The 57,671-nt window shown below is 38.3% G+C and carries 42 protein-coding genes (1 of these 42 running past the window's edge); 20 read left to right on the top strand and 22 right to left on the bottom strand.

The annotated features are described in order from the left end of the window. The 3 genes from ACYVFA_RS08380 to ACYVFA_RS08370 form a co-directional block, all read left to right on the top strand. Window positions 1-1,206, top strand: the 3' portion of a protein-coding gene (locus tag ACYVFA_RS08380; RefSeq protein WP_460471367.1) for a serine hydrolase domain-containing protein. It extends 54 nt beyond the left edge of the window; 1,206 of the gene's 1,260 nt are visible here — the last part of the coding sequence; the start codon falls outside the window, past its left edge; it ends in the stop codon at window positions 1,204-1,206. Window positions 1,207-1,430: 224 nt separating this feature from the next. Then, window positions 1,431-3,278: a DEAD/DEAH box helicase gene (locus tag ACYVFA_RS08375; protein ID WP_460471366.1), complete on the top strand. Its 1,848-nt coding sequence runs from the start codon at window positions 1,431-1,433 to the stop codon at window positions 3,276-3,278. Between the two features lie 328 nt (window positions 3,279-3,606). Continuing rightward, window positions 3,607-3,864, top strand: a complete 258-nt coding sequence (locus ACYVFA_RS08370) for a hypothetical protein (protein ID WP_460471365.1) — start codon at window positions 3,607-3,609, stop codon at window positions 3,862-3,864. A gap of 108 nt (window positions 3,865-3,972) precedes the next feature. Here the strand turns inward: ACYVFA_RS08370 and ACYVFA_RS08365 are convergent, their stop codons facing one another. From ACYVFA_RS08365 to ACYVFA_RS08335, 7 genes are all read right to left on the bottom strand, one after another. Beyond that, on the bottom strand, window positions 3,973-5,706 hold the full coding sequence (locus ACYVFA_RS08365) for an asparagine synthetase B family protein (protein ID WP_460471364.1): 1,734 nt from the start codon (window positions 5,704-5,706) through the stop codon (window positions 3,973-3,975). Further along, a complete protein-coding gene (locus ACYVFA_RS08360; protein WP_460471363.1) occupies window positions 5,706-5,855 on the bottom strand; it encodes a hypothetical protein in 150 nt (49 codons plus the stop codon). The genes ACYVFA_RS08365 and ACYVFA_RS08360 overlap by 1 nt, the downstream gene beginning before the upstream one ends. 399 nt (window positions 5,856-6,254) lie before the next feature. Next, window positions 6,255-7,991, bottom strand: a complete 1,737-nt coding sequence (locus ACYVFA_RS08355) for an asparagine synthetase B family protein (RefSeq protein ID WP_460471362.1) — start codon at window positions 7,989-7,991, stop codon at window positions 6,255-6,257. Continuing rightward, the gene (locus tag ACYVFA_RS08350; RefSeq protein ID WP_460471361.1) at window positions 7,988-8,140 is read right to left on the bottom strand and encodes a hypothetical protein; all 153 of its coding nucleotides are present in this window, start codon (window positions 8,138-8,140) and stop codon (window positions 7,988-7,990) included. The genes ACYVFA_RS08355 and ACYVFA_RS08350 overlap by 4 nt, the downstream gene beginning before the upstream one ends. Before the next feature lie 116 nt (window positions 8,141-8,256). Continuing rightward, complete coding sequence (locus ACYVFA_RS08345; RefSeq protein ID WP_460471360.1) at window positions 8,257-9,609, bottom strand: monooxygenase; 1,353 nt, start codon at window positions 9,607-9,609, stop codon at window positions 8,257-8,259. A gap of 90 nt (window positions 9,610-9,699) precedes the next feature. Further along, window positions 9,700-10,578: a DMT family transporter gene (locus ACYVFA_RS08340; RefSeq protein WP_460471359.1), complete on the bottom strand. Its 879-nt coding sequence runs from the start codon at window positions 10,576-10,578 to the stop codon at window positions 9,700-9,702. A gap of 10 nt (window positions 10,579-10,588) precedes the next feature. Continuing rightward, on the bottom strand, window positions 10,589-11,371 hold the full coding sequence (locus ACYVFA_RS08335; RefSeq protein ID WP_460471358.1) for a TatD family hydrolase: 783 nt from the start codon (window positions 11,369-11,371) through the stop codon (window positions 10,589-10,591). Window positions 11,372-11,611: 240 nt separating this feature from the next. On the opposite strand from ACYVFA_RS08335, the gene ACYVFA_RS08330 reads away from it, so the two are divergent. The 3 genes from ACYVFA_RS08330 to ACYVFA_RS08320 are packed head-to-tail and all read left to right on the top strand — an operon-like array spanning window position 11,612 to window position 14,429. Further along, entirely contained in the window at window positions 11,612-12,367 is a 756-nt protein-coding gene (locus tag ACYVFA_RS08330; protein ID WP_460471357.1) for a glycosyltransferase family 2 protein, read from the top strand. Between the two features lie 21 nt (window positions 12,368-12,388). Continuing rightward, window positions 12,389-12,907 carry a metallophosphoesterase family protein gene (locus tag ACYVFA_RS08325; RefSeq protein WP_460471356.1) on the top strand — a complete coding sequence of 173 codons (519 nt, stop codon included), beginning with the start codon at window positions 12,389-12,391 and terminating at the stop codon, window positions 12,905-12,907. Between the two features lie 25 nt (window positions 12,908-12,932). Beyond that, window positions 12,933-14,429 (top strand): hypothetical protein, encoded by a 1,497-nt coding sequence (locus ACYVFA_RS08320; RefSeq protein WP_460471355.1) that lies wholly within the window; start codon window positions 12,933-12,935, stop codon window positions 14,427-14,429. A 1-nt stretch (window position 14,430) separates the two neighbouring features. Here ACYVFA_RS08320 and ACYVFA_RS08315 read toward each other — a convergent pair whose 3' ends face one another. Both ACYVFA_RS08315 and ACYVFA_RS08310 read right to left on the bottom strand, forming a co-directional pair. Continuing rightward, window positions 14,431-15,354: an FAD:protein FMN transferase gene (locus ACYVFA_RS08315; RefSeq protein ID WP_460471354.1), complete on the bottom strand. Its 924-nt coding sequence runs from the start codon at window positions 15,352-15,354 to the stop codon at window positions 14,431-14,433. A 3-nt stretch (window positions 15,355-15,357) separates the two neighbouring features. Beyond that, window positions 15,358-16,056, bottom strand: coding sequence for a hypothetical protein (locus ACYVFA_RS08310; RefSeq protein WP_460471353.1), 699 nt, complete (start codon window positions 16,054-16,056; stop codon window positions 15,358-15,360). Window positions 16,057-16,223: 167 nt separating this feature from the next. Here ACYVFA_RS08310 and ACYVFA_RS08305 point away from each other — a divergent pair, with 167 nt between their 5' ends. Next, on the top strand, window positions 16,224-16,538 hold the full coding sequence (locus tag ACYVFA_RS08305; protein ID WP_460471352.1) for a hypothetical protein: 315 nt from the start codon (window positions 16,224-16,226) through the stop codon (window positions 16,536-16,538). 33 nt (window positions 16,539-16,571) lie between these two features. On the opposite strand, the gene ACYVFA_RS08300 is transcribed toward ACYVFA_RS08305, so the two are convergent. Next, a complete protein-coding gene (locus ACYVFA_RS08300; protein WP_460471351.1) occupies window positions 16,572-18,044 on the bottom strand; it encodes a UDP-N-acetylmuramate--L-alanine ligase in 1,473 nt (490 codons plus the stop codon). Between the two features lie 232 nt (window positions 18,045-18,276). Here ACYVFA_RS08300 and ACYVFA_RS08295 point away from each other — a divergent pair, with 232 nt between their 5' ends. Together ACYVFA_RS08295 and ACYVFA_RS08290 are read left to right on the top strand one after the other, a co-directional pair. Continuing rightward, the gene (locus ACYVFA_RS08295) at window positions 18,277-19,761 is read left to right on the top strand and encodes a type III PLP-dependent enzyme domain-containing protein (protein WP_460471350.1); all 1,485 of its coding nucleotides are present in this window, start codon (window positions 18,277-18,279) and stop codon (window positions 19,759-19,761) included. A gap of 50 nt (window positions 19,762-19,811) precedes the next feature. Further along, window positions 19,812-19,937: a hypothetical protein gene (locus tag ACYVFA_RS08290; RefSeq protein ID WP_460471349.1), complete on the top strand. Its 126-nt coding sequence runs from the start codon at window positions 19,812-19,814 to the stop codon at window positions 19,935-19,937. 51 nt (window positions 19,938-19,988) lie between these two features. On the opposite strand, the gene ACYVFA_RS08285 is transcribed toward ACYVFA_RS08290, so the two are convergent. From ACYVFA_RS08285 to ACYVFA_RS08265, 5 genes are all read right to left on the bottom strand, one after another. Then, on the bottom strand, window positions 19,989-20,513 hold the full coding sequence (locus tag ACYVFA_RS08285; protein WP_460471348.1) for a D-glycero-alpha-D-manno-heptose-1,7-bisphosphate 7-phosphatase: 525 nt from the start codon (window positions 20,511-20,513) through the stop codon (window positions 19,989-19,991). A 214-nt stretch (window positions 20,514-20,727) separates the two neighbouring features. Then, window positions 20,728-22,383 carry an FAD-binding dehydrogenase gene (locus tag ACYVFA_RS08280; RefSeq protein WP_460471347.1) on the bottom strand — a complete coding sequence of 552 codons (1,656 nt, stop codon included), beginning with the start codon at window positions 22,381-22,383 and terminating at the stop codon, window positions 20,728-20,730. 86 nt (window positions 22,384-22,469) lie between these two features. Continuing rightward, complete coding sequence (locus ACYVFA_RS08275) at window positions 22,470-23,744, bottom strand: lactate 2-monooxygenase (protein WP_460471346.1); 1,275 nt, start codon at window positions 23,742-23,744, stop codon at window positions 22,470-22,472. A 225-nt stretch (window positions 23,745-23,969) separates the two neighbouring features. Then, on the bottom strand, window positions 23,970-27,317 hold the full coding sequence (locus ACYVFA_RS08270; RefSeq protein WP_460471345.1) for a TonB-dependent receptor: 3,348 nt from the start codon (window positions 27,315-27,317) through the stop codon (window positions 23,970-23,972). Window positions 27,318-27,535: 218 nt separating this feature from the next. Further along, window positions 27,536-28,738, bottom strand: coding sequence for a bifunctional 3,4-dihydroxy-2-butanone-4-phosphate synthase/GTP cyclohydrolase II (locus ACYVFA_RS08265; RefSeq protein WP_460471344.1), 1,203 nt, complete (start codon window positions 28,736-28,738; stop codon window positions 27,536-27,538). 195 nt (window positions 28,739-28,933) lie between these two features. On the opposite strand from ACYVFA_RS08265, the gene ACYVFA_RS08260 reads away from it, so the two are divergent. From ACYVFA_RS08260 to ACYVFA_RS08250, 3 genes are read left to right on the top strand one after another with little or no spacing between them, the layout of a single operon-like run. Next, a complete protein-coding gene (locus ACYVFA_RS08260; RefSeq protein ID WP_460471343.1) occupies window positions 28,934-29,440 on the top strand; it encodes a GbsR/MarR family transcriptional regulator in 507 nt (168 codons plus the stop codon). A gap of 37 nt (window positions 29,441-29,477) precedes the next feature. Further along, window positions 29,478-30,299 carry a hypothetical protein gene (locus ACYVFA_RS08255; RefSeq protein WP_460471342.1) on the top strand — a complete coding sequence of 274 codons (822 nt, stop codon included), beginning with the start codon at window positions 29,478-29,480 and terminating at the stop codon, window positions 30,297-30,299. An 11-nt stretch (window positions 30,300-30,310) separates the two neighbouring features. Beyond that, window positions 30,311-31,204, top strand: a complete 894-nt coding sequence (locus tag ACYVFA_RS08250; RefSeq protein WP_460471341.1) for an epimerase — start codon at window positions 30,311-30,313, stop codon at window positions 31,202-31,204. Between the two features lie 57 nt (window positions 31,205-31,261). On the opposite strand, the gene ACYVFA_RS08245 is transcribed toward ACYVFA_RS08250, so the two are convergent. After that, on the bottom strand, window positions 31,262-32,242 hold the full coding sequence (locus ACYVFA_RS08245; protein ID WP_460471340.1) for a UDP-glucuronic acid decarboxylase family protein: 981 nt from the start codon (window positions 32,240-32,242) through the stop codon (window positions 31,262-31,264). Window positions 32,243-32,342: 100 nt separating this feature from the next. Beyond that, window positions 32,343-33,647 carry a UDP-glucose dehydrogenase family protein gene (locus ACYVFA_RS08240; protein ID WP_460471339.1) on the bottom strand — a complete coding sequence of 435 codons (1,305 nt, stop codon included), beginning with the start codon at window positions 33,645-33,647 and terminating at the stop codon, window positions 32,343-32,345. 432 nt (window positions 33,648-34,079) lie between these two features. Between ACYVFA_RS08240 and ACYVFA_RS08235 the strand changes: the two genes are divergently transcribed. Together ACYVFA_RS08235 and ACYVFA_RS08230 are read left to right on the top strand one after the other, a co-directional pair. After that, window positions 34,080-34,754, top strand: a complete 675-nt coding sequence (locus ACYVFA_RS08235) for a gluconate 2-dehydrogenase subunit 3 family protein (protein ID WP_460471338.1) — start codon at window positions 34,080-34,082, stop codon at window positions 34,752-34,754. A gap of 31 nt (window positions 34,755-34,785) precedes the next feature. After that, window positions 34,786-36,504 carry a GMC family oxidoreductase gene (locus tag ACYVFA_RS08230; protein ID WP_460471337.1) on the top strand — a complete coding sequence of 573 codons (1,719 nt, stop codon included), beginning with the start codon at window positions 34,786-34,788 and terminating at the stop codon, window positions 36,502-36,504. Between the two features lie 140 nt (window positions 36,505-36,644). On the opposite strand, the gene ACYVFA_RS08225 is transcribed toward ACYVFA_RS08230, so the two are convergent. Continuing rightward, the gene (locus ACYVFA_RS08225; RefSeq protein WP_460471336.1) at window positions 36,645-37,367 is read right to left on the bottom strand and encodes a rhodanese-like domain-containing protein; all 723 of its coding nucleotides are present in this window, start codon (window positions 37,365-37,367) and stop codon (window positions 36,645-36,647) included. A 119-nt stretch (window positions 37,368-37,486) separates the two neighbouring features. Beyond that, window positions 37,487-38,272, bottom strand: a complete 786-nt coding sequence (locus ACYVFA_RS08220) for a hypothetical protein (protein WP_460471335.1) — start codon at window positions 38,270-38,272, stop codon at window positions 37,487-37,489. A 370-nt stretch (window positions 38,273-38,642) separates the two neighbouring features. On the opposite strand from ACYVFA_RS08220, the gene ACYVFA_RS08215 reads away from it, so the two are divergent. From ACYVFA_RS08215 to ACYVFA_RS08205, 3 genes are all read left to right on the top strand, one after another. Beyond that, window positions 38,643-38,849, top strand: a complete 207-nt coding sequence (locus ACYVFA_RS08215) for a hypothetical protein (protein ID WP_460471334.1) — start codon at window positions 38,643-38,645, stop codon at window positions 38,847-38,849. Window positions 38,850-38,927: 78 nt separating this feature from the next. Further along, window positions 38,928-40,370, top strand: a complete 1,443-nt coding sequence (locus tag ACYVFA_RS08210) for an RNA polymerase sigma factor (protein WP_460471333.1) — start codon at window positions 38,928-38,930, stop codon at window positions 40,368-40,370. Between the two features lie 289 nt (window positions 40,371-40,659). Then, window positions 40,660-41,859: a serine hydrolase domain-containing protein gene (locus ACYVFA_RS08205; protein ID WP_460471332.1), complete on the top strand. Its 1,200-nt coding sequence runs from the start codon at window positions 40,660-40,662 to the stop codon at window positions 41,857-41,859. 83 nt (window positions 41,860-41,942) lie between these two features. On the opposite strand, the gene ACYVFA_RS08200 is transcribed toward ACYVFA_RS08205, so the two are convergent. Together ACYVFA_RS08200 and ACYVFA_RS08195 are read right to left on the bottom strand one after the other, a co-directional pair. Beyond that, window positions 41,943-43,148 carry an AIR synthase family protein gene (locus ACYVFA_RS08200; RefSeq protein WP_460471331.1) on the bottom strand — a complete coding sequence of 402 codons (1,206 nt, stop codon included), beginning with the start codon at window positions 43,146-43,148 and terminating at the stop codon, window positions 41,943-41,945. A 70-nt stretch (window positions 43,149-43,218) separates the two neighbouring features. After that, the gene (locus ACYVFA_RS08195) at window positions 43,219-44,007 is read right to left on the bottom strand and encodes a cyanophycinase (RefSeq protein ID WP_460471330.1); all 789 of its coding nucleotides are present in this window, start codon (window positions 44,005-44,007) and stop codon (window positions 43,219-43,221) included. Between the two features lie 89 nt (window positions 44,008-44,096). Here ACYVFA_RS08195 and ACYVFA_RS08190 point away from each other — a divergent pair, with 89 nt between their 5' ends. Further along, the gene (locus tag ACYVFA_RS08190; RefSeq protein ID WP_460471329.1) at window positions 44,097-45,176 is read left to right on the top strand and encodes a glycoside hydrolase family 130 protein; all 1,080 of its coding nucleotides are present in this window, start codon (window positions 44,097-44,099) and stop codon (window positions 45,174-45,176) included. Between the two features lie 81 nt (window positions 45,177-45,257). Here the strand turns inward: ACYVFA_RS08190 and argH are convergent, their stop codons facing one another. Then, on the bottom strand, window positions 45,258-46,616 hold the full coding sequence (argH, locus tag ACYVFA_RS08185) for an argininosuccinate lyase (RefSeq protein WP_460471328.1): 1,359 nt from the start codon (window positions 46,614-46,616) through the stop codon (window positions 45,258-45,260). Window positions 46,617-47,410: 794 nt separating this feature from the next. Here argH and ACYVFA_RS08180 point away from each other — a divergent pair. Beyond that, window positions 47,411-48,775 carry a vanadium-dependent haloperoxidase gene (locus tag ACYVFA_RS08180; protein ID WP_460471327.1) on the top strand — a complete coding sequence of 455 codons (1,365 nt, stop codon included), beginning with the start codon at window positions 47,411-47,413 and terminating at the stop codon, window positions 48,773-48,775. A 79-nt stretch (window positions 48,776-48,854) separates the two neighbouring features. Continuing rightward, window positions 48,855-57,671 (top strand): collagen-binding domain-containing protein (locus ACYVFA_RS08175; RefSeq protein WP_460471326.1); only part of this gene is annotated, 8,817 nt, incomplete at its 3' end.

Here is a 57,671-nt window from a genome sequence, read left to right as displayed (position 1 = left end):
TCTCAAACTTTAGTAGCTGCTACTCCTGAAAGCCAGGGCATGAGTACACAACGATTGCAGCGCATTGATAAAATAGTGAACGAATACGTCGAAAAATCGTACACAGCCGGTGCGGTTGTGCTGGTTGCACGCAATGGTAAAATAGTCTATCATAAAGGCTTGGGATATGATGATATATCAACCAAAAAACCGATGCCAAAAGACATCATTTTTCGTATTGCCTCTCAGAGTAAAGCCATTACAAGTGTAGCTGTCATGATGTTGTACGAAGAGGGCAGGTTTTTATTAGACGAACCTATTTCTAAGTACATTCCCTCATTCAAAAATCCGGTTGTATTAGATAAATTCAATGAGAAGGATAGTACTTATACCACTATTCCAGCCAAAAGAGAAGTGACCGTCAGAGATTTACTGACGCACACTTCGGGTATTAGTTATGCAGGTATTGGCACCAAAGAAGCCGTAGCGATTTATGCCAAAAATAAAATTCCAAGTGGAATAGGCACACCTGAGTATACTTTGGAAGATGTAATGGGAAGGTTAGGAAAAATGCCTTTGGTGCATCAACCCGGTGAAAAATGGACGTATGGTTTAAATACTGATGTATTGGGCTATTTAGTTGAAGTATTATCAGGCAAGAGTTTTGATGAATTTTTGCATGAGCGTATATTCAAACCGATAGGCATGAACGATACCTATTTTTATTTACCTGAGTCTAAATTTGGTCGATTAGCTGCCTTGAATACTGAAGATAAAGACAAAAAGGTGATGAAAGTAACGGGTAACCAAGGAAATTATCCTACTAAAAAAGGTACGTACTTTTCAGGTGGCGCTGGATTGGTTTCTACAGCGACTGATTATGCTATGTTTTTGCAGATGTTGCTGAATGGAGGTAAATACAATGGACAACAATTATTAAGTCCCGTTACCGTAAATATGATGACTCATAACCAGATTGGCGACCTTAATCTGGGCAATAGAAAGTTTGGCTTAGGCTTTGGATTGACTACCGCAGCTGAAGCGGCAAGAATTACTCCATCGGAGGGAACGTTTGATTGGGGAGGCTATTATGGTACTACTTATTGGGCTGATCCGAAAGAAGGAATTATTGGTCTGATTATGACCCAAAAGGTACCCAACAGCTACGGAGATTTAGGTGAAAAATTCAAAGTACTGGTTTATCAGGCCATTACAAAACTCAACTGATTGGATAAATAATATTTGATATTAGAATAGTGATTTTTTACGTGCCAAAAATCACTATTCTAGAAAAAATACAATTATTTTTGCGAAATCTTTGGTAAATTCAAAGATTTGTATTAGTTTTGCAAAAGTTTTAAAAAGGCACATCCGATGGAGCCTCTGCAGTAATAAAAATTCGACACAAAGAGTTTCTCTTTCTTTCAAATTCCTTTCAGAGCAGGCAACGGGTGGTTCTCATCGTTCGCTTTATTATTTTTTCGGCATTCGGGGCAGTCACGGTTATGCGTGAGAACGGCAGTGTAGGTTCCGACTTAACAAATATATTATCCTTGATGGAAGTAGTGAAATTTTCCGAGCTCCCGCTTTCGGAGTATGTTCTTCGTGCGGTCGAAGAACTAGGTTTTGAGTATGCAACACCTATACAATCAGCCGCAATCCCAGTAGTTATGCGTGGTGGCGACGTAATCGGTCAGGCGCAAACAGGAACAGGCAAAACAGCAGCCTTTGGTATCCCAGCCATAGAAGCAATTGATGAAAATGACAGAAACACGCAAGTGTTGATCATGTGTCCAACCCGAGAGTTGGCCCTTCAGGTAAAAGAACAAATCCAGAAATTAGCCAAGTACAAAAAAGGAGTGAATGTAGCAGCCATCTTTGGTGGTGAGTCTTACGAACGTCAGTTCCTGGCACTTAAAAAAGGTTCGCAGATCGTAGTAGGTACGCCTGGTCGTATCATGGACCACATGGAGCGTAAAACCCTGGTATTGAGCAATATTAAATTGGCTATTCTTGATGAGGCTGATGAAATGTTGAACATGGGTTTCCGTGAAGATATTGAGAAAATCTTATCTTTTGCCCCTGCAGAAAGACAAACTGTATTGTTTTCAGCAACAATGTCGCCTGAGATTCTTTCAATTACTAAACGTTTTCAGAAAAATCCTGAAATCATTAGAACATTGAAAAAAGAAGTATCAAATGCCAACATTGAGCAGTTTTTCTTTGCTGTACGCAAAGAAGCGAAAATGGAGGTAATGACTCGCTTAATAGATGTACATGATTTGAAATTGATGCTGGTATTTGCAAATACCAAATCGAAAGTAGATGAAATTGTAAGTGATTTACAAGTGCGTGGCTATGCCGCAGAAGGTCTTCATGGAGATATGCGCCAACAGGTACGTTCACAAGTAATGAGCAAATTCCGTGCAGGTGTAACCACTATTCTGGTTGCTACTGACGTAGCCGCTCGTGGTATTGACGTATCAGGTGTTGATGCAGTATTCAACTTTGATGTACCGCAGGATTTAGAATATTATGTACACCGTATCGGTCGTACAGGCCGTGCAGGTAAAACCGGGAAAGCTTTCATGCTTATCTCTGGCCGTGATAAATATCGTTTACGTGATATTGAAAATTATACTAAAGTAAAAATTGAACAAGGGGTTATTCCTACATTCAATGAACTTGTAAAAACCCGTCACCGTAAATTCTTAGAACAAGTTAGAGAATCTCTTCTTTCAGGTGTTGATAATTTCTATGAAGATATTGTTGGCGAATTGAGCGAAGAAGGTTATTCAGATGCACAAATTATGGCTGCTTTGATAAAAATGCAGGTAGGTGCAGTGAAAAGCGAATTCTCTGATGCACAGTTATCTGATAGCTACCGTGAACCAAGAACGCAGGATAGATTCGAAAGAAAAGATTCAAGAAGTGCGTATGGCAGCAGAGATGGTGGCCGCCGTGAGTATGGAAGCGGAAGCAGAGATTCTCGTGGGGGTGGTGAGCGTCGTTTCGAACCAAGAGAAAGACGTCAGGAAACTGGTGCTCGTGGCTCAGGCAGAACAGACATGGTACGTTTATTTATCAGCTTAGGCCGTAAAGATAACGTTGCTCCAAACCATATTGTAGGTGCCATTACTTCAGAAGCTCGCATCGCAGGTCGTGCTATCGGACAAATTGATATTTATGATAAATTCAGTTTTGTAGAAGTGCCTCAACAAGATGTAAAACGCGTATTAGATGGTATGCAAGGCAAAACCATCAATGCACGTGAAGTGAATATGGAAATTGCGAAATAATTTTTCGTACATAAGATAAAAGGAAAAGCACGAGGTCGTAAGGCTTCGTGCTTTTTTCATAATATAAGAATGCCATGGTGTTTCCCAGAAGCCTCATAAAAACCCACGAAGCTCTCTGATTATACTAAAAACAGGAAAAGTTTTAATTATTTATGTATTGCCATATAAACTGGTATCAAGATTGATAGAGTATATGCTTTAGCGTTTAAAAAAGATGCTTTTTTTGTTGAAAAAAGTAGTTTTTTACGAATAATTGTTATATTTGTTTATCATACCCTCTAAATACTAACCCCTTATGAAAACATGTAGTTTAATTGCTAACATCATTATGCTACTTATTCTGATTCCTGCTGCATTGGGTGCTATTATGTCTCCTTTTGTATTTGATTCAGGTGCAAGTAGAAGAACATGGTTGATTTTCGGAACTCTTGTTGCTTTACCTGTCTTAATTATCTCTACACAGATTATTTCATGGATTGCGTATGTACGCCACAATTATGACTTTGCTTTAAAAGTTAGTCTAGTGCCAGTGTTAGATATTTTTATGATAATTTTACTATTTACGGTTAGTAGTGATTTGAAGTAGAATTGTAAAAGAAATTAAAAAAGCCTGAAAACAACGAGAGTTTTCAGGCTTTTTTTGTTTGAAATTCCCAGCAAAACATAGATTTTCTGCTTCGTAATCAGGCTATAATTAAAAATTATTATGTTCTAAAAAAACACCCAAAGTCAGGCTTTTTAAGATATTGTTTATAATGAGCGGATTAGTAAGTTTATGTGCTCTTACCAACTGGATACTTTTCTTTAGTTTATTTGTGTCAATGAAATGGCAGAATGCCGGATTTTTTTCGAAGCGTTGTGCATAACTTTCCGCCCTGTCAATTTCAGAGACAAAGCGTAAAAAAATATCTGATGACTGACTGCCTCTTCGATGTTCATTCAACACTTTATCAGGTAGCCGACCTGCCATCATTTTGCGAATCACTTGCCTCCCTTCTTTCTTCTCATTGAAAAAGAAATGATTCGGAATAGCCAGCGTATGTTCTATTATTCGTATATCAGCGGTTGGGTCTAATTTTTGTATATTTAATATTGAGTCATTATTTATCAGTCGGTTTTTAAAATTTTTGTACACCAAATCAAGTATTTCTTCCTGCGACGTTTTAAAAACCGAATGCAGGCTCCTTCTGTTAATCAATACATCTTTTTTTATATGATATGAATCAATTAAGCTTTTATTCAAAAATGCTGTTTTCAACCTATTCGAAAAACGGCTGTATTCAACTAAATTTCTGACAAGAGGTTTTATTATTTTTCGTTTAAAAGCCTTATAACCCGGTTTCATGGGCAATTCGTCTATAAGCCCTCTGTAAGATAGGGCGACGTTACCTGTTCCGGCTGAGAATAGTATTTCTATGCCCATATTGGCAGCCAACTGATGAATATCCATTATCCAGAAAGCATTGCCTGCATTTGGAATAAAACTATTGAAATTCCTTACGAACATTTCTATTCCATCAATCGGAGAAACATTTGCCGAATTCACCAGAAAAGATCGGATGTTGGATTTTGATTCTACTACCGTTTTGGCGTGTTCGCTTTCATCGCCAAACGATTTCGGGTCTGAATCATAAGATTTATTATATAATGGCACATGAGTAAAGGTAAGTAAGGGGTTATTACCAAGTAGTTCTGCCGTCAACGAGGTTACTGTAGTAGAGTCAAAACCCCCGCTTAACATACAACCGACTTTAAGATTGGCTGGTATTCTGCACCTGATCGCTTCTTGGGTTATCTCAAGCAGTTCATCAGAATAATCCTGTAAATTGGAGTAATATTTTAGAGGAACATTTTCAGGGAACCAGTATTGTTCTATCTTTATCTTCCCGGATTTATAAGTTAGTGTATGACCCGGCGAAAGCCTGAATACATCTTTAAAAATAGTTTCCCTGACCGACCCTTTGTAGTTCCAGCTAGCAAGTAAGTTTAATGTAAAATGATGATTCAGCTCCCGGGCTGTCTGGATGAGTGGTCTTATACTACTACTGAAAAGAATATCTCCGTTTAGCTCTCTGTAAAGAAGTTCACATTTACCGTTTTGGTCTCTTGCCAGAAATAACTCTCCAGAAAGTGTATTATACGCAGCAAAAAGCCAGTCGCCTATTAATCTTGCCGGACAGTTCTTACCCCAGGTAAGGAAAGCTTTCCAGATATATTCAGGACCCGAACAACAAGCACCCATAAACGGCTGGAGTTCTTTAGAGTTATCAATTCGTCCTTGTGCAGAAAAAATCAGATTCCGGTCAGAATCCCGAAAAATATTGACATCATTTCCGACGATACATCCTAATCTGAATTGTTCAGATTCAATAAGGGTATATTTCGAAAAATCCAGGAATGTGTCGTCTTGAGTACAGCCCAGAATCATTAACTATGCTGATCCGCCGTAGAGTCTGCAACTACGCTCCCTCCATTATTCACTTCTAAAGCTATAGATTCAGGTTTAATCCAGTCTTTTTTTTCCGGTTGTGGTTCACATGAAAGATTGTATTCTTCTTTTTTGTTTGCTTTGTTCATGTTTATACTTTTTTTGCAAATATACGTATATACTTCAAAAGGTCAGAATGAGATAGGGAAAATATTGTCTTTTAATAAAAAATTGATACATATGCGAAGGTTATTTGCTTGTGTTTCTGAATATACGTATAGGGTAATAATTACACTGCCTTCCACACAGCAAACACGAAGGTCTTTCCTAAGAATATTGACGTTATCATTTCGTTCAGATTCAGATTCAGTTTCTTGCATCCAGGTAAATGAAAAGCAATCAAGAATATCCTAAACCAGGTATCACCCGACTTTGGGTAGGAAGCAAGTCTATCAACTTTTTTCTAAAACAATGAGCCATCCAAATTTTCCATTAATCACCTGTTTTTTTTCTCTCATATTGCAAAACAAGACTTTTATAACCGGGCATCATTGCAGATTATTATTTTCTAAAAATATACCGAGAGTCAGGCATTGCAGAATTTTATTTAAAATACCATCGTCTGTCAGTTTAGATTCTTTTACCAGATTAATACTATTTTTCAGCTTTTGGGTATCAATAAAATAGCTGAATGCCGGATTTTTTTCAAAACGCTGGTAATATTCTTCTGCTCTGCCAATTTCTGCCTGAAAACGCAAAAATATATCAGCCGCTTGTCTGCCTTTACGTTGTTCATCTAATACTTTATCAGGCAAGCGTCCCACCATCATTCTCCGTATCACCTGCCTTCTTTCGCCTTTTTCATTAAAAAAGATTTGATTGGGTATAGCCAAACAGTGTTCAATTATACGTATGTCAGCAGTAGGATCTAATTTTTCTATTTTCAATAAAGAATCATTCTCTATCAGTCTGCTTTTATAAGTTTTATACATCAATGAAAGTATTTCTTCCTGAGAAGTTTTAAATACTCTATGCCCTGCTCTTCTATTAAGCAATACATCTTGTTTAATATTATACTTATCGATGATGTTTTTATTAAGAAAACCATTCTTGAGTTTATTAGAAAAATTCCGGTACTCAATGAAATTTCTAAGCAATGGTTTTAATACTTTCCTTTTCAATGTTCTTAACCCAGGATTCATCGGTAAAGCATCTGCAAGACCTCTATAAGAAAGAGCAATATTCCCAAACCCCCCTGATAATAGCACTTCTAAACCCATATCAACCGCTTGTTGATAAATGTCCATTACCCAGAATGAATTACTTCCGTTCGGAATAAAATTATTAAAGTTTTTTACATACCTTTCCAGACCATCAATAGGAGAAACGTTTGCTGAGTTCAGCAGGAAAGATTGGATATTCGTTTTTGATTCTACTACCGCTTTTATGTGTTCAGTTTCATCATAAAACTTTCTCGGATTTGAAGAATAAAATCTATCATATAACGGTACATGGCTAAAAGTATACAATGGGTTGTCTCCTATTATTTCGGCTGCCAGCGAGCTTATGGTAGTCGAATCAAGCCCTCCACTTAGCATAGAACCTACTTTAAGATTTGAAGGAATTCTACAAGCCACAGCTTTCTTACTGATTTCGAGAAGCTCGTCGGAATAATCTTGAGGAATGGAATAATGTTTCAGCGGAATATGCTCAGGAAACCAATACTTTTCTATCCTTATTCTCCCAGATTTATAGCTAAGCGTATGACCCGGAGAAAGCCTTAAAATATTCTGAAAAATTGTAGCCTGATCAGAGTTTTGATAGTTCCAGCCGCTTATTAAGCTTATTACTTGCAAATGATTCAGTTGCCTGGATGTTTTAATTAGAGGCCTTAAATTACTACTAAACATAATACCTCCGGCCACTTCCTTATAAAGTAGTTCACGTTTGCCATTCTGATCTCTGGCAAGAAATAATTCTCCTGAAAGAGTATTATAAGCAGCAAAAAGCCAATCGCCCAGCAATCTGGCCGGACAGTTCTTTCCCCAGAATAGGAAGGCTTTCCAGATGTAGTCAGGTCCTGAAGTACAAGAGCCCAAAAATGGTTCGAGTGCCTCTGGGTTATCTATTCTGCCTTGTGCAGCAAAAATCAGATTCCGATCCGAATCCTGAAAAATATTTGAGTCATTCCCTGTGATACAACCAAGCCGGAATTGTTCAGACTCAATAAGGTTATAATTTTTAAAGTCGAGAAAAGCAGGGTTTTGTGTACAACCCAAAATCATGATACATCCGAAGCAGGAGTTGTATCAACAGGTCCACTGCCACCATTGTTAACGTCTAGTGCTTTAGCCTCAGGTTTAATCCAATTTTTCTTTAAAGATTGCGTATCAGAAGAGATTGTATTTTCTTGTATTTTATTTTCTTCCTTCATTGTATTTATTTTTATAGATAGATATTTGTAAATTTAATTAATTTCTGAATTATCAAAAATAAAAAGTATCTTTTGTTTGATAAAATGCTTCAATTCAAATCCAACGCGAAAGGGATTTACTCCTCAAAATAATAGCCAAAAATAATCCCCATTTCATCTTCGGTTGTCAGACCAAATCTCACTGTTTTATCAGTCGTATTATTGTAGGTGATTTTTGAGGTAAGTCCTTCGCCTTTTTTCAGTGAGATATATGGCATATAGTTGATTTTTTCAGGGTGTTCCCAGTTGGTAGAAGTATAAACAATTTCACCGTCGCGACTGCCACCTTTAATCAATATCTCAAATTTCTCACCTAATTTATGTGTATGCGAGAATAACATGACTACTTTGATGTTTTTATCGAAAGTAAAGTTTTTGGTAATAACTGTTTTTTGTTTCGGTGGAATCGTCAGGTTATTGTTGGCTAAATCCAATACCTTCAGCACATTCTTTACATTGGCTTTTTTGGTCGTATAAAGATTGACATAAACCTCTCCGGGAATAGCACTTGTACCTTTGTTATAATAATGCGAATTCATATCAAAAGTGGCATTGGGCGCTATTTCAACCGCCGTTCCTTCCGGAAAGGTATAATCCATATTGGCTTCGCTTCCACCGAAATTAAAGATATGATTGCCCATCTGTTGAAAGGTCAGAATATTTAATGAGCCATCAGCATTGCGTAAATCTCTTATCTGATTCAAAGGCGCCAGATTACTGAGGTCTCTGAATCCATATAGGATAAAGTGATGGCTACCAGAGCGCATCTTTAATTGAATTCTATTGATATAGGCGGTTTCAGTATTGCCCAAAGGCTTTCTGACAAACAATTCACGTTCGAAATCAGGAGCAATATCAAATTTATCCAGTTTCATCTGGTACCCTGTGCCTAAAGCAGGAGCAGCTAAAACTTCAAATGGAGCTGTCAGGCTTGGTGTAGTATCATCTAATAGCTTGGCGTCTACTACATTTCCTTTTTCGGGTGCTCCGGCTTCAATCCAGCGTCTGATAAATTCTATTTGTCCTGCATATAGTGGTTCGTTTCCCAATGGCATAGTGCTGCCATAATTCTTGCCGCCATGATGGCTGGCATCAACGCTCAATTTATGATACAACAGGCTTTGTAAAGCATTAAAGGCTTTTACTAATTTTAGACCATCTGTTCTTGCTTCGTTGTTCTTAGGGTCAATCTCATACAGATTATTATACGCTTTGCCTTTAGCCAATACTAAGCCATGTTGAGCAAAGGTACCATCATTCGTAGAAAAATGACATCCTTGTACTGCACAAGACTTTGTCAGTATCTTATCCTGTATTAAATCAAAGCTGGATATTGCTGTATCTACTTTCTCTTGTTTACTACAAGAGTTCATCAGCGAAAGACATAAAACCGTAGCAACAGAAAGGGTAGTAAAAATAGTATATCTCATGAAACCAATGGTATAAGTACTTCCTTAACGTAAATATCAGGTTTAAATATGTGCTTTCAGCTAAAAACCTGGTAAATAGTTTCTTACAAACTACTTGCCACTTTTTTGAGTTGCTTTTTCGCGTTGCCCTACATACAAGCCTACAATCACCAGAGCAGTGCCTAAAAAAGTATGATAAGTGATTGGCTCATCGAGTAGTAGATATGAGTAAATGAACCCGAAAATAGGGCATAGGAATAAGAAGAAAGAGGCTTTAACAGGGTCAACTTCCAGCAGATATAACCACAACTGTACAGCTAGTATGGATACGGGAAATATCAGCCATAGAACTGATAGCGTAAAGTTAAGGTCAAAAGTATTAGGCTCTTTATGGAGCAGGAACGTGAAAGGTAACATGAGCATACCTCCTAAAAATACCTGCCAGCCGTTGATAGCTGTTCGGGATAGCTTCCAGTCAATTTTAGAATAATAGATAGTGCCTATCGAATATGAAAGCATACTCAGAAACATATATAAAAGCCCCAGGGGAGTAGCAAAGCTTTTTTGAAGCAATGGGTAAGTAGCAAGCGCTACACCTGCCAAACCCAGTACTACAGCCAGCCATTCAGCCCCTTTTACCTGACGACCTATCCAGAAAGCAGAGATGATACTAATAAACAGTGGATTTGTGGCCGTAGACAGGCTGCCAATGCCCGCAGCCACTTCTTTAATCCCCAATACGAAAAAGCTCAAATAGAGCGTAACATTCAGTAGGCCAAAGATTGTCAACTCCCACCATTCTTTACCTTTGGGCAGGCGATCTTTCTGAAACAAAAAAGAGTAGGCTAGCATGATAATGCCAGCCGCCAGAAAACGTATCTGAAAGAGTACTAAGGGCTCGACAGAACGAAGCCCGAATTTAGCTGCTGCCGATGCCGAAGCCCATGAAGCCGCAAATAAAATGCCCAATAAGAGGAGTCTCAGGTTCAATGTCCAGGTATTATTTGTGTATCAAATGTAAGGCATTTTCAGTAGTTTGTTGTACTACTTCCTGAAAAGACACTTGTTTTAATTCGGCTATTCTTTGTGCTACCAGTTCAATATAAGCTACCTCATTTCTTTTACCTCTATGCGGTACCGGGGCTAAATAAGGCGAATCGGTTTCGAGTACAATATTTTTTAAATCAATGGAAGGAAGTACTTTGTCCATCCCGCCATTTTTAAAAGTGGCTACTCCGCCAATACCTAATAAAAAGTTAAGGCCTATCACTCTTTTCGCCTCTTCCAGATTGCCGGAGAAACAATGGAAAATGCCTTTTAAGTCGCTCCAACCAAATTGCTCAATCAGTTCAATACATCTCACAATGGCATTCAATGACCCATCTTTCGAGTTTCTTGAATGAATACAAATAGGTAAATTATATTTTTGTGCCAGGCGGAGCTGTGCAATAAAGGCTTCTTCCTGTTGTGGTACAAAGTTTAAATCCCAGTAGAAATCTATACCGATTTCTCCAATCATCGGAAATGTCCGTTGTTCAAGCCAGTTTTCTACTATATTCAGTGCTTCTTCGAAATTTTCTTTGATATAGCAAGGGTGTATACCCATCATAGGCAGGCAAATACCCGGATACTGTTGTTCTAATGCCAGCATACCTGCAATCGTTTCAGGGTCACAGTTAGGCATCCAGATTTGTTTTACACCCGCCTCAAAAGCTCGTTTGAGCATGATGTCTCTATCTTCGTCAAATTGGTCGTCGTAAATATGTGCGTGGGTTTCTATCATCTTAATAATCAATTTTTTTTGCAAAATTACACCGTTAAAATTTCAAACAATATTACTTTTGGAAATAAGAAACTATTTGACTTAATCTTCTATGTTCAAAATGTTTCTTTTTCACAAATACTGCGTTGCTAAAATCCTCGCTTAGCTCTGCTAAGCTCCGGTTTTAACACCTTGTCTTTGCAAAAAATAAACTATTTTGAATTATAGAATTTAAGTCAAATCGTTTCAAAACCACATACAATGAATCTTTCGGTAGTTATTCTTACCTTCAATAATACCCGTACAATCAGACAAGTATTAGAAGCCGTAACAGGCTGGGCCAATGAAATAGTGGTGGTTGATAGTGGCAGTACCGACGAAACACTAGCTATTGTGCAAGCGTTTGGCTGTAAGATTTATCACCGCAAACTGGATGGCTTTGGCAAACAAAAACGCTTTGCAGTAGACCAGGCAAAAAACGATTGGGTATTTGTAGTGGATTCTGACGAAGTAGTGACCGAAGCATTAAAAAAAGAGATAGATACGCAACTGGCAGAAAATACTGAATACAATGGCTTTCTGGTGCCAAGAATATTGATATTTCTGGGTAAGAAACTGAAATATGGGAGAGAGTCAAAACTGCCCACTTTGCGGATATTTAACAGGAAATTTGGGAATTATAATGATAAAGAGGTACATGAAGAGGTAGTTTTAGAAGGCAAAACGCTTACGCTAAAAAACGAAATGTTGCATTATAGTTTCTCTGATATTGCTGAGTTTTTTCAAAAAATGAATGACTACTCTTCCAGAAGTGCTACCGAGCTTTCTAGTAGAGGAAAGCGCACTTCTATGATGAAGGTTATTACTAAATTTCCTGTCACTTTTTTTGTCGAGTATTTTATCAGGCTAAATATTCTTAATGGCTATCCTGGTTTTGTATGGGCTTTTACACAGGCAATTTATGCCAGTTTGAAGTATGTTAAATTGAGAGAATTGCAGACAAATCAGGCAAATTAATATCGATTAAAAGGGATTTATATGACTACTATCGGCCTTATCTCAGACACACACGGTTATCTGGATGAACGGGTTTTTGACCATTTCAAAGATTGCGATGAAATCTGGCATGCGGGTGATGTAGGTTCGGTCAAGATAATTGAAGAACTGAAAGCCTTTAAACCTACCCGGTTTGTATATGGAAATATTGATTCGAAAGAGATACAATGGCAATTGCCCGAACATCAGTTTTTTACAATTGAAGGTTTCAGTATCTGGATGACTCATATCGGTGGAGCACCACCGAATTATAATCCGGCGGTGAAGAAGCAATTCAAAGAGCAGATTCCTGATATTTTTATCTGTGGGCATTCGCATATTCTGCGGGTGATACGAGATGAGAAAATGAATAATATGCTTTACATGAATCCGGGGGCGGCTGGTAATGAGGGTTTTCATAAAGTAAAAACTTTATTGAAATTTTCTTTAGATAATCGAAAAATGTCTAACTTAGGGGTGATAGAGCTAGGGAAAAGAGGCGCAATTATTCGGGGTGCGTAATCCGTTGATTTTAAGATTAGCTATTATGAAGAGCATCGCTAAACGTTATTTACTAATTTTTACCTTTTTACTGTGTCTGCCTTTTACCATTTCTGCACAATTGTCATTGGGCAAAAGGATTGAATTTGAACAGAGCAGCACGATGGAAGAAGACCACCAGTTGTTTTCTCTACAAGAAAATGGTGTTCTGCTGTTTCATTCCAGTGAAGACCTGTATCACCGGAAAATGACGATAGATTTCCATAAATATGATAGTACACTCACAGAAATCTGGAAAGTCAATTTTGTTCCTGAAGAAGATTTCCTGTTAAACAAGACCTTTCAGAACGACCGCTTTTTATTCATTCTTTTCAAAAAAAAGGATAGAACTGATATAAGAGTACTACGGCTGGATTTAGAAACTGGTGATAAAACCTATGTAGAGGGCGATTTGCTGACCAATATGGATGTAGAACACCTTACTGTTCTGGAAAGTAAAGCATTTATAGGAGGTAAATACAATGACCGACCAGTGGTAGTAATGTTTAGCTTCTTCGACAAAACCTCAAAAGTATTACCGGAAATCCATGCGAATCATTTGATGATTAGCGAAATGGATGTAAGTGCTAAGAATGAAGTGGTGTATATCATGCTGAAAAACGAACGGAATTGCCAGTATATCATTAAAACTTACTCTTACGAAGGTAAACTGCTCAATACAATGGGGCTGGGAGACAAGCAAAGAACGCCTATTTCGGGTAAAATTCTGAATATGGATAATGGCGCACCGGTATTGTTGGGTAATTATGCTGAGGGATGTTCGCCACTTTCTATTGGTATTTATATGCAGAATCTCTCGAACGATTCCAAGATACAATACATAGATTTTTCAGATCTGAAGAATTTTTTCAGCTTTATGAATCCTAAAAAGGAGGAAAAAATAAAGGAGAAGATCAGACTTAAAAAGGAAAAAGGCAAAGAAGTAAAACTGCGTAACAGATTATTATTACACGATATAATTACAACGCCTGATGGCTGGATAGTAATTGCCGAAGTGTTTTATCCAGAGTATAAAGCACCTGCCAATAATGGATTTAGCAATTGGCGTAGCTATCGGATAGGGGGCGATACTTACAATAATTTCAGATATACCCATGCGATTCTTTGTGGGTTCGACCACAACGGTAAATTATTATGGGATAATAGTGTTGCGCTTAAAGATGTAGAAGGAAATGAACTGAATGCCAAAGTTCAGATTACACATCAGGATGATTTTCATATACTGGCATACCCTGATGAAGATCAGATAAAAACAGTGATAGTAAGAAAAAATGAGAAAATAAAGGATTTAGAAAGCTATGATTTAAAAGCCAACTCGGTTTCAGAAAAAATTATAGATACTGACCGTACTAACCTGATTGCCTGGTATGGTCATAGTTTTCTGGTTTATGGCTATCAAAGCATCAGAAAAGAAAACTTAGCCAATAAAGAGGTTTTTTCTATCAATAAGCTCACATACTCACTCAAAGACGGAAAGCAATAACCTACAAGAAGGCTTTTGCTTTCATTTTCTTTACCAGTTGTTTACTCTTTTTCTTATCCATCAGATACAAAGCCTTAGAGAGCCATTCGGAGCTTGTACCGTCTTTGCTGATAATAGTTACCTGTCGCAATTCGGTAACACCTATGCCAATCTTTGGATCAATGATATGTGAGTATTTCTTGCCGTCTATTTCAACAAACTGATACAAATCTCCTGAAGTTGAAACTCCACTGTTTTTTAGGTAATAATCCGTCGTATTAATGATTACTTTCCAGCCTTTTTCTTGTGGAGGAGCATTGGAAACTACTATATTTCCACCTGCCTCAATCATTGCTGATGTAATACCATTTTCTTGCAATATTTTCATCATTTCATCTTCTGCATAGCCTTTACCTATCCCACCGAAATCAATGCGCATTCCCTGCTTTTTCAGCATGATTGATTGAGATTTACTGTTTAAGACAATGTTCTCCATGCCTACTTTTGCTCTCGCTTCAGCAATTTGTGCCTCAGAAGGTAATTGCTTCTGACGCTTCATCCGTCGCCACAGTTGTGTCATAGGGCCAATGGTAATGTCAAAGTTATTCTCAGTCAAGCGTGCTCCCTTTATAGATTCCTGAACGATTTTCCAGAGGTCGTCGCTCACTTTTACAAATTCACCTGTGCCGGAGGTTCGGCATAAACGATTAATCTCACTGTCTTCCCGATAATCGCTTAAGATAATATTCAGAGTATCTAAACGAACAAAAGCTTTTTGGGAGGCCGCTAAGGCTTTGGCAGAATCGGGAGCATAGAGTACGATTCTGAACATCGTACCCATTTGCGGATGAGAAAACTCATAGCGTGTCTGTGCGTGGGTATAGAGGCAAAAAAAGAGGAATAAGCCCGAAAGGCTATTCCTCTTATTAAAAAATCGTATCAACATAAATTATTTGATTTCAAACAAAGTATCAGCCAGATTAGTGTTAGCTTCGATTTTAGAGGCTGTTAAGGCTAATTGCATCATGCCTAAATCCTGGTTTAATTTATGAGCAAATTTCACACCGCTTACATCTTTATAATCAGTATAATCAGAAGTAATGGTTTGTGAACCCATTGGCGTTTCTGCCGTAATCATCTGACGAACTTTCAAGCCTGAAGCCACATCATAGAATTCTGTCATTTTAACAGTTCCGATAGCTACTTCAATTTTATGTGCATCTGCATTATTTACTTTTTCTTTACCTACATAAGTCAATTTAGCACCCATTGTAGTATATTCTGACTCCGGTACAATAATAGCCTGCATAGCAACTGCTTTTACTTTTTCAGCATCAGTAATGTCTTCTGAGCCTTGCATACCGCTTGCACGAACTTTAGTACCGTCACATACTTGTTTTTGTACTTCGCCCATACCTGTTACACTTACAGACTGCAAGAATTTATTAGGAGATTTTTTTTGAATAAGAATTTCTAAATTGGCTCCTTGTGCTTCACCGGTAAAAGTCATGCTTAAATCTTTTATTTTTGATATCGCATCTTTGCCACCAATAGCGTTCACGTAGTTGTTTACAACTTCTTCAGCAGTTTGTGCAAATGATAATGTGCTTATAAGCAATGCCGATACAAAAAGACTAATTTTTTTCATCGATTAGATAAGTTAATGTTTAAAACTGTTGTAAAGGTGTAAAAGGATTTGAAAGTTTCCTAATAAATTTATGATAATTGGCTTTATGTAAGGAACTATGGTAGCATAAACGATGATTGCTGTTTAAATATTTCAGATAGCCCGAAATACTTACTATTTTTGGAGATATGATTATCATTAAAGGCATACCTTTCAGAAAAATAAACGGCATTACGTTGTTTCCGTTTATTATCGTGCGGCCCAAGAAGCCTACTGATATACTATTAAATCATGAGCGGATTCATATCTGGCAGCAATTAGAATTGCTGGTGATACCGTTTTATATCTGGTATGTAGCCGAATGGTTGTATCATTATGCACAATGTAAGCAATGGTGGGTGGCTTATCGGAGAATCAGTTTTGAGAAAGAAGCCTATGCTAATGAGAAAGATTTCAGTTATCTGAAAAAAAGAAAATTGTGGGCTTTTTTGAAATATAGATAGAGGCATCCAACAGATGCCTCTATCAAAGAAATATTATTCGTTATTAAATACTTTTTTGAATTGCGTAAGCAAACCTGACCAAGAATTATCTTCTTTTTGCTGAGAGATAACTTTTACTTTCGGAAACTCTTCTTTTACCTCTTTCTCTAAAATACGCTTAGCCAGTTCAGGCAATACCAGACCACCAAAAGTACCTGACGACATCATCAATAAATTGGTCTGGAACCAGTTTTGCTCTAGTAAAAAGTCTACAATTTGTTCTCTTTCGGTAAATACCAGCAATTTATCATCACCAAAAGCTTTTTTGATTTCTTCTGGTGAAATAGGAGGGAGGCGCTTCATTTCAAGCGTATGTGGCGAATAGAAAACTACTGCGGTATCAGCATCATCCATGGTGCCCTCATACTGCGGCAAAAAGTCTTTATTCAAGCTACTGAATGTGTGCAATTCATAACAGGCTATCAGACGACGGTTGGTATGAAGCATTTTAGTAGCATTAGTAGTTGCTTTTAACTTAGACGGTGCATGAGCAAAATCTCTGAAAATCAGTGTGTTGGTATTTTCACCTAATTTTTCCAGACGCTTTGAAGCGCCTTTGAAATGCTTGATAGCCTCATAAAACTCTTCATCGGTAATGCCTAAGCGGTCAAGAATAATCCTGGCACCATTCAGGTTTTTCATATTATGTTCACCAAAAATCTCCAATGGCACTTCTGTTTTGCCAACCTGCAAAATACACTTACCATTTTCAACCTTATAAGGATGTGCTTTATACGGGAATTTGCCAACATCAGTACGGTCTTTCTCGCCAATTACTTTTACAATATCGTCGGTTTCATCATAGATGATAGCTCCAGCCTTAGGCAAGCCATCAGCTAGTTCTTCAAACGTCTGCACATAGCTATCAAAAGTTTTGAAGATATTGAAATGATCCCAGGCTATCCCACTAATCAAACACACGTGCGGATGATAAAATAAAAACTTCGATTTTAAATGAACTTTTGATTCAGGGTATTCATCTCCTTCGATAATGATTACCGGAGACTCGTCATCCAGATTTACCATTACATCAAAGCCCTCTATCTGTGCGCCTACCAGATAATCAAACTTGCGGTTATGGTATTTCAGCACATGCAGAATCATACTGGTGATGCTGGTCTTACCATGACTTCCTGCTATTACTACACGCAATTTATTGAGGCTTTGCTCGTAAATATACTCAGGGAAAGAATAGACTTTTACCCCTAATTCCTGTGCTTTAGCTAACTCAGGATTATCGGCGAAAGCGTGCATCCCTAAGATAACCGCATCTAAATCCTTTGTGATTTTTTCAGGAAACCACCCTAATTCGGCAGGCAAAATACCGACTTCAGCCAATCGGCTTTTAGAAGGGTCATTTATTTCATCGTCTGAACCGGTTACGATATATCCTTTTTTATGAAGTGCAAGCGCCAGGTTGTGCATCACAGCGCCCCCGATAGCAATAAAGTGAATTTTTTGGCTCATTTATAACAAGATTTCACAAATCAACGCGTTTTTTAAAAGCTTATTCCGTTGAGTTTTGTATGATGATAGCAAAAAAAGAATGAATAAAAATTTATGAACCACAGCCACAAAAACTGTGTTATAAATATCGTTGCAAAGTTGTTAAATTTATGTCACATTTGCACAAACTTTCTGATAGAGATAGCCCTTATTGGTACAAAACCTTAAAAGTTTTTATGCATTTTACTTAGAGATGAAACGTTACATAGACCTTATTGAACAAACCTTTGAGTTTCCGACCCGGGAATTCGGTGTTGACGAAGCACACACACTTATGTTTAACAATGTTCCGTTAATGGATATTATTAAACAATATGGTACGCCATTAAAAATTAGTTATCTTCCTAAAATCTCTGAGCATATCGAAAACGCCAAGTTGCTTTTCAGAAATGCCATGAAGAAATATAATTATAAAGGGAGTTACACGTACTGTTATTGTACAAAGTCATCACATTTTAAGTTTGTTATTGAAACAGCGCTTAATAGTAATGTTCACCTCGAAACCTCGTCGGCATTTGATATTGATATTATCAGAGCTTTGTATGAGGAAGGCAAAATTAATCAGAATACTTATGTTATCTGCAATGGCTACAAGCGTCCGAGATACCTTGAAGGAATAGCTGCTTTGCATAATGATGGTTTTGTGAACTGTATTCCGATTTTAGATAATCTGAAAGAAATTGATTATTATCTGCAAAACTCTACGGCCGAAACCGTAAACCTTGGCATCAGAATTGCAACGGATGAAGAACCAAACTTTGCGTTTTATACGTCTCGTCTGGGAGTAAGATATAACGACATTAACGAGTTATATAGAGAGAAGATAAAGCCGAATCCGAGATTTAAGCTGAAAATGCTTCACTTCTTTATCAATGCGGGTATTAAAGACAATGCTTATTATTGGTCTGAGCTGACTCGTTTTATGTTTAAGTATTGTGAGATGAAGAAGATGTGCCCTGATCTGGATTCAATTGATATTGGTGGAGGGTTGCCGATTCAGACTTCATTGGTATTTAATTATGATTATCAGGCAATGATTGACGAAATCATTGAGAATATCCAATGGATTTGTAATAAAAATAACGTACCTGTACCTCATATCTTTACCGAATTTGGTAGCTATACAGTAGGAGAGAGCGGCGCGGTGATTTATAAAGTAATTGATAAAAAACAACAAAATGACCGTGAGTTATGGTATATGATTGATGGCTCGTTCATCACGCAATTACCTGATTCATGGGGCATTGGTCAGAAATATATCATGATGCCTGTGAATAATTGGGATAGCCCTTACGAAAAAGTAAATCTAGGCGGCTTGACTTGTGACTCACAGGATTTTTATAATACAGAGGCGCATTCAGAAGATTTGTATCTGCCTGTATTTGATATTGAGAATGAAGACCAGTATATCGGATTTTTCCATACCGGAGCTTATCAGGAATCCTTAGGGGGTTATGGTGGTATTCAACATTGTTTGATTCCTGCACCACAACACGTATTGGTTAATCTGGATGCTGAAGGAAATATCACAACCGAGCTTTTTGCCGGAGAACAAGACAGCGATTCGATGATGGAGATTCTGGGTTATAAATCGCAGCAAAAGAAAGAAACGCATACGATACCCGGAAATGGTTCGGCTAAAAAAAGCAAGAAAACAGCAGAAGAAGCTTTGGTGTAAAATAAACTGAGCAATAAAGCGTTTTATAAAGAACCGAAAATTATATTTTAATGAAACCTAAATTACTGATTCTTTCTCTTTTGGTGGTTGCCGCAATGACCTCTTGTCGTAAACAACAATGTCCGGCTTATGGTAAAGTTTCACCAAAAAGTGTAGCAGAGAAGAAACATTGTTAGTAATATAGATGGTTCATAGAGTATGAGAATACCCTATGAACCATTATTTTATTAATTGATAGGATTGTCTATAATAAATTTAGAAGCTTCCAGAAGGCTGCCAAACCGGTAGTCGGCCAATTCAGTATTCTCTTTTCCCGTGGCAATGTGTATGGTTTTTACACCTGCTTTCATGCCTGCTTTTACGTCTCTTTCAGCATCGCCAATCATATACGAATGAGTGGTATCAATATTATATTTGGCAATGGCTTTTTCAAGCATGAGTGAGTCAGGCTTACGCAATAAAGATTCAGAACTATATTGTGGATGATGTTTGCAGAAGTAAATGTCGTCAATGACACCCCCGCATTGGCTTTGTAGAAAATCGTAGCAGTTTAATACGTCTTCCTGAGTATAGATACCTTTAGCAATACCTGCCTGATTGGTAATAACAATCAGGAGATAACCTGCTTTTTTTAGTAAATTCAGGCCATCAACCACTCCCTCAGGAATGATATAATCTTCTATTTTATAAACATAATCAACTCGATCTTCGTTGAGTACTCCGTCACGATCAAGGAAAATGCATTTTTGCATATATCGAAATTAGGTTAGCACTGTGTGAATAATTAATATTACAAATTAAAGAAAAAATATGATAAATTGTAGCTAAAAACTGATAAAAATTTTACTTATCCTATCCCGCAAATATACACCATAAAGTTTTAACTCTTGATCGTAAGAGGTATCTTGTTCATAATTAACATAAAGCTCCTACGAAGTGTTTGTCTAAAAGTGAATCAAGTACAAGTCAAACAGATTTAGCGGCATCACGTCCTGCGGTGCGGCCGGAAAATATACATCCGCCTAAAAATGTCCCTTCTAAGGCCCGGTAACCGTGCATCCCGCCACCGCCAAAACCAGCTACTTCGCCCGCAGCATACAAACCTTTTACCACTTCTCTATTAACACCTAATACACGACCTGATAAATCGGTCTGAAGTCCACCTAAAGTTTTACGGGTTAGGATATGTAACCTGACGGCAATCAATGGCCCGAATTGCGGGTCGAGGATCTGATGCAATTTAGCAGTTCGAATCAACTTGTCGCCTATATATTGGCGAGCGCCACGAATGGCCGTAATCTGCATATCTTTATTGAATTTGTTCACTACCTGTCCGTCACGGGCAGTAATTTCTGCTTTCAGTTTTGTTAAATCTACCAGATTTTCTCCAGTCAACTCATTCATGGCTTTTACTAAATCATCCAGATTGTCTTTTACAATGAAATCTGCTCCATGCGTTTTGAATGCCTCTACCGGGCCGGGAGCCATTTTGCCTCCGGCGCGTCCTAATACTTGTAACCAATCTTTATTAGTTAAGTCAGGGTTTTGTTCAGAACCTGAAAGTGCAAATTCTTTTTTGATAATGGCCTGATTGAGAACAAACCAGGTATAATCATGCCCTGTCTGGCGGATATGTTGCAGTGTACCCAATGTATCAAAACCCGGAAATAAAGGTACGGGTAATCGATTACCTTCAGCATCAAACCACAAAGAAGAGGGGCCAGGTAAAATACGGATACCGTGTTGATGCCAGATGGGATTCCAGTTCTGAATGCCCTCGGTATAGTGCCACATCCGGTCTCTATTAATAAGATTTGCCCCGGCATTTTCCGAGATAGCCAACATACGTCCATCCACGTGCTCTGGAACGCCGGATAACATATGCTTAGGTGGTTCTCCTAATCTCTTTGGCCAGTTTTGTCGAACAAGCTCATGATTAGCGCCTATGCCACCAGAAGTAACAATCACTGCTTGTGCATGAAAAGTAAAACCATCTATTGCCACACGAGAACTCTTTTCTCCACGATTTACAGAACTCGGTTCTAATATTTCTCCCTGTATCCCAACAACTGTTTTATTTTGTACAATTAATTCATTAACCCGATGGCGAAATTTTAAGGTTATTAACCCTTTTTTTACAGCTTCCCGAACCCGATGCTCAAAGGGGGCTAATACACCCGGCCCAGTGCCCCATGTTACGTGGAATCTCGGAACAGAATTCCCATGCCCGATAGCACCATAACCCCCACGTTCGGCCCAACCCACAATCGGAAAGAAGCGTATACCTTGTTGTCTTAACCACTCTCGTTTTTCTCCGGCAGCGAAACCCACGTAGGCTTCTGCCCACTTTCGTGGCCATTCATCTTCTGGTCTGTCAAATTGAGCTGTGCCCATCCAATCGGCTAAAGCCAGTTCGTAAGAGTCTTTTATTTTGAGCCGACGTTGTTCAGGTGAATTGACCAGAAATAAACCGCCAAATGACCAGAAGGCTTGTCCGCCCATGCTTTGTTCAGGTTCCTGATCAACAATAATTACTTTCTTGCCTGCATCGGCCAATTCTGCGGCTGCTACTAAGCCTGCCAATCCGGCACCAACAATAATGGCATCAGTGGTTGTTTGCATATATTTATGAGTTTACGAGAGTAATAAGAAATGAGCTTTCAGATTATGAAGTATAAATTTTCGGAATAGAGGAATTCAATAAACTGCTAGGAATAATTAACACAATCGGGTGTTATCTCTGCAATATTTTTACACCCCGATAAACCCATAGTCAATTCAAAATCTGACATGAAATTTCTTAAGACCTCATAAACACCTCTTTCTCCACCCAGGGCTAAACCATACACATACGGGCGACCAATTGAAACAGCTGTGGCTCCCATAGCCAGCGCTTTAAAAACATCTGCTCCTGAGCGGATACCACTATCGATGATAATGGGTAATTTACCTTTTACGACCTTGGCTATAGCTGGCAGAGCTTCAAATGAACTAATAGAACCATCTACCTGCCGGCCACCGTGGTTTGATATAAATATGCCATCCATGCCGTAATCCATCGTTTTCTGCGCATCATCCACTGCCAGAATTCCTTTGAGAATAATCGGGAGTTTAGTTTGTTTCCGAAGCCAGGCTAGGTCTTCCCAGGTAGTGGCTGCATTTGAGTATAAACCCGTAAAATGCCGGATAGCCGACATTGGTTTTCCTGATTTCAATTTCTTCAAAAATCCAGATCCGGGGTAATTATTGACCATTTTAATTAACCCCTGAATAGTTTTTAAGGTGATACGCTGCTTGGTAGATGGGATTATGTTCTGCTGCATTAATTGCTGAAAAACAGGGTCAGAAGTATATTGGGCAATGCCTTTGCCTTCTAAAAAAGGCAATGAGGCCAAGTCCAAATCACGTACTCTCCAGCCAAGCATTGTTGTATCAAGCGTTACTACTATGCCCAGGCAACCACTTTTTTCTGCTCGCTGTACTAAGCTTGTGACTAATTCTCTTGATTTTGACCAATATAGTTGAAAAAAGCGCGGACTGTTACCCATCACACCAGCCGTTTCTTCCATTGGATAGGAAGCCTGATTAGAGAAAATATAAGGGATATTCAGACTACTGGCTGCCCTTGCTACTGCTAAATCAGCCTCAGCATGTGCCATTTCAAGTACACCAATAGGGGAGATGAGTAAAGGCGTATTGAATGTATGACCTAATAATTTGATAGATGTATCTCTGTTCTCTACATTCCGCAACATTCTCGGCACAATCTTACAAGATTCAAAAGCACTTCTATTGGCCCGCATCGTACTTTCAGTTCCTGCTCCTCCGGCTATATAGGCAAATGATTTAGCTGATAGTTTGTCTTTGGCCGCTGATTCGAGGGCTTCGTAGCTTATTTTAACTTTTTGATTGATACCTGCAAAGCCATTGAGATAAATCTGCCTTTGCCAGTCAAGTGCTGATGGTGGTTGTGTATGGGTCATAGATACGAAGTCTTAGGGTTGATTCAAGAAATCAGAATAGATAAAGCAATATTAAAAAAAAACAGATAGTTTATCATCATTTTTTGCAGAATGATTGTGGGAAATGGCTTAGCTAACCGTGTCACGCTCTTGTTCGGACGAGTATAAGCATGACACGGTAGGCTACATAAAAAAATCCTGCCTCGTGAGAAGCAGGATTTTTTAGTATAATTAATTAGCTAAATCTTAGTTAAAGATATAACGAAGACCTAACTGCATTTGCCATACGTCATCAACGGTTTTTGACTTAACAAATGAATCACGAAGCAAGATAGTTTCAGTTTTACCATCACCACCAGGGATTGCAACAACCTGCGTATTCATACGGTAAACAGGATTTCCAGAAGCGTCAACACTTGCTAATACTAGTGGGTTGAATGAAGTAGCTGAGTTACCTACACCCCATGCGTTGTTAATCATGTTTCCGAAGTTATAAATATCAGCTCTTACACGGATGATATTTTTCTTGTTGTTTTTACCAACTTTTACGAAGAAATCTTGTTCAACTGTTAAGTCAAAACGAGTCAACCAAGGATAGAAACCTGCGTTACGTTCTGCATATTGACCACGACGAGTTGATAAATATGGGTTGCTATCGATGAATTTATCAAAAGCTGAGGCTTGGTCTGCTGCAGTGAAAGTTTTACCACCAGTAGTTAAAGTAGTAAACATCAGATCAGACGCTTTTGCAGGCACAAATAGAAGGTCATTGATCTGACCATCACCATTCATGTCGTTTGAATAACCGTAAGAGATTTTACCACCACTTTGTGAAGTACCACCCAAAGTAATCAGAGTAGAACCACCGATTTTACCACCGTACTCAATACGGTAACTTGCATAACCTACAAAACGGTGACGAAGATCGTTATCAGCAAATCCTAAGGTATTGTAGTTTACACCACCAACCGCAGGGATATTCGCGTTTACAGTACTGTTAGCCTCTGAAAGGTTTCTAGCTATACCGTAAGTATAACCCAACATACCGCCAAAACCTTTAGAAATAGGTTTTTCTAATTTGAAAGTCAAAGAAGAAGCATTACCTAATTTAGTATTGCTTAGGATATATCCACTATTGATAGCATCATTATAGAAACGGGCAGCTGTAGCAGCAGCACCTGACAAACCAGAAGCAGGGTAACGGTCACGATTATCAGGGCCAGCAAATTTAGCATTTGGTGTTTTCAAGTTCGCGTCATAATAATAAGTAGCATTGATGTTCTTATTATAGATAAACTCTGCTGTAAAGATTAAACCTGCAAATGGCAATCTTTGGTCGATAGCGATATTAGATTTCCAAACTTGAGGGAATTTCAAGTTCTCGTCAGAGGCATTCACATTATATCCTTTGATTTTCGACAAGTCAGTTGTAGCTGGCGTATATTTAGTTGGGTCAAGAGTGAACGGATAATTAGCAGCTGCACTACCAGTTACGTTTACTAAACCGATGTTTACACCATTATTACCTAATTGGTTAGATATCAATACATAAGGCATTCTACCCAAGAAAAGACCAGAACCTCCACGGATTTGCGTTGTTCTATCACCTTTTACATCCCAGTTAAACCCGATACGTGGAGAAGCATATAATCTTGATTTTGGCATATTAGCCGTATTGATTTTATAGTTATCGCCAGTAGGGGTTTTGAAAGTCAACCCTGCAACAATATCATTGGCATAATCTACTGCAGTTGGAGCAATAGAGATATAATCACCTCTTAAACCATACGTTACTTTGAATTTGTTAGTAACCTGGTAATCATCTTGTAAATACAAGCTTGTCGTATTTACTTTCAATGTTTGCCAAGGTTTTTGACCACCTTCTAATAAGGTATAACGATAGTTAAATCTGTTGATTTCAACAGGAGAAGTCGTTAGGTTTGGATTAGCTTTATATGCTAAAGCAGCTGTTTTGAAATCTTCGATTGAGTTGAATGTCCAAACACCATTTGATGCATAGAAGAACAAGTTGTTTGAAGTAAAGTGTTCGTAAGCAGCACCTGCAGTAATTGTATGTTTACCTGCAAAAATAGTGAAGTTATCAGTGAAGTTCAAAGTAGAGTAATCCAACTTGTTATCAGGCGTAAATGGATCAAAACCTATTGTAGTATAAGTTGAACCATCTTTCAGGATATCAATTGTCGGAAACAATTGCGTACGGTATTTACGGTTTTCAATTTGTTTGTTATAAGTTGCAATAAAGTTATTTGCATACTTGCTTTTGAAAGTTGAGTTTAACTCTGCAACAATTGAACGTGTATTATCCTGAATTTTATAACCTGAGTTCTGCGTAGAAATAGCAGTAGACAAGTTGTTACGGTTACCGTTACCAGCTGTATTTGCGCTGTTAGAGTTACTGATGATAGCGTCTGATTCTGAATTGTGGTGAGAATAACGAATGGTTAATTTGTTATTATCGTTGATGTTATAATCAATACGAGTCAGGAATTTCTTAGAGTCTACTTCGTTATTATAACGATCAATTGCACCCATATCAAAATTGAAGTTAGTCTTCATGAAAGATGATAGGTCTTGTAGGTCGGCAGCTGTTGTACGAGAGATATTACCCGTTGCACCGTTACCGTTAGCTACCCAGTCCAAAGCAGGACGAGCACCTTTCACCATCTCAGCATTTACGAAGAAGAACAATTTATTTTTAAGAATAGGACCGCCTACACGGAAACCGAAAGTTTCTTCTTTGAAAGTAAGTGCAGGAATTTTATTTCCGGCAGCTGTTTTACCTATTAAATTCTGATTTTTCATGAATCCATACACTGAACCAGAATAATCATTAGTTCCTGAACGCGTTACAGCGTTGATACCAGCACCTGCAAAACCTGATTGACGTACGTCGAAAGGAGCGATGTTAATCTGAACCTCATCAATCGCGTCTAAAGAGATAGCAGTAGTACCTGTACGGCCACCCGCTTGTGCCTGGCTACCTAAACCAAAACCATTGTTGAATACAGAACCGTCAATAGTGAAGTTGTTGTAACGGCTATCTTGTCCACCAAATGAACGACCATTGCTATAAGCATTGTATTTGGTGATGTCATTCAGGTTACGTCCCAGTGTTGGAAGACGAATGATATTTTCGCGGCTAAGCGTAGTAGAAGCACCTGTGCGATCAGAGCTGAAGATATCACTTCTGGCTGCTGTTACATTTACCTCTTGTAAAATAGCGCCTTCTTCATCCATTGTAATGTCAACGTTAGAAGCAGTACCTAAGCTGGTAATGATACCCTCTTTGGCAGAATCTTTAAAACCAACAAAAGTTGCAGTAACTTTGAAAGGACCACCGATACGAACAGCAGGAAGAACATAACGACCAGTAGCGTTAGTGATAGTACCATATTTAGTACCAGATGGTTCGTGGATAGCAACGACCGTTGCACCCGGAAGAGCTGAGCCGTCTTTAGCAGTTACAACCCCACTAATCGAAGAGGTAGTAACCTGACCAAAGCCTTGAAAAGCAAAGAAAATCCCTACGAGAAGTGTGAAGGCTCCTCGCAAAAAAGTAAATTTTTGCATCATGTTTTTTTTGGAGTTAGAAATGTTTGAAGTAAAATTCATCAAGCAGATTATATTGCCGGGTACAAAGGTCTTAAAAATTTTCCCTAAAAAAAACAAGCACCCATGTGTTTTAATCACATAAGTGCTTGGTTTATAGTAATTTATAGAATATTTAATGAAAAATATTGTTTAAGTGCTATTTTTTTGTATTAAGAAATTGTTATGCGTGCCTAATATTTTTAAGAACCCATGATATTATGGCCCATTTTATCTCTTTTGGTTTGTAGGTATTTTTCATTATATGGGTTCGAAGAAATTTCGATAGGAATAGTGTCAACAATTTCCAGTCCATATCCAATTAAGCCGGCTCTTTTCTTCGGATTATTAGAAATCAACTGGATTTTTTTTACTCCCAGATCTCTTAATATCTGCGCGCCGACACCATAATCTCTTTCATCCATTTTAAAGCCCAGTTCAAGATTGGCTTCTACCGTATCTCTACCCATTTCTTGTAGTTTATAAGACTTTAATTTGTTTAAAAGTCCGATTCCACGCCCTTCCTGGTTCATATATAGTACAATACCTTTACCATTTTTCTGTACCATTTCCATTGAGGCATGTAGTTGCGGGCCACAATCACAACGGCATGAACCAAAAATATCTCCTGTCACACAAGACGAATGCACGCGTACCATAACAGGTTCGTTAGGTTCCCAGGTGCCTTTTATCAATGCTAAATGTAGTTGGTCGTTATCTAACTGACGGTAAGCAATCATATCAAAATACCCAAACTCAGTAGGCATTTCTACTCCTATTTCTCTTTTAATTAACGACTCTTTTTTTAAACGATACTCAATCAGGTCTTTAATACTGACTAATTTCATATTAAACTTGTCGGCAATTTCACGCAACTGAGGCAGGCGTGCCATTGTACCATCTTCATTCAGAATCTCAATCAATACACCGGCCGGTTGTAAACCTGCCAGAACTGCTAAGTCAATCGTAGCTTCAGTATGACCTGTTCTGCGGAGAACTCCACCATCAGCGGCTTTCAAAGGAAATATATGTCCGGGGCGGCCAAAATCTTCTGGTTTAGTATCAGGATTCACTAATGCCTGAATCGTTTTGGCACGGTCGCTGGCTGAAATACCTGTAGTACAGCCATTGCCTAGTAAGTCAATCGATACAGTAAAGGCAGTTTCATGCTGGGCAGTATTGTTGCCTACCATCATACTAAGCTCTAATTCTTCACAACGCTTGGCGGTGATAGGTGTACACATCAAGCCGCGACCCTCTTTCACCATGAAATTGACCATTTCGGGGGTAGTCTTTTCGGCAGCACACACAAAATCACCTTCATTTTCACGATCTTCGTCGTCTACTACTATTATTATTTTTCCATTGCGAATATCCTCAATCGCATCTTCTATACGGTCTAACATTATAATAAATAATTATGCTGGTTTTGTTGGTAAAACAGATTGTGCAGAGAAATCGTTTGTAAAGGTACAAGTTTTCAACAAAACACTTATACTATTGTACTAATTGACCCGCCATTAAGGCCATTTGAAGAGATATATAAAATAAACTTTCAAAAATTCTTGGAAGTTCGTTTTCTGTTGTTATATATTTGTATCATGAAAACGGAAGAGATAAGACAGCAGTTTGTACAGGCCTGGGGCGTACTCGGAACCTCATGGGGCATTAGTCGCTCTATGGCGCAGGTGCATGCTTTGCTTTTGCTGAATAAAGATGAAATGAGCACGGAGGAGGTGATGGAAGAGCTGAAACTGTCAAGAGGGAATGTAAATATGGTGCTGAGAGACCTGGTAGGATGGAATCTGATTTATAAACAAACCAAGCCGGGAGACAGAAAAGAGTATTTTATAGCAGAGCATGATATATGGCAGATCGCCGTCAGGATTATTACTGAGCGTAAAAAACGTGAAATAATGCCTGCTAAACAGACTGTAAAGATGCTGATAAATAATACCTCTGATGCCAAAGATGCTGACCAATTGCACGTAAAAAATATGCTGACTGAATTGAATAGTTTTATTGAACAGATGGATACATTGAGCGATTTATTATTGAAAGCAGAGAAAAATGCGCTTTTGAAAAACGTATTGAAACTCATGAGTTAAATTTTTTTATAACGAACTTCCGAAAATTCTTGAAAATATGAGAACTTTAAGTGGTCATAAATTGCTTCTGGATGCCGATTGCCCGATGTGCCGGATGTATGGCAAAGGTTTTGAAAAAGCCGGTTGGGTAGATAAGGAAACTTATAGTCCTTACCAAAACTTTACGATTTCTGCCGGTGTGCCTGTTGATATGAATAAAGCTCGTCATGAGATCGCCTTAGTAGACACCCAACAAAATGTAGTAAGATATGGCATCGATGCAATTGAGCATATTGTTACGAATAGATTTCCTGGCCTAATTCCTGTGCTGGAATGGAAGCCGGTTGATTTTTTCTTACGTAAGCTTTATAAGTTCATTTCTTTTAATCGCAAAGTGATAGCACCAAGTGAGGCAAAAGAAGGGGTAAATGCTTGTGTGCCTGATTTGAATATTAAGTATCGCTTATTGTATATCGCATTTGTAGTCATTGTTTCCTCAACTGTCCTGTATCAGTATACAAAGCCGATTAATGATGTGCTTGACTGGCAAAATCATTTGGGTAGGGAGTTTCTGATTTGTATTGGGCAAATCTTATGGCAGGTAGTATTCCTAGGTAGTTTATTGAAAGATAAACTATTGGATTATCTGGGAAATATGATGACGGTATCTATGATAGGCACTTTGCTCTTATTGCCTATGCTATTGGTTAAAAATATTGGGCCTTTGTATTATCTGATTTACTTTATAGGAGTGGTAAGTTTTATGCTCTGGGAACATAGCAGACGTAGTAAAATCTTAAAGATAGGCTATTGGCCTACTATCTCATGGGTTTTATACCGTATGGTCGCTTTAGTTATCATTTTGATTCTGAACCCATAAAAACTATTAAAATGAAAATAGTGATTGCAGGAGGAACCGGCTTTTTAGGAAAAGCATTCCTGAAATATTTCTCAGAGAAAGGCCATGAGGTATTGATTCTGACCCGAAACCCAAAAGAGTCTAATGAAATATATTGGGATGCTATCAATATAGGCGATTGGATTGAGGTATTAGAGAGGATAGATGTATTGATTAACTTGACTGGTAAATGTGTTGATTGTCGGTATACAGAAGAGAATAAAAAGGCCATTCTTGAATCAAGAGTGAAAAGTACTCAGGTTTTACAAAAAGCGATTAATCTGTGTAAGATTCCACCGAAAGTATGGTTGAATTCAAGCAGTGCCACTATTTATGTGCATGCTGAAACACAGGCTATGGATGAAGATAATGGAGTAATCGGTGATGATTTTTCGATGAATATCTGTAAAAGTTGGGAGAAGGCATTTTTTGAAGATACTAATACACCCATCAGAAAAGTAGCTTTGAGAACTTCTATTGTTTTGGGAAATGAGGGTGGAGGATTCCCGAAAATGAAAATGATAAGTAGGCTGGGTTTAGGAGGGAAACAAGGTAGCGGTGAGCAAATGATGAGCTGGATTCACGAAAAGGACTTTTGCAGAGCCGTTGAATTTATTATTGAGCATCCTGAGTTGACTAAAAAAGTAAATATTGCCACACCGAATCCTCTGAAAAATGAGGAGTTTATGAAAAGTCTGCGAAAATCAATGGGCATACCCATTGGCATCAATAGTCCCGTCTTTGTTTTAGAACTGGCCTCGCTTTTTATCAGAACCGAAACCGAACTGCTGTTGAAAAGTAGAAATGTATATCCTAAGAGGCTTCTGGAGAGTGGATTTCAGTTTGAGTTTCCGACTATTGCTCAGGCTTTCGCAGATTTGAACTAATAAAAAATGGAGGCTTTTGACCTCCATTTTTTTGTAAACAACTATTTAAAGAATCTCTTATTTCTTCTCAAAATCTCTATGATTTGACTCATCATACAATCTTTCTTTCGGAAGACTTCTGAAGTAATCATAAGTAATGGCCAAACCTTCTGCACGTGTTACTTTTGGTTCCCAACCTAATATTTCTTTAGCTTTGGTAATATCCGGCTGACGTTGCTTAGGGTCGTCTTTTGGTAATGGTTTGTACACAATTTTCTGGTCAGTGCCTGTCAGTTTGATGATTTCTTCCGCAAATTGCTTAATCGTGATTTCTGCCGGGTTACCGATATTTACCGGATAAGCATAGTCAGATAACAATAAACGATAGATACCTTCTACTAAATCAGCTACATAACAGAATGAACGTGTTTGCGAGCCGTCTCCGAAAATAGTTATGTCTTCACCACGTAATGCCTGGCCGATGAATGCTGGTAATACACGACCATCATTCAGACGCATACGAGGGCCATACGTATTGAAAATACGTACAATTCTTGTTTCCAAACCGTGATAGGTATGGTAGGCCATTGTCATCGCTTCCTGAAAACGTTTGGCTTCGTCGTAAACTCCACGAGGACCTACCGGATTTACGTGTCCCCAGTACTCTTCTGTTTGTGGGTGAACCAGTGGGTCACCATAAACTTCAGAAGTAGAAGCAATGATTACACGTGCTTTTTTCACACGAGCCAAACCAAGACAGTTGTGAATACCCAATGAACCCACTTTCAGTGTCTGAATCGGGATTTTCAGGTAATCAATCGGGCTGGCAGGTGAGGCAAAATGCAGGATATAATCCAATTCACCCGGTACATGGATAAACTTGCTTACATCGTGGTGATAAAACTCAAAATTCGGGTGCTTGAACAAATGTTCGATATTGCGTAAATCTCCTGTGATGAGATTATCCATCGCAATTACATAATGCCCTTCTTTGATAAATCTATCGCAAAGGTGTGAGCCTAAAAAACCGGCGCCACCTGTGATAAGAACTCTTTTCATAGAAATATATTAATTTCCCCTGTATGCTGAATAAATAGGAGGAAAGCTCAGCAGGATAGGGGAGGTTTATGCCCGATTGCTTTCCGGAATATATTTAAGCTTATACTGTTTCTCTACCAATGCTATAATAAGTATAGCCTAGTTCCTTCATGTCTTTCAACTCATAAAGGTTACGTCCGTCAAAGATAACTTTATTTTTCAAACCTGCCATTTTTTCAAAATCAGGCGTGCGGAATTCCGGCCATTCGGTCATGATCATCAGTGCATCAGCACCTTCAAGGGCTTCGTAAGGGTTTTTAGCGTATTTTACTTTTTTACCTACTACACCACGTACGTTTTCCATCGCTTCCGGATCATATACTACCACTTTAGCACCTGCTTTTCTTAATTCTTTGATGTTATACAAAGCCGGAGCCTCACGGATATCGTCTGTGTGTGGTTTAAACGCCAATCCCCACAAAGCAATGGTTTTTCCTTTCAAATCACCGTTGAAATATTTTTTCAAATGTGGCATTAATTTGGTTTTTTGCTTTTCGTTCACTTTCATTACTGATTTCAGAATCTTGAAATCGTAATCAAAATCGTTAGCAGTTTTTTCTAGGGCCTGTACGTCTTTCGGGAAACAGCTACCACCATAACCAATGCCGGCAAACAAGAAACGTTTTCCGATACGGCTATCAGTACCAATACCTCTACGAATATCATCAACGTTTGCATTGGTTTTTTCGCAAAGGTTTGCGATTTCGTTCATGAAAGTGATTTTCATAGCTAAGAATGCATTGGCCGCATATTTAGTCATTTCAGCCGAGCGCTCATCCATAAAAATAATCGGATTTCCTTGACGAACTAATGGTGCATATAGCTTCTCCATTACTTTTTTCGCCTTATCAGATTTTGTGCCAATTACTACACGGTCTGGTTTCATGAAGTCTTCTACGGCCACACCTTCTCTCAAAAACTCAGGATTTGACACTACATCAAATTCTACTTTGGCATTTTTAGCGATACGCTCGTGTACTTTTTCGGCAGTACCAACTGGTACGGTACTTTTGTCAATAATTACGGCATAGTTTTCTAATAATGGACCTAAGTCGTTGGCTACACCTAAGATATATTTCAAATCAGCAGAACCATCTTCGCCCGGAGGGGTTGGTAAAGCTAAGAAAATAACCTGTGCATCTTTAATACCCTCAGCAAGGTTTGTAGTAAACTTCAAACGACCTTCTTTTGTGTTACGTTCAAATATAACATCAAGCCCCGGTTCGTAGATAGTTAGTTTACCTTTATTTAATTTTTCAACTTTACGACTATCAATATCTACGCAAGTTACCTGATTCCCTGTTTCTGCAAAACAAGTACCGGTAACCAAACCAACATAACCTGTTCCAACGACTGCGATTTTCATATTAAATGTGATTCAGATTTTAAAAAATTGTTTACTGCTTTTTAAGAGCAAAAAATATGCCGTAAAATTAGATTTTTTTTTGAGAATACTCCTAGCGTCAATTATTAAAAATTGAAAATTATTTTCAAAAATAGGTACTTAATGAACAAGTACCTCATTTAAGTCTATATTTTAGTGGTTAAGTGATAGTTTTTTTATTGAGCGGAGTCGTTGTCTTAATGCGAAGAAATCAAGATTTTATCTTTTGTCTGAATCCTTATTTTGTAAGTAGCATTTAGTTAAAATTTACTAAGTAAAAATAGGGAGAATACTTTAACATCTAGTTTTAACGTTTTTAATTGAATTTTCATGAATACAAACTTGCATTGACAAGTTTTTCTTACGTAATTTCACTGTCCAATCAATTGACGACCCTTAAAAAATACTACGACATTGAATAGAAGAGATGCCATGCAAAGAGTGGCCTTCCTGATGGGAGGTGCTTTGTCTGCCCCTACAATGATTGCTATGTTGGAAGGTTGTAAATCCAATACGGCTACTGAAGCCACCACTTCAGCTTTCTCATTATCTGCCGATTACAAAAACCTGGTTTCTGAAATTGCCGAGATAATTATCCCAAAAACAACAACCCCAGGCGCTAAAGATGCGGGTGTGGGTCCTTTCATAGAAATGATGCTGAAAGATTGTTATAACGAAACTCAGCAGGAACACTTCAAAAAAGGCCTGGATAATTTAGAAGAAGCTTCTAAGAAAGATTTCGGTGGAAAGAAATTTCTGGAACTTACACCGGAACAACAAACGACTCTTCTGAAGAAGTTTGAGCAAATGTCTATTGCTGAAACGAAAGAAAACGATCAATCGAAGAAAATCGTAGATAACGAAACAGGATTGGTGAAAGATCCTAAAGCCGCAGATCCTAAAGCTGGTGAGAAAACCCAGCGGACTGTTCCTCCGGTTCCTTTCTTCAAATTAATGAAAGAATTGACCTTGTTGGGTTACTTTACTTCGGAGGCAGGTGCGAAAAACGCATTGGCTTATGTGGCGATACCGGGTAGATATGAAGGTTGTGTGAAGATGACTCCGGGACAAAAAGTATGGGCTTTGTAAAAAAACTTAAAAGAAATTCAACCTACAACAAATGAATATTCAAGGAAAATCAAAAGAAGAAGCAACTTACGACGCCATCGTTGTAGGTTCAGGTATATCAGGTGGTTGGGCTGCGAAAGAATTGTGTGAAAAAGGGCTCAAAGTTTTAATGCTTGAGCGAGGACGCGATATTAAACACATAACAGGTTATGAAACCGCAGGCAAAAATCCGTGGGAATTCCCGCATAGAGGTAAAGTAGATAATATGGCGCGTGAGGAGTACTGGGCAAATGTCCGTACGGGTTATACAGCAAACGAAGAACACCGCCATCATTTCGAAAACGATAAACAAAATCCTTATCTTGAAAAACGTGGTTTTGACTGGATTAGAGGGTATCATGTAGGTGGCCGTTCGTTGATGTGGGGTCGTCAAAGTTACCGTTGGAATGAAAGAGATTTCACGGCAAACTTAGAAGACGGACACGGCATTGACTGGCCTATCCGTTATAAAGATATAGCGCCTTGGTATAGTTATGTAGAGACTTTCATAGGAGTAAGTGGTTATAAAGAAGGTTTGGATGTATTGCCTGACGGTAATTTCCAGCCGGGTATGGAAATGAACTGTGTAGAGAAAGAAGTACGTAATTCGATCCAGAAAAAATTTAATGGTCGCCATGTAACTATTGGCCGTGCGGCGCATATCACTAAGCCTACGCAGATACAAACCGAATTAGGCCGTGTTTCTTGCCAGTATCAGAATGCTTGTATGCGTGGTTGCCAGTTCGGGGCTTATTTCAGCACCCAATCGGCTACTTTGCCTGCGGCTAATAAAACAGGTAACCTGACTTTAATGGCAGATAAGATTGTGCATGAAGTTCTATTTGATGATGAGAAAGGTAGAGCAACTGGTGTAAGAACCATCGACCAGAATACCAAAGAGCAAAGAGATTTTTACGCAAAAATTATCTTCCTGAATGCTTCTGCTATCAATTCAGCATGGATTATGATGCAGTCCAAATCTAAGACTCACCCGAATGGCTTAGGTAATGAATCAGACCAATTAGGAAGAAATATCATGGATCACCACTTAGCTGTAGGTGCTTCGGGTACTTTCGAAGGGATGGAAGATATGTATTACTATGGTCGCCGTGCCAATGGTATCTATATTCCTCGCTTCACAAACTGGGGTAGCGATAAGAGAAAAGACTTTGTGAGAGGGTTTGGCTACCAGGGTGGTGCAAGCCGTGAAGGTTGGGGTAGAGGTAACTACAAAGAAGGTTTCGGTGCAGATTTCAAAGAGTCAATCACTACGCCTGGCCAATGGACTTTTGGTATTGGTGGTTTTGGAGAAACTTTGCCTGACGAAAACAACCGTTTCACGCTTTCAAATGATAAAGATAAATGGGGTTTGCCTGTCGTACAATTTGATGCAGCATGGGGCGAAAATGCCATAAAAATGCGTGGAGCCATGCAGACTGAAGCCGCTGAAATGTTGGAGGCAGCCGGGTTGAAAAATATCAATTCTTATAATGATATGAGTAAGAATCCGGGCATTGGTATTCACGAAATGGGTACTGCTCGTATGGGTAGAGATAAGAAAACATCTGTGCTGAATAGCAATAATCAGGTATGGGGTGCGCCAAACGTATTCGTGACTGATGGTGCATTTATGGTGTCTGCTTCTTGCGTCAACCCATCTTTAACTTACATGGCAATGACTGCCCGCGCAGCAGATTTTGCAGTAAAAGAGTTGAAAAAGATGAATCTCTAATGTATCACGATTTTTCAAATCGTTTAGAAACTCTATTGTAGAATCTGATTGATTTCATTTCTACAAAATTCTAAGAGACGACGATTTAAAAAATCGTGAAACATAAAAAGGGCTTCGAATTTGATTCGAAGCCCTTTGCTTTATATTTTATTCAATTTCTGTAATACTTCTTTCAATTCCTGTTCACTGATTTCTCCAGTAGCACTCCAGGTTCGCCTGCCTTTTTTGATGATAATATAAGTCGGATTTTCTTCTACTTTAAATACCGACGCCAGAATATCATTTTTTTCAGAATCTACTTTCAATAATTTTACTTGTTTGTTTTCATCGGCAACCTTATTGAGTAGGGGAGTCATTTTTTTGCAGATATCGCACCACTCTGTATAAAAATGAATCAATACAATATCATTCGACCTTACGATGTCATCCAGATTCTGTAAAGTTAAGGCTGCAATTGGTTTGGTATCAGTGCTTGTTGATACATAAGGCTTGCTTGAGGCTGTCCATTGAGCAAAACCTCCATTCAAATCATACACTTCTTTAAAACCTAAGGTTCTTAGAAAAGCGGCTGCATCAGTACTGCGTTTGCCCGAAAAACAGTAGAGTAGCACAGGTTTGGTTTTATCCAATTTCTTCTTGGCTAAATCTTCAAAATCGTCATCTGTAAAATTAATATTGGTGGCGCGTTTGATATGGGCAATCGCAAATTCAGAGGGAGTGCGAACATCTACCAGTTGCGCAGTTGCTCCGATTACTTTGATTTTATTATCAAAATCGTTGACGGATAAAGAATAGATATCTTTATTTTGTGCGTATAGCGATAGGCCAGTCAAAATAAAAAACAGCGAAAATAGAGATTTCATTAATCTATTAAGGTAGTAAAATAAAGATAACTTTTTCGAATAAGGTCTATTCAGATTCTGTAACGAATCTACAGATAAATTATTGAATAGCTGATGCAATCAATTGATTAATTCTGCTGTTAGTTGCCTGTATGTATAAAACTCTGTACAGATAGACTTCTAGGCATAGCTAATATTCCTTCATAATCAATTTCATCAAAAGTCAAATCGTCAGGAATTTTATCTTCAGCGCTATGATTCACAATCATATTGTAGTACTGAAAACTATCTAAAGGAACAGACAAACGATAAAGTACTGTGTTATCAAGATTTTTGTTTTCCATTTTCCAGATAGCTAGTTTCGTTTTTTCATCGAGCACTTTCACGGTAAATTTCACTCCCTGAAAACAATCAATAACAATACCATTTCCTGAATTCTGAACTGATTTGATGAAATAGGTATCCGGCCCTAACCCTTTGCTGACCAGAACGGTAGAATCTGTTACGGTAAATGAATAATGGTTCTTTAAGACTTTCGGGCAGAAGATGTACTTAGTACCGTTGAGCTCCTGTGCCTCAAACCATTTTCTGGGAAGCTGACTCAATAAAGGGTCATTTTTAAACGACCACAATTCGTTTATTTTCTTAGATGCCTTAAAGTCGCGGCAAGCGCGCTGAATAAGCGATTCATGATAATCATCAAACGCCAGCTTCTCAATCAGATTCTGAGAGAAAACAGAGTTTTTAGTGGTATCAATAAAAACGCCGTATCTTTTTTTAATCATCTTATCAGGATTATCAGGATAAATGGTGATAGTCTGATTATAAAAGCTTCGGTAAACGGTTTCTGATAATTTTTTAGAGCTTTGCGCACAAAGGTTAAAAACAAAAAGGCATAGTAATCCACCAATAGTAATTGTCTTCATTGTAGCACGAGTATAGATTCATCAACTTTGTGATTAAGCGGTGCAAAAATCGTGCTAAAAAAGGTTTTTTATGTAAATCTGAGTGGTTAGTTATAAGTGGCTTATAGTGAGGTGTTTATGGTGTTAAGTTTAAACATATTTGTAAAGAGCTATCTTTGGAATAGTTATTGTTGTGCCACTCAATCACTTTTTTGCTTGACTAAACGGGATAGATCAAACAAAGTATTGCTCGTATAGATAAACGAAGAATAACACAACCAGTATGGTTTTACCAGAAACCTTTCTAAACACTTTGAAAACACAATTCTAAGTAGGAAATTTAAGGAATGGCTAGTGGTCCACAACTGGCCGTCCCCAAAACAAAATTGACATGGTAAAGAAATTGAATACAAGTAGCAGAGGCATCATTGATTCTGTACCTGAAGTAGAATCAAAAAAAGTTGCCTATATGGTGAGAACCTTTTTGAATGAGTATAATAATGTTTTCCGAGTCCCAGCCACTCAAAAAGTATCGGAAAAGGTAGACGCTACGGTGACTACCTTTTTGGATGAGGATAGAAATGGTTTCCGGGTGTGAGTCAGCATTTATAAAAAAACTATAAATCAACTGTCACCTTTTCAGTTTTGTGCATCATAGCGTAAAGCAAAATCTAAAATGACCGAACCAACGCAGAATTTCTGGGAAACTGCCTATAAACAAAACATTGGTAAAATGCTTGGCATTTGCTATCGCTATGTGCGAGATAAGCAGATTGCCGAGGATTTGGCACATGATGCATTTCTGAACGCTATTGATAAATCGTCAACTTATAAAGGTGAAGGGCATTTTGATGCCTGGCTCAGAAAGATAGCCGTAAATGAAGCCTTACAATATTTAAGAGAACAGAAGAAAAAGGAATATCATAATGAATGGATGCAATATGAAAATGAAAATATGGAAACGCATGAAGAAATGTTGACTATGGATTTCAGCGAGGCAGAATTATTAGATGCCATTAATCAATTGCCAGAGCATCATAAAATGGTATTCAATTTATATGTAATTGATAAATTCAGTCATGCAGAAATAGCGCAGGAGTTAGGTATCAACGAAAATACTTCAAAATCGCATCTGGCAAGGGCGAGAAAGAAAATCAGAAAGATATTATTGGAGAAAAAAGATAAGAAACAGACAGTATGGGCTTTGTTCTTGCCATTCAAACGCTGGAATATAGATAAGACTTATCAAAAGGCATTTCTGGATTTTGAAATAGAGCCAACCCATTTGTTGACGATTGATACAAGCGATTCTCCGACTATCACCCTGCCAAAATTTAACCCTCATCCACTTGTTTCAAAAAATTTTATTAATGCGGGTATTGCCTTAGGAAGTGTGGCAGTAGGTTTATTTACAGTGCTTATCTTATTAGAACAAGAACCGAAGACTGAGGCTGATAAAGAGATAGCAAACTATGTAAAACCTACTGAATTCGTAGCAGAGAGGGTGGCAAATTCCGATAATCAGGATAGTACGGGTATTTTTATAGATAATCATGTAGGTAAACTCAATACATCAAAAAATAGTGATTCTTTAAGTGCAACTATTGCCAATAATCCCATCATAGCTGATGAAAACAATTTAAAAAGCACAGATATGAAAAGGTTAAACACAGTAGGCGCATTATTATTGGCAGGCGCTGCCAGTATGGGGTTTGATTCTTCAAAAAATCAGGAAATTAAATTCGGATCGGGTTTGAAACTCCCTAAGATTCAATTGCAACAGCTACCCCAAGAAAATGATTTTGTTTTAAAAAGAAAAGAAGGAGAGGGCGTTTTCAATGCTTCAAAAATATTGTGGTCATCCAAAGATCATAATGTTTCTATGAAGGGTATCGGTATGAGAGCAAAATTTGGAAAGGATAAATTTAATGCAACAGGCACTGTTTCTTTTTTAGGTGAAGTATATTACTTATTGATTGATGGAGAAGAGGTGCCTTTTGATAAAGATATAAAACTTTCAAGCGGAGACTATTCTGTAAAATCATTAAGTATCCAACAATCCATCCAAAAATATGGAGATAAAGGAAAAAAGGGGGCGGTTGAAATAGTAAAGCTTTGATAAATTAAGTACTAACTCGTTGGGTGAAATTGTATACAAAGATTTTTAATATACCGTCTCTACGTGACTTAAGAGTTAATTTAGCTGTTTTCTCTACCGATATAACATCCCTATGGGATATTTTTAGTCCCGTTAGGGAAGGTATATCGGCGGCCGCCGCGCGGTAGTAAGAATCTGAATTTCCGAATCTCTGTATGCCGACTGGGCGTCTCCGTAGGGATAATATATTTTTAATTTCACTCAATGAGTTAAATACCATTTTTTAAAATATAAACTCAATAATAACGATATGCATTTTAGAGTTCAGCACTCAATTACAGGTCTTTTAGGGCAATGCGCTATCTTATTTTTGCTGGTTCAATCCATGGGCTTCTCGCAGGGAAGTCATTTAGATAGCTCAATCGTGAGTTTTATGACTGAGAAAAAGATTCCGGGCTTTGCTGCTTGCAAGGTAGAAAATGATAGAATTATCTGGTCAAAAGCCTACGGTCAAGCTAATATTGACAAGAAAACGCCTATGAGTATTGATGGGATTATGAATATAGGTTCTATATCAAAGACATTTACTGCTACGGCAATTATGCAACTGTGGGAGAAAGGGAAGATAAAATTAGAAGCAGATGTAAATGATTATGTAGGTTTTACCTTGAGAAACCCGAAATTTCCAGATAAGCCAATTACTATTTTTCAGTTATTAACACATACTTCATCTATCCGTGATGGAGAATCCTATAATCACAGTTATGCCTGCGGAGACCCGACGATTAGCCTTCATGACTGGATATATGATAATCTTAACGAAAAAGGTAAGCTCTTTAGCAACGGAGATAATTTCCATGATTTCGCACCGGGAGAGAAAGAAAAATATTCAAATATTGGTTTCGGACTTTTAGGTCTTATTGTAGAAAAGGTCTCTAAGCAACCATTGAATATCTATTGCAGAGAATTCATCTTCAAACCTCTTGGCATGGACAAAACCGGATGGATGCTGAGTGAAGTAGATACAAGTAATTATATCATCCCCTATGCTTTTGTTACCAAAGAGAATAGAAATGAACTATTGGAGAATAAGGCATTATTTCCAAAAAATCCTGAGTTGAAAGAAGGTAGTCTTGTGGCTCATTGTCTCTATAGTTTCCCTAATTATCCTGATGGACTTGTCAGAACAAGTATAAGAGAATTATCTTATTTCTTAAGAGCCATGATGAATAAGGGGCAACTAAATGGCGAAAGAATTCTGAACGAAAGTACTGTTTCAAAAATGCTTACCTTGCAAATTGAGGGCAATAATAGGAGAGGTTTATGTTGGGCAAAAACTGAATATAAGCTACCTGAAAAAACTATTTCGTTATGGGGGCATGGTGGTGGCGACCCAGGTATTGCTACTTCTCTTTTATTCAATCCAATTGATAAAACCGGCGTAATCACATTTCAGAATAGTGAAGCCGGTGGAACAGCAGATATTGTTAAGAAGATATATATGAAGTAAAATAAAGACTTAGCGCCTGTTTAAATAGTATCTTCATGAAAATATTATTTAAACAGGCGCTAAAATATGATTGATTGCTGGCTTTAATAAACAAATTCGCCAAACTCGCTTTTAATAGTTACTTGTTTGGTTTCAGACGATTCTACGCGGCCAATAATCTGCGCATCAATATTAAAAGACTGAGCGATTTCGATAATGCGTTGGGCATATTGTTGTGGAAGGTATACTTCCAAACGATGCCCCATATTAAATACCTTATACATTTCCTGCCAACTGGTACCGCTTTGTTCATGAATCATTTTAAACAATGGCGGAATCGGGAACAGGTTATCTTTAATGACATGGAGTTTGTCAATAAAATGCAAAACCTTGGTTTGAGCACCACCACTACAATGCACCATGCCGTGAATATGCGGACGAAGCTCATCTAAAAATACCTTGACTACCGGAGCATAGGTGCGGGTAGGGGATAAGATGAGTTTACCCACATCTGGCAATTTATCTAGGGTTTCTTTGTTGAGTGTGGCATTATATGCTTCTGTGGCTGTTTCATCAGTCAATGATTTTTTGCCACTGTATATCAATGAGAAATCAATATCTCCATCGAAACTTTCAGGGTATTTTTCGGCGTAGATCTTATCCAATACATCATGACGGGCAGAAGTCAATCCATTGCTACCCATACCGCCATTGTATTGTTTTTCATAAGTCGCTTGCCCATAAGATGCTAAGCCTACAATTACATCGCCTGCCTCTATGCGGTCGTTAGAAATCACATCGGCTCTTTTCATGCGGGCAATAAGCGTGCTGTTAACGGCAATTGTTCTTACCAAATCACCTACGTCAGCTGTTTCGCCACCTGTGCTATATATTTCAATGCCATGGCTACGAAGCATTTCTAAACATTCCTCTGTACCATTGATAATTTCAGCAATGACCTCTCCCGGAATCTTGTTTTTGTTTCTATCAATACTTGAAGAAATCAGCATTGGCCCAACCGAACCTACACACAGTAAATCATCGGTATTCATGACGATAGAGTCCTGCGCAATACCTCTCCAGACTGATAAATCTCCGGTTTCTTTCCAATATAAATAAGCCAGAGAAGTTTTTGTGCCCGCGCCGTCTGCGTGCATGATGTTACAGTACTCGGCATCTCCACCCAAAGTATCAGGTGAGATTTTGCAGAAAGCCTTCGGGAATAAACCTTTGTCAAGCTTTTCAATCGCTTTGTGAACATCTTCTTTGGCGGCAGAAACACCGCGTTGCATATAACGGTCGGTACTCATCTATAATTGGTTTTTGGTGCAAAGGTACGGAAAAATGTCTTTGTGTGCCGAAATAAATTGAATGCTTAAGCTATTTTACACGTTTCCGTTTTTCTAAGTCAAATTTCTCGCCTTTTTCCAGAATCAGAAATTTCATTTCATTACGATTCTTTTGCGCCTCAAAAATCATTACCTGACTTTCTCCCATTACTTCTGCTATCTTATTGCCTTCTACATAAAAGGCTGTATTTTCATCTATACCAACACCTAATAATTCAGGATTCTGCAAGATTAAGCCAATCAGACGATTTTGTCTCTGGCGTTTAATAAAATGCTGGTCGACAATAATGTTGGTCATTAATCCTAACCCTTTTTTGATTTCTACTTTCGAGCCGTCGATCACTTTAAAATCACCCTCTCCTGTAATCATCTTCTGGCTCATGATTGCTGTCCCTGCACTTGTTCCGGCAAATACTACTTTGTTTTTATATTGAGTGTGCAGAGCATTGAATAATTCTTCATCCTGTAAAACTGCCATGATTCGGGTCTGATCTCCACCACAAAAAAATACACCTGTGGCCGATTTCAACTGATTCAGAAAGATAGCTTTTGTGTCAGGTGTTAGAGGAGATAAAGAAGCCTTTTCGACCTTAATTTTTGAAAGTGCTGCAATATCTTTATTAAAGGCATCAAAGCTTTCATCCTGTACACCACTTGCCCATGGAATCACCAGGATTTTGCCATTCTCTTTACCGCTTAACTCTATGAATTTCGTGAGCACATCGGGTGTGCGTTTACCGCCGCCAATCATTATTAAACGTTCTTGCGCAATTACAGAAGTACTTAATAGTATGAAAAAGAGAAAGATTAATCGTAGCATTTTAGATTTATTAAGATTGTCTATATATTTGGATGAAGGATACAACACTAATTACTTATTTTAATTCTATTCACCGAAAATACAAATCTATGAAAAAATACCTTTTCATTCTTTCTATCTCTCTAGCCGCGTGCGAAAATAAAACTGAACAACAAGACTGGCAACTCACACCTTTTGTTAAACAAGATGCCGACAATCCTGTTTTAAGTGCGAATGATACCACCACTTTTGATGATCCTATTTTGAAAAGAACCATTAACTGGGAAGCAAAAGATGTTTATAACCCATCGGCAGTAATAAAGGATGGAAAAGTGTACTTATTATATAGAGCAGAAGATACACTGAAAGTAGTAGATGGTACTTCTCGCCTGGGTTTGGCTGTGAGCGAAGACGGTATTCATTTCGTACGTCAGCCTAAGCCTGTATTTTATCCGTCAGAAGATTTCATGAAGAAGTATGAGTACCCGGGAGGTTGTGAAGACCCACGTCTGGTGGCAAGTCCTGATGGTAAATATATATTGACCTATACTGCATACGATGGCAAGACTGCCCGCTTATGTGTAGCCTCATCGCCTGATTTACAAACATGGAAAAAAGAAGGCTTAGCTTTCAAAGATGCCAAGTATGAAAGTCTATGGTCGAAATCAGGGGCGATTATCTGCGAGAAAGTAAACGAGAAATTTATCGCCAAAAAAATCAATGGTAAATACTGGATGTATTTTGGTGATACTAACCTTTTCTTAGCGAGTTCAGATAACCTGACAGATTGGGCACCTCTGGAGGGAGAGGATGGAAAACCTAAGCCAATCGTAAAACCAAGAGAAGATAATTTTGATAGCTGGCTGGTAGAGTCTGGCCCGGCGGCATTTATCACAGATAAGGGTATCCTATTAATATATAATAGCGCCAACAAAGGTTTTCAGAATAAAGCCACTGATACCAAGAATGCTTACAGAGCCGGACAGGTATTGTTTGATAAAAATGACCCAACAAAAGTCATTGACCGTTCTAAAACCTTTTTCTTTGAGCCTGATAAACCTTATGAATTAACCGGACAGGTAAATAACGTGGTTTTTGTGGAGGGTCTGGTAAACTTTAAAGACCGTTGGTTTTTATACTATGGCACAGCCGATTCAAAAATTGCAGTAGCTGTCAGCGATAAAAAGTAATCGGACTATATAACTTATAATATATAAGGGGAATTCTGAACAAAATTCCCCTTATATATTATTAAGTATGCTGTCGCTGATTTATCCTTCATCTCCCCAATTCAACAATTTCTCAAAAGCTGCATCTATTTTTTCGAACTCAAAGCTTTTAATCACGTCGTTCATCATTTGCACAATTTCACCATTGCATAGATTGCCTATACTTCCCTCTAAGGTATGATTCAATTCTCTAGAGGCTTCGTAAGTGCCTCCGAAAATCTCATCTTTTACCTGTAGATAAGCATCTCTGAAAGGTAAGCCTTGAATCACCAATTCGTTCACTCTTTCAACAGAGAAAATCGGGTCATATTTTTTATCTGCCAGCAAATCTTCTTTCACCTGAATATTTGGTAACATCATGGCCGTAATATCAAGACACTCGATTATCTGATCAAATGCAGGCATCAGAATTTCTTTCAGAATCTGCATATCTCTGTGATACCCACTTGGTAGGTTGCTTGTTACAAAAGCCAGTTCGGTAGGTAAACCTTTCAAGCGATTAGCTTTTGCCCTTAACAATTCAGCTACATCAGGATTCTTTTTGTGAGGCATGATACTGCTGCCCGTAGTGAAATCGTCAGGTAAAGTCAGGAATCCGAAATTCTGTGAATTATACAGGCAAATATCCATTGCCATACGCGATAGGGTAGTGGCTAATGAAGTCAATGCCGAGAGAACCACATATTCAGTTTTACCTCTGGTCATCTGCGCATATACTACATTATAATTGAGGTCGTCAAAACCTAGAAGCTCTGTCGTCAATGTCCGGTTTAGTGGGAAAGAACTACCGTAACCAGCTCCAGACCCTAAAGGATTTTTATTGACAACTTTGTAAGCGCCCTGCAAGATATTCACATCGTCTACCAGACTTTCGGCATAGGCACCAAACCAAAGCCCGAAAGAAGACGGCATGGCAATTTGCAGGTGCGTGTAACCGGGTAGCAAATCATTCCTATGTATTTCACTCTTTTCAATCAGGTTTCTGAAAACCAATTCGATCTTCTGAACAATAGTTCGCACCTGATGGCGCATGAATAGTTTTAAGTCTACCAATACTTGATCATTACGAGAGCGTCCGCTGTGGATTTTTTTACCTGCATCGCCTAATGCCTGAGTCAATAGCCATTCTACCTGAGAGTGTACATCTTCGATATTTTTCTCAATCGAAAACTTGTCATTTATAATATCATTGTATATCTTTCGGCATTGTTTTAATAGACTCCCTAACTCATCGGCTTCGAGTAAGCCAATTGATTCTAACATGATGGCATGTGCCATGGAGCCGAGTACATCAAACTCAGCCAGGTATAAATCCATCTCACGGTCGTGCCCAACCGTAAAGTTTTCAATTACATTATTTTCTGAAGTATTTTTACTGCTTTCCTTTTGCCAGAGTTTCACAACGTACGTGTTTGATTTGAACACAAATATAGGAGATGAAAATTACTGGGAATAAAATTTTATAAGTTTTTAATAAACACTTACTTGTGCAACATTTTTAGCACGATTTTTGCACTATTTATAAGACAATGACTGTATGATTCCAAATGTAGATTGGTTTTGTTGAGTGAAAAGCTGCTATTTCAGAGGGTTTTTGTACATACTGGAAATAAAGCCAGTAAAATAATATTTTGGCACGGATTTAGTTAAATGCCACATTTAGTGGTACAAATACTATGCCATATTACGCCGTTTAATAATATTATTTGCTGAGTTATTTCAGAACATCAAAAAGTGAAAAATAATAATTGCCTGAGTGAGCCTGCATTTGTGACGTTTCCCAATTATTATCGTCTTATTGCCATATAAGAAAGAATACTGATTTTATATTTTTGAATTCCAGATACATTTTTACTATTGAGTGAACCTTTACAATTTTACACGATGAAGAAAAGTTATACCTTTTCAGGTAGATGCTTGGCATCTGTTTCTTCTGCTTTCAGATTTCTGTCAATCACAAAGCTTGAAACTGTATGGTTTTTAGCTGGGTTGATACCGTCAGATAATCGTGTTTTTTCTGCTAAAGTTTCTTCGCAAATTGCTTTTCAAAGCCTTTGTACTCGTAGTAGTCTTCCAATGGTAATTCAATTTATGAAAATGAATTAATCTCTTTGAGATATAGCATTTTTCGTGCTGTTGAATTAAAAATTATTGAGTGACTGCCTAGCGGCAAATTTTGAGATATACTATTTAAAATGAAGATTAAACCTTTATCACGCCTTTTGATGCAATTGCTTGTTACCACAGCTATGGTAATGGCTTATGCAACTATTCGTGCGAATGATGGAAATCAGCAAAAATCAGGGAAGAGAGTATTGACCGCAGAGGTTCCGGTAAAATGGAGCAAAATGACATTGAAAATCCTGAAAGGCACGCAGGGAGGTTCACCTACTTATGGTTCTCGTTCACTAGGTTATATGGGACTAACCATGTACGAATGTGTTGTACATGGTAATACAGTCTATAAATCATTAGCAGGCCAGTTGAATGGCTTGGCTAATTTGCCACAACCAGATGCTACTCTTAAATACAACTGGGAAATATCACTTAACGCAGGACAATCTTATCTGCTCAAACAGTTATACGAACAAACTTCTGCTGCAAACAAAACCAGTATTGATTCGTTGGAGAATGCTATCTATAAAACAGAGCCTGATAAAGAAGTAGCTGAGCGTTCTGCCAGATATGGTCAGGAAATCGCTAAGGCTATTTTTGAATGGTCGAAAATAGATGGAGGTTATCAAGGTTACAAACGTAACTTTGATAGTACTTATTCTTTACCTAAAGTTGATGGATCCTGGCAAGCACCACCTAAAGGACAGGCTCCTGTAGCCCTACCTCTACATCCTTACTGGGGTAAAAATCGTACCTTCATTTCTGCCAACGGTCAATTGGAAATTCCTAAAAAAATTCCTTATAGTTACCTGAAAGATTCTGATTACTATAGTCAGATGTATGAAGTATATAAAATGAGAAGTACGCTGACTCAGGAGCAAAAAGAAATTGCTAACTGGTGGGGCGATGATCCTTCTGAAACCTTCTCACCTCCGGGGCATTCTTATAATTTAGCAACCATTACTATTGTTACGGCGAAGGCAGATTTTTTCAAGGCTACGCAGACATACGCAAAGGTAGGGATGGCGGTAGCTGATGCTTTTATTAACTGCTGGAAATGCAAGTACTACTACCATGCGCAACGTCCGTGGTTTTTTATCTTTTACAATATCGCCACCCTTTGGGATTTATACTGGCCTGAACCTCCTTTCCCGGCGTTTTATTCAGGGCATGCAGCACAGGCAGCAGCAACAGCCACAGTATTAGCAGATCTGTATGGCGACCATTTCAAATTGGTAGATGATTCTCACGTAGGCAGACCAATGGATACAGAACGTGTGGTAGAATACAAAGCCCGGAAATTCAGTTCATTCTGGCAGGTAGCCATTGAGACGGCGGATGCCCGGATGTATGGAGGCATTCATACCTGCCATGATAATGAAGTAGGTTTAAAAGAAGGAACTAAAATTGGCAATAATGTCAATGCTTTGTCTTGGCAAAGCTAAATTTACTTTAAAGTGAATAATTCGACCGTCAAAGGTCTTTTTATATTAATAACTATTGAGTGTAACAATTACAATTACCATGAGAAATTTTACATCTTGGTTCACAGGTGTTAGCAGAACTTTCATATTCAGAAAGGCAAATACTTTGCTAATCACTTTATTCCACCTATTATTACCTAAAAAGCTAAATGGCTTGCCTTATGAGCCAATATTAGCTTCTGTATCTGGCGATACATCCCAAGTTAATAAAGCTCGGGCGGCTCGTCTGGTAACAGGGAGATATTTGGCAGCTTTTATGGCTGTATTATTCTCATGGTTCAATACCTCAATAGCAGAAGCTCAAAATGCTCCGCTCAACTGTGATAAATATTATATGTTGGTTGGAGAATTAGTTTCTTCAGGAAGTACACAAGTAGCCCGCACCGATGTATATCAATTCGGAGCTAGTACTGGTTTACTCAACTGTAAGTTTGAAAGTGGTGGTGGAGAAGGAATGTGTGTAGACCCAACTAAAAATATAGCTTATATAGCTACTTGTTGTAATCAAGGTCAAATACGAATTTATAACTATAATACAGCTTCTTTTGAAACACCTATAACTATTTCGGGTGAAGATTTATTAGATGCTACCCTTTCGGCAGATTATGCCTATTTATATGTAACTAGTTATAATAAAGTTTTTAGAATAAGTACCTCATCAAGAACAGTTGTTTCTTCTTTTTCTAAAGCTAATGCAAATAACACTTCGGCAAAAGAATTCTGGGGTGTAGCGGTTCGTCCGACTTCTGGTAAGGTATTCTTCACTACAAACTGGCAGTTTGGTAATGGAACAAGTACAATTGAAATGCTTAACGCTGATCTTTCGGGCACAAGCACAAGAATAACAACAGCTCCGTCTGGATTTTATTATAGAGGTATTACATTTGATACTGATAGCAATATTTGGGCAGTATTAGCTAATAATAATAATCAGGCTGACCGTTTAGTAAAATATACTTTAAATACAAATGGATCAGTAGCTAGCACAACTACCTATTATTTTAAAAAACCAACTGTAAGTGATGGAAATGCAAATGAAGGAGACGTAAATCCATTTGACATAGCATTTGGTCCTGGAGGCGATATTTACGTGACGACTTTCTCAGGAGACTGTGTTACTAAAATTGATTATAGTTCCTTAAGCGCTAATACATCAAACGGATTCTCAACTTACATACAATATCAGGCTGGAGTATCCGGCAAATCAATTACATTCGTTTGTGGTAACTTTAAATGTGATTGTACTGCCCCTGCCCTTAAACTTGATGATCTGGTAATGAGTGGAGGTACTTGTAATGGTGGAACAGCCAAAAATAATGGAAGTGTTACCGTTACAGGTTTAACCTATAGTTCTTCTTCTATTATAAAAGCAGACATTAATCAGGGCGCAACTTATGGCACAACACCAATCTACGGAGCAGGTTCAAATAAAACATTACAGTCGGGTTATACAACTATCACTTTTACTGGCTTAAAACCAAATACTCAATATACTATACGTGTATGGGGTGGTAAAGATGCCTGTTATAATGATATTACTTTCACAACCCCATCGGCCAATTGCTGTACCAACTGTATCTCAAACAACTTTGTAAGCAATGGTGATTTTGCATCAGGTAATACCAATGGTTGGACAAAGGATCCTTCAGGTAGTAGTTTTGGCGTTCTCAGTGGTTATGGAGTTTTAAATATTAACGATGAGGTTGGGCCTTTTAAAGTTTATCAAGATATTACGGATGGTGTAGAGGGAGGTAAAGCCTACACACTTTCTGGTGAAGCAGCTTCACATAATAGACCAGAAAGTAATATTGCACAGATTTATTTAGAAGCTTACAATGGTAGTACGCTTGTAGGAACATCCTCTAAATTTGATGTAGTAACTAACATTGATGCTACAGGCTTAATACCATTTAATATTACTTATTCGATACCTGCCAATGCAACTAAAATACGAGTTGTTGGCTATTGTAAAGGAAGGGCACTCAAGTTTGATAATCTAGTATTAAGCAGATGTTATGATCCAATCGCTCTTAACTTAGCGGCTAAAGCCGATCCTATCTGTGACCAAAGCACTGGCTCGATAACAGTAACAGCTACTGGTGGAAGTGGAGAATATGAATATAGCAAAGATAATTCGATCTGGCAAGCATCAAATATATTTACAGGTTTAACAGCAGCTACTAATAGTACTACCTATACTATATATGTAAGAGATAAAAACACCTCATCAAGTGCTTGTAAGAAGAATATACAGATTACCTTAAAGTGTGTGCCTTGTGTTTGTGTATCAAATAACTTTGTTAAGGTACCTGATTTCGGTACTTCAGCAGGAGACATAAGCAACTGGGTTAAGCAAAGTGGGACATTCGAAATTGGCACTGGTAATAACCCTACTGGTTTTTTTGCTATTCTTAATAATAGTAATAGTAGCACAGATAGTTATGCATATCAGGAACTAGATGCCGTTGCAGGCAAAACCTATACGTTGAATGCTATTGCTGCTTCTCACGGAATAGCTAATTCGACAGCAGAGTTATACTTTGTATTTTACAATGGAGCTACTGCACTAGGCACTTCTACAAAAACAATAGGAATAGAAAACATTTCCTATAATGGTTCGAACCTTACAGCCATTACTCCGATTTCAATGTTGGCACCGGCAAACACTAATAAGGTAAGAATATATGCTCATGCCAAAAACAATGCTTTGAAATTTGATAACGTTAGTCTTACAACTTGTTATGATGCAGCAGTGGATGGTTCATTAACTAAAACAGATATTGAATGTGGACAAACTAATGGAACAGTAACTGTAACAGCGACTGGCGGAAGCGGAAGCTACGAATATAGTAAAAACAATACTGACTGGCAGACCTCAAATATATTTACATTACCAGCAGGTACTTATACTATATATATAAGAGATAAAAATGCCAGTACTTGTACCAAGAACCTGTCGGTAACCTTAACTGCCAAACCAAGCCCGGCAATCTCTGTTACCAGTGCTAAAATTTGTTTAGGCGAAACAGCACAACTGGTAGCAAGTGGATGTTCAGGTACTGTGAGCTGGCCGTCAGGTGGTACTGCAAATGGAAACACGTTCTCGGTTAAACCAACAGCTCAGGGTACTACAAGTTATACGGTTACATGTACAGCCACCAATGGGTGTACTGCACAAGCAACGGGTACTGTAACCACTGCACCAAAACCAACAGTTAATGTAGATGATTTAACCATCTGCGAAGGTGTAGCAGGAACATTAAAAGCAACCGGATGCACTGGCACTGTAACGTGGACTGGAGGTGGAACGCCAAGTGGATCATCTCTATCTGTAAATGCAGCAGGTACTTATGAAGCTACCTGTACATTAACAACCAATGGTCAATCATGTACTGCTACCGATAAGGTAGTAGTCACCATGAATAGCAAACCACAAATTAGTGTACAAGATCAAACAACTTGTGTAAATGTAGAAGCAACATTAACTGCAAGTGGGTGTTCAGGAGGTACTATCACATGGGACACTGGTGCAAGCGGCTCATCAATAAAAGTTACTAAAACTTCGCAAGGAACTTATTCTTATACAGCTACTTGTACTATCACATCCAATGGCCAATCATGTACTAATACAGCAACAGGTAAACTGACTGTTAATCCGAATCCTACTATTAGTGTTGATACTAAAACCATATGTGTAGGACAGAGTGCAACTTTAACAGCTAGTACTTGTACTGGAACAGTATCATGGAATACAGGCGCTACCGGATCAATCCTTACAGTTAGTCCGACTGCGACAACAAACTATACTGCTACTTGTACTATTACTGCAACAGGTTGTAAAGCAACAGCTACCGGAACAGTTAATGTTAATCAATTACCAGCTAAACCTACACTTACACCAAACAATCCTTCAATTTGTTTAGGTGAAAGCGTGACTATAACCGCTACTGGTTGTAGTGGAACACTGCTTTGGTCAAATGGCCAAACAACAAGTGCTATCACAGTTTTCCCAACAACTACAACAACTTATTCAGCTACCTGTACTTCTACTACTACGACTTGTACAAGTGACCCGGCTACAGCTACAGTAAATGTGACGAATACCGATCCGATTATGGTAACATCATCGGCTTGTACTACCTCAGCTACTTCTGCAAACCCTACTGCACCTGCATTGAATTTCAATATATTTACTGAGGGAGGAATCGTATTGACATCGGGTGATATTCATTCAGGTATCGCGTCAGGAACTACGATAGAGCTGAAGGGTACAACTAATATTACAGGAGAAAATCCAAATGGTTATTCAAGTAAACCAACAGTTGGAGGAGATCTTACCTATATTTATTCGGCAGGTAGAATTATATATACTTCAGGTAATGGTGTGAATGTGAATGGTGGCGGATTTGCCAAAGTGTGTGATATTAATGGCTCAGCATTCTTTGCTAATGGCGGAAATTCACGCATTACTGCTGGAAGCTTTAACCAAACACCAGCAATCAACATAAATACTTCTCAGGCTGCAGGTACATGGCAAAACGGATGTGGAACCATTAACTTCGGTACAGCATTCACCTCTTTGAGAAATTCAGCGACTTCAATGAGTGGCTTTACTGCGAATGTTACACCAACATTTGATCCTGGCAATACTACACAGCCTAAATTGACACTTCAGGCAGGTACTAATGTTTGGAACCTTACAGGTGCACAATTAAATGCTTACTCAACTATAGTATTTAATACTACTCCGGATGCAAGTAAAACTTTAGTGATTAATGTAAATGCGTCTGGAAGCTTTACCTTGAATTTACCAAATATCTCTGGTATTGGCGATTCTCAGGGACAATTCATTATCTGGAATTTCTATAATGCTACTAACCTGACTGTTTCAGGTTCGAGCGCCACTATGAAAGGAACATTGTTTGCTCCGAATGCAGATGTTACTAAAAATAGCAGTTCGAATATTGATGGACAAGTGATTGCAAAATCATTTATCATGAATGGTGGAGAAGTACATTATCACAAATTCAATTCTAGTATTGATTGGGGAACGAGTTGTGTAGATATATGCGCGGGTTCACCAGTAACGCTAACTGCAAGTGGATGTACTTCAACAGTAACCTGGACAGGTGGAGGAATTAACAAAACCGGAAATTCAATTGTTGTAAATCCGCTTATTACGACTACTTATACCGCTACTTGTGGAACAGGTTTATGTAAATCAAGTGCGGATATTACAGTTAAAGTAATACCGGCACCAACAGTTACACTTGCAAAAACTGATATAAGCTGTAATGGTAAAAATGATGGTACAATAACAGCTACCGCACAAGGTGGAACTGCACAATATACATTCAGTATCAATGGCACAACCTTTACTTCTACTCCGGCAGCTTCTAATGTCTTCACTGGATTAGCACCTAATACTTATACAATTACTGTAAAAGATAGCAAAGGTTGTACTGCTACAGCAACTATCACTATTACACAACCTGAAAAACTGGTAGCTACTGCTACTAAAGTTAATCCGAATTGTGAAAAAACAAATGGTTCAATAGATCTTACAGTAACAGGTGGTACTACACCATATACCTATAAATGGTCTACTACTGAAACAACTGAGGACCTTACAGGAAAAGGAGAGGGTGTTTATACAGTAACAGTAACAGATAAGAACGGTTGTATTGCAACAACATCGGTTACACTAACACCGCAGGATTGCGTATTTGACTTAGCCTTAACCAAAAAATTAAGTAATACAGCAATTGCTTATAAACCGGGTGACCCTGTTACATTCAATATCGCAGTAATTAATCAGGGAACAGTTACAGCAAAAAATATTAAAGTAACTGATTATATCCCAACAGGCTTAACATTGAATGATGCTAACTGGTCTTCACCGGCTGGTGGTCAGACAACCAATAATACTGCCATTGCAAGTCTTGCACCTGGTGCTTCAACCACTATCAATATTACTTTTACAATTAATAGTAATTACGAAGGTGCAAGTATCGTAAACAGAGCAGAGATTAGTTCAGCTTCAAATGATAAATCATTAAATGATAAAGACAGTACTCCTGATACAATTGTAGGCAATGATGCAGGTGGAAAAGAAGATTCACCTTCTGATGATGCAGTAAATGGGAATGGTACAGGAACACCTTTAGATACAAACGCAGCAACTGATGAAGATGATGCTGACCCTGCAAAAGTGACCATCACTCAGACGTTTGATTTAGCCTTAATTAAGAAATTAGCTAGGGGTCAGGCAACAATTGTGAAACAGGGTGATAATGTGAACTATGTAATTGAGGTGAAAAACCAAGGTACTTTAACAGCTCAAACAGTTACGGTTACTGATTACATACCAGCAGGAATGAGTTTTGTAGCAAGTCCTGGTTGGACAAGTTCAGGCAGCACAGCCACCAATACAACGATTACCAACTTATTACCGGGAGCAACGAGCACATTAGCGATTACCTTGAAAGTAAATGCTGATTATGAAGGAGAGAAATTAGTTAACCGATCAGAAATCAGTTCAGCGACGAATGCCTTAAATCAACCTGATAAAGACAGTACACCGGATTCAGTATTAGGTAATGATAAAGGCGGTAAAGAAGATAGTGCAGCTGACTTTACAGATAACAACCAGAATAATGGTAATGGAACGGGAGCAGTAGGCGGCACAGATCCGGCAACGGATGAAGATGATGAAGACCCTGCCTCAGTATCAGTGAAACAGGAGTTTGATTTAGCCTTGAAGAAAGAATTGCAAACGAGTACACCGGTGAAACCTGGGGATAATGTAACGTTTGTGATTACAGTGAAGAATCAGGGGACTTTGGACGCGACGAATGTAAAAATCTCGGATTACATACCAGCAGGTATGAGTCTGAATGATGCAAGTTGGACAGGCAGTCCGGCACAGAAGACTTTACCGGGCACGATTGCGAAGAATGGTGGAACCGCAACGACTACAATCATTCTGAAAGTAGACAATACACCAACGGTACAAGGCCAAAAGTTAGTTAATCGTGCAGAGATTACATCTGCGAATAATAGTCTGAATAAACCAGACAAAGATAGTACCCCTGATGCGATTTTAGGTAACGATAAAGGAGGAGCAGTGGATACCCCGGCAGATAATGCAATGGATGGTGATGGCACAGGAACAGTAGGTGGAAATGATCCATTGACAGATGAAGATGATGAAGACCCTGCGTCAGTACAGATACAGACCTACGATTTAGCTTTGGTGAAAGTGTTGACTACCACAGGAGCAATAGCACCAGGTAGTGATGTGACTTTCACAATCAAGGTGAAGAATCAGGGAACAATCGGAGCAACTAATATTCAGGTGACAGATTATGTACCAACAGACATGACGTTGAATGATACAAACTGGAACCTGGCGGGCAATTTAGCGACATTGAAGACACCGATAGCGAGTTTGGCAGCAGGAGCAGAGACAAGTGTGACAATCAAATTGAAAGTGAAGAGTACGTTTGAGGGGACGAAGATTGTCAACAGAGCAGAGATTTCATCAACAGGCGATAGCTATGTAGATAAAGACAGCAAACCAGATCAAACGGTAGGTAATGATGCGGGTGGTAAAGTAGATGATATAACAGACTTCACAGACAATAGTCAGAACAATGGAGATGGTACAGGTACACCAGATGGCACAGATGTAACGAAGGATGAAGATGATGCTGACCCTGCAAGTGTTACAATTACTCAAACTTTTGACTTAGCCTTAGATAAAAAATTGGCTGTTGGTCAGGCATATGTAGTAAATCCGGGGGATTTAGTTAAATATACAATAACTGTATATAATCAGGGAACATTAACAGCAAAAAATACTATAGTTACTGATTATATTCCGGTAGGAATGGAATTAGCAGATGCAGCATGGACATCTAATTCTGCAACAATGGCAACGCTTACAACGCCAATTGCAACATTAGCACCAGGAGCATCTACTTCAGTAAATATTACATTGAGACTTAAAGCTGACTTTACAGGTAAAGAAGCAATCAATACAGCTGAAATTAGTTCAACTAAAAATGATTTAAATCAACCAGATAAAGACAGTACCCCTGATACAACTAATGGAAATGGAACTGAGTCTAATCCTAAAAATGATGTAGTCGATGAAGATGGTAAAAATGGTGGAGACGAAGACGACCACGATATTGAGAAAATAGAAATTTGTCAGGTAAAACTTACTGTTAGCAATATTAATGATGTAAAATGTTTCGGTGGAAACGATGGTAGTGCAACTGCTACAGCATCAAATGGAGTACCTGCTTATACTTATGCCTGGAGTAACGGACAAATTACCCCAACTGCAACAGGTTTAACAATAGGTACTTATACTGTAACAGCTAAAGATTCAAGAGGATGTTCTGCAACTGCAACAGTAACAATAAGCCAACCAACTCAAATTACAGTCACAGTTACTCCTGAGGTTGTAAAATGTTATGGAGAGAAAACCGGCACAGCAACTGCGAATGTAAGTGGTGGTTCACCGGTTTATAGTTATAAATGGAATGATGCCTTACAGCAAACAACTCAAAAAGCTGTAGGACTTGTTGCGGGGACATATATAGTTACAATAAAGGATTCACATAACTGTACGGCAACTGCAAGTACTGTAATTACACAACCACAAGCACCTTTAACGGCGACAACAGATAAGACAGACATCAAATGTTTCGGAGACAAAACAGGTAAAGCAAGTATCACAGTAAGTGGCGGTACGCCAGGTTATACTTACCAATGGTCGAATGGCGGTACAACCGCTGAAATCACTGGCTTGGGTGCAGGCACTTATACCGTAACGGTAACGGATGCG

Source organism: Emticicia fontis, assembly GCF_054779675.1.
The sequence above is the reverse complement of the archived record's forward strand: the minus strand, read 5'-3'. Positions and strand labels throughout refer to the sequence as shown.

Coding starts and splice junctions, on each gene's coding strand:
- ACYVFA_RS08205 (WP_460471332.1), top strand. CDS start 40,660: ATGCATTTTAGAGTTCAGCACTCAATTACAGGTCTTTTAGGGCAATGC.
- ACYVFA_RS08210 (WP_460471333.1), top strand. CDS start 38,928: ATGACCGAACCAACGCAGAATTTCTGGGAAACTGCCTATAAACAAAAC.
- ACYVFA_RS08245 (WP_460471340.1), bottom strand. CDS start 32,242: ATGAAAAGAGTTCTTATCACAGGTGGCGCCGGTTTTTTAGGCTCACAC.
- ACYVFA_RS08370 (WP_460471365.1), top strand. CDS start 3,607: ATGCTACTTATTCTGATTCCTGCTGCATTGGGTGCTATTATGTCTCCT.
- ACYVFA_RS08345 (WP_460471360.1), bottom strand. CDS start 9,609: ATGAGATATACTATTTTTACTACCCTTTCTGTTGCTACGGTTTTATGT.
- ACYVFA_RS08350 (WP_460471361.1), bottom strand. CDS start 8,140: ATGAAGGAAGAAAATAAAATACAAGAAAATACAATCTCTTCTGATACG.
- ACYVFA_RS08360 (WP_460471363.1), bottom strand. CDS start 5,855: ATGAACAAAGCAAACAAAAAAGAAGAATACAATCTTTCATGTGAACCA.
- ACYVFA_RS08180 (WP_460471327.1), top strand. CDS start 47,411: ATGAAGATTAAACCTTTATCACGCCTTTTGATGCAATTGCTTGTTACC.
- ACYVFA_RS08330 (WP_460471357.1), top strand. CDS start 11,612: ATGAATCTTTCGGTAGTTATTCTTACCTTCAATAATACCCGTACAATC.
- ACYVFA_RS08320 (WP_460471355.1), top strand. CDS start 12,933: ATGAAGAGCATCGCTAAACGTTATTTACTAATTTTTACCTTTTTACTG.
- ACYVFA_RS08275 (WP_460471346.1), bottom strand. CDS start 23,744: ATGACCCATACACAACCACCATCAGCACTTGACTGGCAAAGGCAGATT.
- ACYVFA_RS08225 (WP_460471336.1), bottom strand. CDS start 37,367: ATGAAATCTCTATTTTCGCTGTTTTTTATTTTGACTGGCCTATCGCTA.
- ACYVFA_RS08300 (WP_460471351.1), bottom strand. CDS start 18,044: ATGAGCCAAAAAATTCACTTTATTGCTATCGGGGGCGCTGTGATGCAC.
- ACYVFA_RS08355 (WP_460471362.1), bottom strand. CDS start 7,991: ATGATTTTGGGTTGTACACAAAACCCTGCTTTTCTCGACTTTAAAAAT.
- ACYVFA_RS08335 (WP_460471358.1), bottom strand. CDS start 11,371: ATGATAGAAACCCACGCACATATTTACGACGACCAATTTGACGAAGAT.
- ACYVFA_RS08255 (WP_460471342.1), top strand. CDS start 29,478: ATGAGAACTTTAAGTGGTCATAAATTGCTTCTGGATGCCGATTGCCCG.
- ACYVFA_RS08290 (WP_460471349.1), top strand. CDS start 19,812: ATGAAACCTAAATTACTGATTCTTTCTCTTTTGGTGGTTGCCGCAATG.
- ACYVFA_RS08190 (WP_460471329.1), top strand. CDS start 44,097: ATGAAAAAATACCTTTTCATTCTTTCTATCTCTCTAGCCGCGTGCGAA.
- ACYVFA_RS08365 (WP_460471364.1), bottom strand. CDS start 5,706: ATGATTCTGGGCTGTACTCAAGACGACACATTCCTGGATTTTTCGAAA.
- ACYVFA_RS08310 (WP_460471353.1), bottom strand. CDS start 16,056: ATGAAAAAAATTAGTCTTTTTGTATCGGCATTGCTTATAAGCACATTA.
- ACYVFA_RS08220 (WP_460471335.1), bottom strand. CDS start 38,272: ATGAAGACAATTACTATTGGTGGATTACTATGCCTTTTTGTTTTTAAC.
- ACYVFA_RS08315 (WP_460471354.1), bottom strand. CDS start 15,354: ATGTTGATACGATTTTTTAATAAGAGGAATAGCCTTTCGGGCTTATTC.
- ACYVFA_RS08250 (WP_460471341.1), top strand. CDS start 30,311: ATGAAAATAGTGATTGCAGGAGGAACCGGCTTTTTAGGAAAAGCATTC.
- ACYVFA_RS08240 (WP_460471339.1), bottom strand. CDS start 33,647: ATGAAAATCGCAGTCGTTGGAACAGGTTATGTTGGTTTGGTTACCGGT.
- ACYVFA_RS08215 (WP_460471334.1), top strand. CDS start 38,643: ATGGTAAAGAAATTGAATACAAGTAGCAGAGGCATCATTGATTCTGTA.
- ACYVFA_RS08325 (WP_460471356.1), top strand. CDS start 12,389: ATGACTACTATCGGCCTTATCTCAGACACACACGGTTATCTGGATGAA.
- ACYVFA_RS08285 (WP_460471348.1), bottom strand. CDS start 20,513: ATGCAAAAATGCATTTTCCTTGATCGTGACGGAGTACTCAACGAAGAT.
- ACYVFA_RS08280 (WP_460471347.1), bottom strand. CDS start 22,383: ATGCAAACAACCACTGATGCCATTATTGTTGGTGCCGGATTGGCAGGC.
- ACYVFA_RS08270 (WP_460471345.1), bottom strand. CDS start 27,317: ATGATGCAAAAATTTACTTTTTTGCGAGGAGCCTTCACACTTCTCGTA.
- ACYVFA_RS08305 (WP_460471352.1), top strand. CDS start 16,224: ATGATTATCATTAAAGGCATACCTTTCAGAAAAATAAACGGCATTACG.
- ACYVFA_RS08295 (WP_460471350.1), top strand. CDS start 18,277: ATGAAACGTTACATAGACCTTATTGAACAAACCTTTGAGTTTCCGACC.
- ACYVFA_RS08230 (WP_460471337.1), top strand. CDS start 34,786: ATGAATATTCAAGGAAAATCAAAAGAAGAAGCAACTTACGACGCCATC.
- ACYVFA_RS08265 (WP_460471344.1), bottom strand. CDS start 28,738: ATGTTAGACCGTATAGAAGATGCGATTGAGGATATTCGCAATGGAAAA.
- ACYVFA_RS08260 (WP_460471343.1), top strand. CDS start 28,934: ATGAAAACGGAAGAGATAAGACAGCAGTTTGTACAGGCCTGGGGCGTA.
- ACYVFA_RS08195 (WP_460471330.1), bottom strand. CDS start 44,007: ATGCTACGATTAATCTTTCTCTTTTTCATACTATTAAGTACTTCTGTA.
- ACYVFA_RS08200 (WP_460471331.1), bottom strand. CDS start 43,148: ATGAGTACCGACCGTTATATGCAACGCGGTGTTTCTGCCGCCAAAGAA.